Annotated in this window: 38 protein-coding genes and 5 pseudogenes (1 of these 43 cut by a window edge); 24 read left to right on the forward strand and 19 right to left on the reverse strand. The window is 71.8% G+C overall.

What is annotated here, in order from left to right; translation table 11 throughout:
* Positions 1 to 388, reverse strand: partial view of a heavy metal translocating P-type ATPase gene (locus MFF64_RS17925; protein WP_135416216.1) — the beginning only. 1,748 nt of this gene lie to the left of the window's left edge; only the first 388 of its 2,136 coding nucleotides appear in the window; its start codon is at positions 386 to 388; its stop codon lies off the left edge, out of view.
* A 64-nt stretch (positions 389 to 452) separates the two neighbouring features.
* Here MFF64_RS17925 and MFF64_RS17930 point away from each other — a divergent pair, with 64 nt between their 5' ends.
* On the forward strand, positions 453 to 875 hold the full coding sequence (locus tag MFF64_RS17930; protein WP_099902262.1) for a MerR family transcriptional regulator: 423 nt from the start codon (positions 453 to 455) through the stop codon (positions 873 to 875).
* Positions 876 to 990: 115 nt separating this feature from the next.
* On the forward strand, positions 991 to 1,968 hold the full coding sequence (locus MFF64_RS17935) for a cation diffusion facilitator family transporter (protein ID WP_099902260.1): 978 nt from the start codon (positions 991 to 993) through the stop codon (positions 1,966 to 1,968).
* Between the two features lie 11 nt (positions 1,969 to 1,979).
* Here the strand turns inward: MFF64_RS17935 and MFF64_RS17940 are convergent, their stop codons facing one another.
* Positions 1,980 to 2,210, reverse strand: a complete 231-nt coding sequence (locus MFF64_RS17940) for a hypothetical protein (RefSeq protein WP_099902258.1) — start codon at positions 2,208 to 2,210, stop codon at positions 1,980 to 1,982.
* Positions 2,211 to 2,367: 157 nt separating this feature from the next.
* Positions 2,368 to 2,607: a hypothetical protein gene (locus MFF64_RS17945; protein ID WP_135416214.1), complete on the reverse strand. Its 240-nt coding sequence runs from the start codon at positions 2,605 to 2,607 to the stop codon at positions 2,368 to 2,370.
* A gap of 304 nt (positions 2,608 to 2,911) precedes the next feature.
* Between MFF64_RS17945 and MFF64_RS17950 the strand changes: the two genes are divergently transcribed.
* The 5 genes from MFF64_RS17950 (at position 2,912) to MFF64_RS17970 (ending at position 9,582) form a co-directional block, all read left to right on the forward strand.
* On the forward strand, positions 2,912 to 3,283 hold the full coding sequence (locus tag MFF64_RS17950; RefSeq protein ID WP_099901588.1) for a hypothetical protein: 372 nt from the start codon (positions 2,912 to 2,914) through the stop codon (positions 3,281 to 3,283).
* Positions 3,284 to 3,410: 127 nt separating this feature from the next.
* Positions 3,411 to 4,823: an efflux RND transporter periplasmic adaptor subunit gene (locus MFF64_RS17955; protein WP_135416212.1), complete on the forward strand. Its 1,413-nt coding sequence runs from the start codon at positions 3,411 to 3,413 to the stop codon at positions 4,821 to 4,823.
* Between the two features lie 11 nt (positions 4,824 to 4,834).
* On the forward strand, positions 4,835 to 8,083 hold the full coding sequence (locus MFF64_RS17960; RefSeq protein ID WP_135416210.1) for an efflux RND transporter permease subunit: 3,249 nt from the start codon (positions 4,835 to 4,837) through the stop codon (positions 8,081 to 8,083).
* Positions 8,084 to 8,087: 4 nt separating this feature from the next.
* Positions 8,088 to 8,627, forward strand: coding sequence for a threonyl-trna synthetase (locus MFF64_RS17965; RefSeq protein ID WP_099903210.1), 540 nt, complete (start codon positions 8,088 to 8,090; stop codon positions 8,625 to 8,627).
* Between the two features lie 37 nt (positions 8,628 to 8,664).
* Positions 8,665 to 9,582, forward strand: coding sequence for a cation diffusion facilitator family transporter (locus tag MFF64_RS17970; RefSeq protein WP_135416208.1), 918 nt, complete (start codon positions 8,665 to 8,667; stop codon positions 9,580 to 9,582).
* Between the two features lie 493 nt (positions 9,583 to 10,075).
* Here the strand turns inward: MFF64_RS17970 and MFF64_RS17975 are convergent.
* Positions 10,076 to 11,245, reverse strand: a pseudogene (locus MFF64_RS17975) (MFS transporter).
* A 134-nt stretch (positions 11,246 to 11,379) separates the two neighbouring features.
* Between MFF64_RS17975 and MFF64_RS17980 the strand changes: the two are divergent.
* The 9 genes and pseudogenes from MFF64_RS17980 to MFF64_RS18015 all read left to right on the forward strand — a co-directional run bounded on the left by MFF64_RS17980 (position 11,380) and on the right by MFF64_RS18015 (position 19,542).
* A pseudogene (locus MFF64_RS17980) lies at positions 11,380 to 11,948 on the forward strand (chromate transporter).
* Between the two features lie 80 nt (positions 11,949 to 12,028).
* Positions 12,029 to 12,145: pseudogene (locus MFF64_RS38615) on the forward strand (chromate transporter); the annotation flags it as partial.
* Between the two features lie 506 nt (positions 12,146 to 12,651).
* Positions 12,652 to 13,428, forward strand: coding sequence for a hypothetical protein (locus tag MFF64_RS17990; protein WP_135416206.1), 777 nt, complete (start codon positions 12,652 to 12,654; stop codon positions 13,426 to 13,428).
* Positions 13,429 to 13,440: 12 nt separating this feature from the next.
* The gene (locus MFF64_RS17995) at positions 13,441 to 13,746 is read left to right on the forward strand and encodes a hypothetical protein (protein WP_135416204.1); all 306 of its coding nucleotides are present in this window, start codon (positions 13,441 to 13,443) and stop codon (positions 13,744 to 13,746) included.
* 259 nt (positions 13,747 to 14,005) lie between these two features.
* Entirely contained in the window at positions 14,006 to 15,067 is a 1,062-nt protein-coding gene (locus tag MFF64_RS18000) for a hypothetical protein (RefSeq protein WP_135416202.1), read from the forward strand.
* A 381-nt stretch (positions 15,068 to 15,448) separates the two neighbouring features.
* The gene (locus MFF64_RS37855; protein WP_273557157.1) at positions 15,449 to 15,577 is read left to right on the forward strand and encodes a hypothetical protein; all 129 of its coding nucleotides are present in this window, start codon (positions 15,449 to 15,451) and stop codon (positions 15,575 to 15,577) included.
* A gap of 260 nt (positions 15,578 to 15,837) precedes the next feature.
* Complete coding sequence (locus MFF64_RS18005; protein WP_238191801.1) at positions 15,838 to 17,673, forward strand: AAA family ATPase; 1,836 nt, start codon at positions 15,838 to 15,840, stop codon at positions 17,671 to 17,673.
* A complete protein-coding gene (locus MFF64_RS18010; RefSeq protein ID WP_135416196.1) occupies positions 17,670 to 18,614 on the forward strand; it encodes a metallophosphoesterase family protein in 945 nt (314 codons plus the stop codon). The genes MFF64_RS18005 and MFF64_RS18010 overlap by 4 nt, the downstream gene beginning before the upstream one ends.
* Positions 18,615 to 18,618: 4 nt before the next feature.
* Positions 18,619 to 19,542, forward strand: coding sequence for a 3'-5' exonuclease (locus MFF64_RS18015; RefSeq protein ID WP_135416194.1), 924 nt, complete (start codon positions 18,619 to 18,621; stop codon positions 19,540 to 19,542).
* A 256-nt stretch (positions 19,543 to 19,798) separates the two neighbouring features.
* Here the strand turns inward: MFF64_RS18015 and cueR are convergent, their stop codons facing one another.
* Both cueR and MFF64_RS18025 read right to left on the reverse strand, forming a co-directional pair.
* Positions 19,799 to 20,293: a Cu(I)-responsive transcriptional regulator gene (gene cueR / locus MFF64_RS18020; protein ID WP_099902274.1), complete on the reverse strand. Its 495-nt coding sequence runs from the start codon at positions 20,291 to 20,293 to the stop codon at positions 19,799 to 19,801.
* Between the two features lie 16 nt (positions 20,294 to 20,309).
* Positions 20,310 to 22,874: a heavy metal translocating P-type ATPase gene (locus tag MFF64_RS18025; RefSeq protein WP_135416192.1), complete on the reverse strand. Its 2,565-nt coding sequence runs from the start codon at positions 22,872 to 22,874 to the stop codon at positions 20,310 to 20,312.
* Positions 22,875 to 23,083: 209 nt separating this feature from the next.
* Here MFF64_RS18025 and MFF64_RS18030 point away from each other — a divergent pair, with 209 nt between their 5' ends.
* From MFF64_RS18030 to MFF64_RS18050, 5 genes are all read left to right on the forward strand, one after another.
* Positions 23,084 to 23,287, forward strand: coding sequence for a heavy-metal-associated domain-containing protein (locus MFF64_RS18030; RefSeq protein ID WP_099900565.1), 204 nt, complete (start codon positions 23,084 to 23,086; stop codon positions 23,285 to 23,287).
* A 125-nt stretch (positions 23,288 to 23,412) separates the two neighbouring features.
* Positions 23,413 to 23,817, forward strand: coding sequence for a hypothetical protein (locus MFF64_RS18035; protein ID WP_135416190.1), 405 nt, complete (start codon positions 23,413 to 23,415; stop codon positions 23,815 to 23,817).
* Positions 23,818 to 24,146: 329 nt separating this feature from the next.
* On the forward strand, positions 24,147 to 24,623 hold the full coding sequence (locus MFF64_RS18040; RefSeq protein WP_135416188.1) for a hypothetical protein: 477 nt from the start codon (positions 24,147 to 24,149) through the stop codon (positions 24,621 to 24,623).
* Positions 24,624 to 24,628: 5 nt separating this feature from the next.
* Entirely contained in the window at positions 24,629 to 25,984 is a 1,356-nt protein-coding gene (locus tag MFF64_RS18045; RefSeq protein ID WP_135416187.1) for an adenylate/guanylate cyclase domain-containing protein, read from the forward strand.
* A gap of 160 nt (positions 25,985 to 26,144) precedes the next feature.
* On the forward strand, positions 26,145 to 26,972 hold the full coding sequence (locus MFF64_RS18050; protein ID WP_099956015.1) for an aminoglycoside adenylyltransferase domain-containing protein: 828 nt from the start codon (positions 26,145 to 26,147) through the stop codon (positions 26,970 to 26,972).
* A gap of 686 nt (positions 26,973 to 27,658) precedes the next feature.
* On the opposite strand, the gene MFF64_RS38170 is transcribed toward MFF64_RS18050, so the two are convergent.
* Entirely contained in the window at positions 27,659 to 28,003 is a 345-nt protein-coding gene (locus MFF64_RS38170) for a zinc ribbon domain-containing protein (RefSeq protein WP_099956016.1), read from the reverse strand.
* Between the two features lie 9 nt (positions 28,004 to 28,012).
* Positions 28,013 to 28,405, reverse strand: coding sequence for a transposase (locus tag MFF64_RS18055; RefSeq protein ID WP_099956017.1), 393 nt, complete (start codon positions 28,403 to 28,405; stop codon positions 28,013 to 28,015).
* Between the two features lie 336 nt (positions 28,406 to 28,741).
* On the opposite strand from MFF64_RS18055, the pseudogene MFF64_RS18060 reads away from it, so the two are divergent.
* Positions 28,742 to 29,123 (forward strand): annotated as a pseudogene (locus MFF64_RS18060) (transposase domain-containing protein); the annotation flags it as partial.
* Between the two features lie 465 nt (positions 29,124 to 29,588).
* Here MFF64_RS18060 and MFF64_RS18065 read toward each other — a convergent pair.
* The gene (locus MFF64_RS18065) at positions 29,589 to 30,233 is read right to left on the reverse strand and encodes a hypothetical protein (RefSeq protein WP_099956018.1); all 645 of its coding nucleotides are present in this window, start codon (positions 30,231 to 30,233) and stop codon (positions 29,589 to 29,591) included.
* A 287-nt stretch (positions 30,234 to 30,520) separates the two neighbouring features.
* Between MFF64_RS18065 and MFF64_RS18070 the strand changes: the two genes are divergently transcribed.
* Together MFF64_RS18070 and MFF64_RS18075 are read left to right on the forward strand one after the other, a co-directional pair.
* Positions 30,521 to 33,850: a DEAD/DEAH box helicase family protein gene (locus tag MFF64_RS18070; protein WP_238191805.1), complete on the forward strand. Its 3,330-nt coding sequence runs from the start codon at positions 30,521 to 30,523 to the stop codon at positions 33,848 to 33,850.
* Positions 33,851 to 34,049: 199 nt separating this feature from the next.
* Positions 34,050 to 35,027, forward strand: a pseudogene (locus MFF64_RS18075) (3'-5' exonuclease).
* Between the two features lie 213 nt (positions 35,028 to 35,240).
* Here the strand turns inward: MFF64_RS18075 and MFF64_RS18080 are convergent.
* The 10 genes from MFF64_RS18080 to MFF64_RS18125 form a co-directional block, all read right to left on the reverse strand.
* On the reverse strand, positions 35,241 to 37,304 hold the full coding sequence (locus MFF64_RS18080; RefSeq protein WP_135416183.1) for an ATP-binding protein: 2,064 nt from the start codon (positions 37,302 to 37,304) through the stop codon (positions 35,241 to 35,243).
* Entirely contained in the window at positions 37,301 to 37,831 is a 531-nt protein-coding gene (locus tag MFF64_RS18085) for a hypothetical protein (protein ID WP_099900508.1), read from the reverse strand. The genes MFF64_RS18080 and MFF64_RS18085 overlap by 4 nt, the downstream gene beginning before the upstream one ends.
* Positions 37,831 to 39,003, reverse strand: coding sequence for an SIR2 family protein (locus MFF64_RS18090; protein WP_236012695.1), 1,173 nt, complete (start codon positions 39,001 to 39,003; stop codon positions 37,831 to 37,833). The genes MFF64_RS18085 and MFF64_RS18090 overlap by 1 nt, the downstream gene beginning before the upstream one ends.
* A gap of 251 nt (positions 39,004 to 39,254) precedes the next feature.
* Positions 39,255 to 40,550, reverse strand: a complete 1,296-nt coding sequence (locus MFF64_RS18095) for an RNA-guided endonuclease InsQ/TnpB family protein (protein WP_273557159.1) — start codon at positions 40,548 to 40,550, stop codon at positions 39,255 to 39,257.
* Between the two features lie 203 nt (positions 40,551 to 40,753).
* Positions 40,754 to 41,134 (reverse strand): hypothetical protein, encoded by a 381-nt coding sequence (locus tag MFF64_RS18100; protein WP_060850403.1) that lies wholly within the window; start codon positions 41,132 to 41,134, stop codon positions 40,754 to 40,756.
* Between the two features lie 233 nt (positions 41,135 to 41,367).
* A complete protein-coding gene (locus tag MFF64_RS18105; RefSeq protein WP_091891602.1) occupies positions 41,368 to 42,006 on the reverse strand; it encodes a c-type cytochrome in 639 nt (212 codons plus the stop codon).
* Positions 42,007 to 42,111: 105 nt separating this feature from the next.
* Positions 42,112 to 42,810 carry a copper-binding protein gene (locus MFF64_RS18110; protein WP_091891599.1) on the reverse strand — a complete coding sequence of 233 codons (699 nt, stop codon included), beginning with the start codon at positions 42,808 to 42,810 and terminating at the stop codon, positions 42,112 to 42,114.
* Positions 42,811 to 42,881: 71 nt separating this feature from the next.
* Complete coding sequence (locus tag MFF64_RS18115) at positions 42,882 to 43,166, reverse strand: copper-binding protein (protein WP_091891596.1); 285 nt, start codon at positions 43,164 to 43,166, stop codon at positions 42,882 to 42,884.
* A gap of 171 nt (positions 43,167 to 43,337) precedes the next feature.
* Positions 43,338 to 44,759 (reverse strand): multicopper oxidase family protein, encoded by a 1,422-nt coding sequence (locus MFF64_RS18120; protein WP_091891621.1) that lies wholly within the window; start codon positions 44,757 to 44,759, stop codon positions 43,338 to 43,340.
* Positions 44,760 to 44,792: 33 nt separating this feature from the next.
* On the reverse strand, positions 44,793 to 46,337 hold the full coding sequence (locus tag MFF64_RS18125) for a TolC family protein (RefSeq protein ID WP_200649639.1): 1,545 nt from the start codon (positions 46,335 to 46,337) through the stop codon (positions 44,793 to 44,795).
* Between the last annotated feature and the right edge of the window lie 49 nt (positions 46,338 to 46,386).

The following is a 46,386-nucleotide window of genomic DNA, read 5'->3' on the forward strand; positions in this document are numbered from 1 at the left end:
CGAGGAAGGCCCAGCGCTCGGCCCCCGGCACGACGTGCCCGACGGCGTATGCCACCACAAGGGCCGCGCCGCAGGCGAACGCCAGCAGGGCCTTGGGCGCCCGCCACCAGGGAAGATCCGCGACCTGTTCCCCCGACGCGGCCGCATCCGGGTCCTCCGCGCCGTAGCCGAGGCCGCGCACCGTCGCGGCGATGGCCCCGGCGCTCGTCCCGGGCCCATGCCGGACCGTGAGGGTTTCCGTCGCGACCGACACGTCCACGGACTCGATGCCGGGAAGCCGCCGCACCGCCGTCTCGACCTTGGCCGCGCAGGAGGCGCAGTCCATGCCCGAGACCCGCAGGCACGTCGAGCTCGCGTCGGTCAGGTCCAGGGTCGCGGCGTCGCTCATGACAGGTGCCTTCCTTATCGTTCGGGAGACCCTACTTCCTCCAGCGACTAGAGGAGCAAGCGGCATGAGGCCCATCGCCATCGGGGAGTTGTCGCGCCGCACGGCGGTGAAGGTCACGACGATCCGGTTCTACGAGGAGCGGGGCCTGCTCCCGACCCCGGAGCGCACGGAGGGCAACCGGCGCAGCTACGGCGAGGCCGACGTGCGCCGCCTGCGGTTCATCCGGCATGCACGTGAGCTCGGTTTCGAGATCGAGGACATCCAGGCCCTGCTCGACCTCGCCGGCCAGCCCGACCGCCCATGCGGCGAGGCCGACGCCATCGCGCGCAAGCACCTCGCCGACATCGACGACCGGATCGCGCGGCTCACCGGGCTCAGGCAGGAGGTCCAGGCCATGGTCGAGCAGTGCTCGGGCGGGCACGTCCGGGAATGCCGCATCATCGAAGTGCTGGCCGACCACGGCGAATGCCTGCACGAGCGGCACTGAACGGCAGGGTGCGGCATTCCACCCCGCGACGGCGCCTTGCTCCTCCAGCGGCTAGAGGAGTTAGGCGCCCCGGATGCATCGGGGCCGGATGGGGCCCGGGGCAAGAGGGTCGGCGATGACGGGAAACCACGACCACCACGGTCACGATCATGAGCATGGCGAGCACGGGCACGACCACCACGGCCACGGTCACGGCGGCCTCGGCCACGTCCATGCGCCCGCGAACTTCGGTAAGGCTTTCGTCATCGGCATCGGCCTGAACCTCGCGTTCGTGGTCGCGGAGGTGGTCTTCGGCTTGCTGGGCCACTCGGTCGCCCTGCTCGCCGACGCGGGGCACAACATGTCCGACGTGCTCGGCCTCGGCGTGGCCTGGGCGGCCACCGTGCTCGCGAGGCGCGCGCCGACCGCGCGGTTCACCTACGGGCTCGGCAGCTCGTCAATCCTGGCGGCCCTGTTCAACGCGGTGTTCCTGCTGGTCGTCGTCGGCGGCCTGTCCTGGGAGGCCATCCAGCGCCTGGTCGAGCCGGAGCCGGTCGCCGGGAAGACGGTCATGGCCGTCGCGGCCATCGGCATCGTGCTCAACGGCGTCTGCGCCTGGCTGTTCGCGTCCGGCCGCAAGGGCGACCTGAACGTGCGCGGCGCGTTCATGCACATGGCCGCCGACGCGCTGGTCTCCGCCGGCGTGGTGGTGGCCGGCCTCGTCATTCTGCTGACCGGCTGGACCTGGCTCGACCCCGCCGTGACCCTGGCCATCAACGCGGTGATCGTCTGGGGGACCTGGGGCCTGCTCACGGGCTCGCTGAGCATGTCGCTCGACGCGGTGCCGCCGGGCATCGAGCTGGCGCGGGTCCGGTCGTTCCTGGAGGGTCAGCCCGGCGTCGCCGGCCTGCACGACCTCCACGTCTGGTCAATCAGCACGACCGACGTCGCGATGACCGCCCACGTCCTGATGCCGGGCGGCCACCCGGGCGACGCGTTCCTGCTCCGGACCGCCGCGGACCTGAAGGAGCGCTTCGGGATCGGGCACGCCACCCTGCAGGTGGAGACCGACGCCTCCACCCCCTGTGTGCTGGCGCCCGACCACGTAGTCTGAGGCCGGTCGGCTCAGTCGTCGTCGTGGTGATGGTGGTGGGGCCTGTCCCAGTAGGGGCGGCGTTCATCGTAGCGGCGCTGATGGTAGTGCCGGACGACGACGTCGTCATGGTCGCCGTGGCGGTAAACGTCGACGTGGTCGTGCGGGCGCCGATACCCGTAGCCGCCCTCGTAGTATTGGGCGGAGGCCGCGGCCGGCGCGAGGATCAGGGCCGCCGCAAGGCCGGCGAGGATCGTCCTCATGTGTCGCTCCGAAGGTGTCTCAGGTCACGGTCACCTTGCGACGCCCCGATTGAACGCACCCTGAGATAGCCGTTCAGGGAGCGGTAACCTTCGAGGGTCCGGGAAACCGAAGGGGCCGCGGACCGGGCTTCCCTGGTCCGCAACCCCTTCGGCGGCCTCAGTGGCGATGCTCTTCGACGACCGTGTGCTCGTGGACGTCGTGATGGTGCTCGTGCACGACCGGGCGTTCGTGGTGCTCCCGCACGACGGTGCCGTGGGTGTGCTCGACGTCGTGACGATGGTGGTCGCCGTGGACCGACACGCCGCCCGGACCGACGTCCACGTGCTGGGCGAACGCGCCGACCGGCGCGAGGGCCAGGGCGGCGGAGGCGGCCAGGGCGGCAATCGTGATCTTCATCGAAGGTCTCCTGGTTTCGAGGTTGGGCAGAGAATGCGCGAGCCGAAAAAAACCGTTCCGGGATTTTTTCGGCTCGGTATCCGTGCTGGTCCGACCAGCAACGGATCGCGGGCTAGCCTGCCTGCCAACTGCGCGACGAGCCACGAATGCCCTTGCGTCATGAGATTTACTTCCGTGCATCGCCATGTACCGGCCTTGCCGAGGGATGACCTTTCCGGACCTGGGAAGCTTTCGTTCAGGCCGTGTTCAACGCGCCACGGCGATGGCTTGTGTTATCCGGAGGGAATCGCACATAAGGCCGGAGATGGGTTCAGGACACGGGCATAGCCGCCGACGGGCGGCACGCGCATGGTGGGCGGCTGCCGCCCGCCTGCTCGCGCTCGTCCTCGCCCTGTCCCTGGTCGCGCCGGTCACCGGATACGCGGACGACATCGCGTTCCACCAAGGCCATCGCTCCGTGACCGAGGTTTCGATGGCGGACGCCGCGCCGGGCGCGGACGCGACCGATCCGGGGCTGGCTTGCCACCTCCATTGCGGCTGCCACCAGGTCGCCCCGGCAGTGGCGGGCAGTCCCGTCGTGCCCTGCCTCGAAGCCATGTCGCCTGTCTACGCCCGGGTCAGCGAGACGGCCTCCTCCATCGCCCCCGACCGCCTGCCCGAACCTCCCAGGACGTGAGGCGACGGCGCCCTCGCGGCGCATGTCCCGGCCCTGCGCCATATCCGGCGCCGGCTTCCCCACGTGAACCACGGGTCCGACCGCGAGCGCCCTCGGCGCCGACCGGAAGCCCGTCCGAGTAGGTCCCATGCGCATCCTCCTCCCCGCGGTCCTCCTGGCCGCCGGCATCGCCATCGGTGCCGCCGTGCCCGCCGTCTCCGACTTCGTCCGTGGCACCCTCGTCACCGCGGGCGTGCCGCCGACCCTGCTCGCGTTCACCGGCCCGCCCGCCAAGGCTCCCGAGGCCAGGCACGCGGATGGCGACGGCCACGATCACGACAAGGGGGCGGGAAAGGCCGGGCACGACCATGCAAGCCACGCCCCCGCCGCGGAGCCCGGGAAAGCCGCGGCGGCTCCCGCGCAGGGTCATGCCCATGGCGGCCACGGGCACGAGGAGGGCGAGGGACACGCCGAGGAGGGCGTGATCAAGATGCGGCCCGAGCAGGTAGCCGGACAGGACATCAAGGTCGCGCCCGTCGAGGGCGGGACGCTTGCCCGGCACCTGCTGGTTCCCGGCACCATCACCCCGGACATGGACCGGATCGCCCGGGTGCCGGCCAAGGTCGTCGGCACCGTGGCGGAGATGCGCAAGCGCCTCGGCGACGCCGTGCGGAAGGGCGAGGTCGTCGCCGTCCTCGACAGCCGCGAGGTCGCCGACGCCAAGAGCGAGTACCTCACGGCCGTCGTCCGCGCCGACCTGGAGAAGACCAACTTCGACCGGCAGCAGGCCCTCTGGGACAAGCGCGTCTCGGCCGAGTCCGCCTACCTGAACGCCAAGGCCGTCTACACCGAGGCCACCCTGCGCCAGGACCTCGCCCGCCAGAAGCTCTCGGCGCTCGGCCTGAACGCCGCCGAGGTGGCCAGGCTCGCCAAGCAGGACGAGGCCACGCCCAACGCCTCCACCCTGCGCCAGTACGAGCTGCGCTCGCCTCTCTCGGGCCGGGTCGTCGAGCGCAAGGTCGACGTCGGCACGGCGGTGGGCAAGGAGGGCGACCCGTCCGACGTCTACACCGTCGCCGACCTCTCCGCGGTCTGGATCGAGCTCTCCGTCCCCACGGTCGAGCTTGGCCAGGTGAAGGAGGGCGCCCGCGTCGTCGTCACGCCGAGCCGGGAGGGCGGCGGCCGGAACGAGGAGGGCAAGGTCATCTTCGTCAGCCCGTTCCTGAACCAGGAAACCCGCTCGGCCCGGGTCATCGTCGCCCTGCCGAACAAGGACATGGCCTGGCGGCCCGGCACGTTCGTCACCGCCGAGGTCGAGATCGCGCGCGACGAGGTGCCGGTGCGCATCCCCAAGTCGGCGCTGCAGACCGTCGAGGGCAAGCGCGTGGTCTTCGTGCGCACCGAGGAGGGCTTCGAGAAGCGCGAGGTCGAGCTCGGACGATCGGACGACGATTCCCACGAAGTCACCGCCGGCCTGAGGGCCGGCGAGGAGATCGCGGTCGCCAACTCCTTCCTCCTCAAGGCCGAGCTCGGGAAGAGCGAAGCCGACCACGACCATTGAGGGAGGGCGACATGATCAGCCGCATCCTCGATTTCTCCGTCCACCAGCGCTGGCTGGTGCTGCTGCTGTCGCTGCTCGCCGCCGGCTTCGGCGGCTACGCGGTGACCAGGCTGCCCATCGACGCGGTGCCCGACATCACCAACAACCAGGTGCAGATCAACACCACCGCGCCGTCGCTATCGCCGGTCGACATCGAGAAGCAGGTCACCTACCCGGTCGAGACCGCGCTCGCCGGGATCAAGGGACTCGAATACACCCGCTCGCTGTCGCGCAACGGCTTCTCGCAGGTCACGGCGGTGTTCGCGGAGAAGCTCGACATCTACTTCGCCCGCCAGCAGGTCGCCGAGCGCCTCGCCGAGGCGAGGCGGGACCTGCCGCCGGGCGCCGAGCCCGCGATGGGCCCGATCTCGACCGGGCTGGGCGAGATCTACATGTGGTCGATCCACTACGCCAAGCCCGGCGAGCGCCGGGCCTCGAAGGCGGACGCGCCGGGCTGGCAGCCGGACGGCAGCTACCTGACCCCCGAGGGCCAGCGCCTGAGGACGGAGCTGGAGCAGACCGCCTACCTGCGCACGGTCCAGGATTGGATCATCCGGCCCCAGGTCAAGACGGTGCCCGGGGTGGCCGGCGTCGACGGCATCGGCGGCTTCGAGAAGCAGTACCACGTCCAGCCCGACCCCAATAAGCTCGCCTCCCTCGACCTATCCTTCACGGACGTCGCCCGCGCCCTGGAGACCAACAACGCCAACCAGGGCGCCCGCTACCTGGAGGACAACGGCGAGGGCTACGTGGTGCGGGCGGCCGGCCGCCTGGAGGACATGGACGACATCGGCAAAGTCGTCGTCGCGACGAGGGGCGGCGTCCCGGTCCGGATCAAGGACATCGCCGAGGTCCGCATCGGGCGCGACCTGCGCACCGGCTCCGGGAGCGAGGACGGGCAGGAGGTCGTGGTCGGCACGGCGCTGATGCTCATCGGCGAGAACAGCCGCACCGTGGCGGCCGCCGTCGACGCGCGCATGGACCAGATCCGCAAGAGCCTGCCGCCCGGGGTCGAGGTCCAGACGGTCCTCGATCGCACCCGCCTCGTCGAGGCGACGGTCAAGACGGTCGTGAAGAACCTGTCCGAGGGGGCGGCCCTCGTCATCGTCATCCTGTTCCTGCTGCTCGGCAACATCCGGGCGGCGGTCATCACGGCGCTGGTCATCCCGGTCGCCATGCTGATGACCATGTCCGGCATGGTCGAGGCGCGGATCTCGGCCAACCTGATGAGCCTGGGCGCGCTCGACTTCGGCCTCATCGTCGACGGGGCCGTCATCATCACCGAGAACGCCCTGCGCCACCTTGCCGAGAGGCAGCACGCGCTCGGGCGAAGGCTCGACCCGGAGGAGCGCCTTGAGACGGTCCGGGCGTCGGCCGAGGAGATGATCAAGCCGTCGCTCTACGGGCAGGCGATCATCATCCTCGTCTACGTCCCGCTCCTGACCTTCACCGGGGTCGAGGGCAAGATGTTCGAGCCGATGGCCCTCACCGTGATCATCGCCCTGGTCTCGGCCTTCGTCCTGTCTCTGACCTTCGTGCCGGCGCTCATCGCCATCGTCATCACCGGCAAGGTCACGGAGAAGGACAACCTCATCATCCGGGCGTTGAAGGGCGCCTACCGTCCGGTGCTCGGGGCTGCGGTGCGCGGTCCCCTCGCCTTCATCGGCGCGGCACTGCTGCTGCTCGTCGGCGCGGGCGTCCTGTTCACGCGGCTCGGGACGGAGTTCATCCCGCAGCTCGACGAGAAGAGCATCGCGCTCAACGCGACCCGCATCCCGTCGACCTCGCTGAGCCAGTCCCAGGCGATGCAGCTCAAGGTCGAGAAGGAGGTCTCGAAGTTCCCCGAGGTCGCCTACGTGTTCTCGAAGACCGGCACCGCCGAGGTCGCCTCGGACCCGATGCCGCCGAACTCCTCCGACACCTTCGTCATGCTCAAGCCGCAGGAGGAGTGGCCGGACCCGGGCCTGTCGAAGGCCGACCTGCAGGGGCGGATCGAGAAGGCGGTGGGGGCGCTCGCGGGGAACGTCTACGAGTTCTCGCAGCCCATCCAGCTGCGCTTCAACGAGCTCCTGGCCGGCACCCGGGGCGACCTCGCCGTGAAGGTGTTCGGCGAGGAGTTCGAGCCGATGCTCAAGGCGGCCAACCAGGTCGCCGCGGCCTTGAAGGGCATCGACGGCGCCGAGGACGTCAAGGTCGAGCAGACGGCGGGCCTGCCGTTCCTGGAGATCAGGATCGACAAGGCCGAGGCCGGCCGCTACGGCCTGAGCACCGGGGCGATCCAGGAGGTCATCGGCGCGGCCATCGGCGGCAAGGAGGCCGGCGTCGTCTTCGAGGGCGACCGGCGCTTTCCCATCGTGGTGCGGCTGACCGACAAGGTGCGCGAGGACCGCGAGGCGCTGGAGAACATCCCGGTGCCGCTGCCGCCGGGCGCGAACGGCCGGGCGAGCTCGGTCCTGCTCAAGCAGGTGGCGGGCTTCTCGGTCACGGAGGGACCGAACCAGATCTCGCGCGAGAACGGCAAGCGCCGCGTCGTCGTCACCGCCAACGTCCGCGGGCGGGACATCGGCTCGCTCGTCGCGGAGGCGCAGGCCAAGGTCGGGAGCCAGGTGCAGCTGCCGCCCGGGTACTTCGTGACCTGGGGCGGGCAGTTCGAGAACCTCGCCTCGGCCAAGCGACGGCTGATGGTCGTGGTGCCGGTTTGCTTCTTCCTGATCTTCCTGCTGCTGTACTCGGCCCTGGGCTCGCCGCGGGACGCGCTCCTTGTGTTCAGCGCGGTGCCGCTGGCGCTGACCGGCGGAATCGCGGCGCTCTGGCTTCGCGGGATGCCGGTCTCGGTTCCGGCCGCCGTCGGCTTCATCGCATTGTCCGGCGTGGCGGTCCTCAACGGGCTGGTGATGCTGACCTTCATCAAGCAACTCGTGGCGGAGGGGCGGCCGAAGCGTGAGGCGATCCTGGAGGGTGCCATGACCCGGCTGCGCCCGGTGGCGATGACGGCGCTGGTTGCCTCGCTCGGCTTCGTGCCCATGGCCATCGCCACCGAGACCGGGGCCGAGATCCAGCGCCCGCTCGCCACCGTGGTCATCGGCGGCCTGATCAGCGCGACCCTGTTGACGCTGGTCGTGCTGCCGGCGCTCTACGCCCGCTTCGGCCGGGTCGCGCCGGCGAAGGCGGCGCCGGGCGCTCGGGAGCCGGAGCGCCGCCAACTCAAGGCGGCGGAGTAGCCCGATGCGGACCGTCCGGTGCTGGGCGGCGGTGACGGCCGTCATCGCCCCGTCCTGCGCGGCCCTTGCCGGCGAGGCGCCGTTCGGCCTCGCCTGGGGACCGGTCGCGACGGTGCCGCGGCCGCTCAAGGTGGGCCGGGAGGCGAACCTGACCGCGCTGCACTACCCGCGGGGCTGGCGGCCGGCCGTCGGCCCGGAAACCGCCGAGGTCGTGCTGGTGGTCTGCCGGGAGGAGGGACTGCAGCAGGTCGTGTGGGTCGGCCTGCCCCTGGCCGGCGATGCGTTCGCGCGGGCGCGCCAGGCCATCCGCGACGAGGGCGTCCGTCGTTACGGCGAGCCCGACCCGGGGCCGTCGCCCGGTTCCGAGGTTTGGCCTGGCGGCGGGGCGCTCCTGGCCACCCGCGAGGTCGGGGACGGTCGGCGCGAGCTCGTCATGACGACGTTCGGGCCCGGTTACGCGGCCTGTTCGGCGGCCCACCGCGCCGCGACCGGACACCCGGCCGGCGCGCACGTCGCCGACCTCATCGGACATGACGGCCCTTGAGCCTGCGGCAGGGCGGAAACGAGGATACGGGAGCGACATGGGACACGGACATTCGCATGGGGGCGGCATTCCGTCAGGCTCGGCGGCGGGCCGGAACAAGGGACGCCTCGCGTGGGCGCTCGCCCTGACCTTAACCTACATGGCCGCCGAGGTAGTGGGCGGGCTGCTCACCGGCAGCCTCGCGCTGCTGGCCGACGCCGCCCACATGGTCACGGACGCCGGCGGCCTGGCCTTGTCGCTGCTCGCCATCCATTACGCGGCCAAGGCGCCGACGCCAGGCAAGAGCTTCGGCTACATGCGCTTCGAGATCCTGGCGGCACTGGCGAACGCCGTCGTGCTGCTCGGGGTGACGGCCTACATCCTCTACGAGGCGTACCGCCGCTTCGTCGAGCCGACCGAGATCCTCGGCTGGCCGATGATGGCGGTGGCGTTCGTCGGGCTCGGCGTGAACCTCGCCAGCATGCGGCTGCTGGCCGGGGGCTCGTCCGAGAGCCTCAACGTCAAGGGCGCCTACTTCGAGGTGTTCTCGGACATGCTGGGCTCGGTCGGCGTCATCGCCGCCGCCCTGGTCGTGATGGCGACGGGCTGGCGCTGGGTCGACCCGCTCGTCGGCGCCGGCATCGGCCTGTTCATCGTGCCCCGAACCTGGCGCCTCCTGGGCGAGGCGCTCCACGTCCTGCTGGAAGGCACGCCGCCGGGCGTCGACCTGGGCGCGCTGAAGGCCGGGATCGAGGGTATGCCGGGCGTGCGGCGCGCCTACGACCTGCATGCCTGGACGTTGACCTCGGGCTTCGACGCGATGAGCGGACACGTGGTCGTGGATGACGTCGCGGCGGGCCCGGGCGTGATCCGGGCGATCCGGCGCTTGGTGAAGGACCGCCACGGCATCGAGCACGTCACCATCCAGGTCGAAAACGAGGCACTCGCGTCCGAGGCTCCCAGTCTTGCGGTCTAGGAGGCCTCGATGGTCGGTCCCCCGTCGGGCATGCCCGACGGGGCGGGCCGGCATGCGGAACGGCTTCGCTTGCCGGGTTGTTGCTCGGTTGCCGGCCCGTCCATGGTCGGCATGGAGCCGCCGGCGACGACCAGCGCGCCGATACCCGGAGAGGAACACCCTGCTCGTTGCCGCCGTCCTGGCCGCCTTCGGCGGCGCGACCTCGGCCTCCCCCGCGCCCGGCCTGCCCGGCGCCGTGGTCGCGCCGCCGGACGTGGTTTCCGTCCGTATGGAGCGGATGCACGGCGACCATCACCACCGAATGATGCGGCACCACCGCCAAGGCCACATGATGCGGCATATGCACCGCCACCGCCGCATGTGAGACGGTCGGGACCCATCAGGGGCCCGTTTCTCGCGGGGGCTCACGGCGGCGCCCTACGGCCGGCGGGGGAAAGGGGACGCCTTTCGGCCCCGGCTCGTCGGGCGGACGAGGTCGGGCGTCGGGGCGCGCCTACCGTGCGCCCCATGAGGCTACGGCCAGCCCGACGTTGGCCAACGCGAGCGCCAGCAGCAGGCCGTAGGTCGCGTCCGCGCCGCCGTAGGTCAGCGCCACCGCCCCGAGCGAGGGGGCGAGCGCCTGTGCGATCAGGCCCCCGGCCGGGCGAGGCGGCCCACCAGGATTGGGTAGCGCTCCGGCCCGAACAAGGCGAGCGGCACAGTGCCTCCGGCGATGGAGTAGATCCCGTTGCCAGCCCCGTAGAGCATCAGGGCAACGGCGACGGCCGGAATGCCCGCCGCCAGGATGGCAAGCCCGAGCGCCACGAGGACCATGGCGACCGTCAGCGTCCATAGCGGGTGGTGGCGCCCCTCGTTGGCCATCTCAACGACGCGGGCGCCGACCTGGGCCGGCTCGATCAGCGCACCGTAGGATACGGCGGCGAGCGCCACGCCGCGCGCCTGCAGCAGCGCGATCAGGTGCACCGAGACCAGCGCCATCACGGCGCCGCCCAGGACCAGCACGCCGGTCATCAGCAGGAAGGCGCGCCGCTCGCGCGGCGTCAGGGGCTCGTTGCGTCCGCGTGCGCCATCCGCGCCGGGCGCGGTCGCGGGAGCCTGCTGGATCAGGCCGAGCACCAGCGGCAGCGTCACGGCGAGATGCAGCCCGGCATAGGCGAGGCACGCACCCCGCCAGCCGACCTGCTCGACGAGGAAGGCGGAAAGCGGCCAGCAGACGGTGCTGGCAAACCCGCCCCAGAGGGTCAGCGTGGTGATGGCCGGGCGCGCCTCGGCGCTGTAGAGCCGACCGAGGGTGGCGAAGGCCGGGTCGTACAGGCCGCAGCCCATGCCGAGCCCGAGGAGGAGCCAGCCGGCGAGGAATACCGGCAGGCTCGGTGCCAGGCCGATCACCAGGTAGCCACCCGCCAGCAGCAAGGCCGCCGATGCGAGGACCGGCCGGCCGCCATGCCGATGGATGGCGATTCCGACCCGGGGCGAGGCGAATGCCGCCACCAGCAAGGCCGATGGATAGGCCGCCGGCCACCCAGGCCAGCGGGCAACCCGTGTCGCCGGCGACGGGACCGGCGAGCACCGCCGGCAGGTAGAAGGACGACCCCCAGGCGAGGATCTCCACCACCCCCAGGGCGGAGATGACGACGAGGCGGCTGCGGTTCTCAGACCTCACGGGAGGTGGGCTTCAGGGCCGCTCCCTTGGCCGCGGCGCCGCGCTCGTACCACCCTGGGAGCGGTTCACGATCCACAGTCTGGGCCCGCGTCGCCGCGCTCACGTTCGGTGGGCTTGCCGGGCAGATCGCGGTGATGCACCGCATCCTGGTCGAGGAGAGGCGCTGGATCTCCGAGAACCGCTTCCTGCACGCGCTGAACTTCTGCACGCTCCTCCCGGCCCCCGAGGCGCAGCAGCTCGCCACCTACGGGGCTGGCTGATGCATGGCACGCGCGGCGGGCTCGTCGCGGGCGGGCTGTTCGTCCTGCCAGGCGTCGTCGCCATCATGGGCTTAAGCTGGGTCTACGCGCTCTACGGCAACGTCGGGTTCGTCGCGGGCCTGTTCTTCGGCCTGAAGGCGGCGGTGCTCGCCATCGTGCTCCAGGCGGTGATCCGCATCGGCAAGCGAGCGCTCAAGGGCTCGGTGATGGTCGGCCTCGCCGCGGCGGCGTTCGTGGCCATCTTCTTCCTCGACGTGCCCTTCCCGGTGATCGTGCTGACGGCCGGCGTGATCGGCTACCTCGGCGGTCGCGCCGGCCTACCGCAGTTCAAGGTCGGCGGGCACGGGGCGGCGGCAAGGTCGTCGAGGGTCCCTTCCTACTGGACGACCACGAGCTCCCCCAGGAGCGGGCCGCGACCTGGCACACGCTGGGGATGCTGTTGACCTGGGGCGCGATCTTGCTGCTGCCCGTCGCCGCCATCCTGATCGCCGTCGGGCCGAACGACGTCTTCAGCCACGTCGCGGTGTTCTTCTCGAAGATGGCGATGGTGACGTTCGGCGGGGCGTACGCGGTGCTCTCCTACGTCGCCCAGCAGGCGGTGGAGCACTACGGCTGGCTCAAGCCCGGCGAGATGCTGGATCTTGTCGCGACCCGGGTCCGGGGGCCGTGCACCGGTGGTGCCCGGCCTCGCGGTGTCGCGCCTCGGCCACCGTCGGCGACCGGGGCTCGTGCTCCGGGTCCTGCCGACGGCGAAAGGTTCGGGTCAACCCGGGCCGGCCGCCGCGACAGTTAGTCGGGGAACGGGCTTATCACCCCAAGTTTCCCGATAGCCGAAATTGCCGCCCCAGTGCTGCGCTGCGCTGCACCGAAGTCCCGAACCGGCGAAACTTGGAGCAGACGTGGCCGCCCCCTCTCGATGGCGGCCACGTTGCGAGGTGCGGACCTGCCGATGACACGGACCTCGTCCCGCTTTCCCGGACCGGCGTACGGACAGGGAGGTGGCGCAACCGCGTCCAAGGCCGCAACGCTTCGTTAACCATCCCCGCTCCAAACCTCTAGCGTTTGGAGATTTCGATGGCGGGATAATATTCCTGCCTCTATAATTCCAACATCAGAAGTGAAGCGGGCCGCCAACGGAGGTCTCCCGTGATCATCGCGTTCTTCTCTGACGACACGTCGGCTCTCCATGCCGCCCTCTTGGCGGGAGCCGCCCTCGCACGCCTGGCAGGCTCCGCGGAGGCGGGGCCGGACCTCGCGCCCGCCGCCGCCGCCGTCTCGAAGGCCCTGGGCGCCGCGCGCGCGGAGAACCGCCATCTCGCGGTCGCCCTGCCGCTGGCGCGCCTTGCCGACCGCGCCGTACGCGGCAGCGTCGACCTCTCGGTTGTCTGCCACGGGCCGACGCCCCTCGCCACGGCAGTCGCCCGGTACGCGATGGCCTGCGTGAGCGCCTCCCCCGACCCCGCCCTTGAGCCTCCATGGATGCTCTCCTGCTGCGCCCGTGCGCGTCCCTACGGGCTGCGCGTGCTGCCCGTCGCCTCGCCGCCTCTGCGTTGCGACGAGGCGGCACACCTCCGCCGCGGGTGGCCAGGCCCTTCCCTGGCGGCCCGCGCGGCCGGCCTCGCCGCGGCCCTATGCCTGGCGGCCGAGGATCCCCGCGCGGCCTCCATCGAACCGGCCGACCTCGCCGCGCTCCTGGCCGGGCCGGCCACGGCCTCGGAGGTCGAGCTCCGGTCCAGGCTCCTGGACCTCGCCCGCGACCTCGACGGTGGCGACGCCGATCCGGCAGGGCCGTCGCGCCCCGCGGGCGCCGAGCGCGCGAGGCGAGCCCGCCACCTCGCGCCACGGCGCAGGCCCGTCGCGCCCCGCCACGAAGGCTTCGCGTTCCGCCCCCCCGCCCGCTGCACCTGCACCATCGCCGGTTGAAGGAGGAAAGACATGACCGCTCGCGCCACGCCCGTCCCGCACCCCGTCGCCGCGCTCGACCTGCCCGGGAACGCCCGCCGCCGCGGGCGCCCCGCCCGGCGCCAAGCCCTGGACCGGACCCGTTCCCCGCTCGCACCGCACCTCCTCGCCGATGCCCTCCTCGTCGACGAGCGGGAGCACCTGGACCTGGAGGCGCTGACGGCAGACCTCCTGGACGGTGATTTCGACCGGCAGGACGACGACTACGCGCTCGCCCCCGCCAGGCGCATGCACCGCGCCGTCCGCGACGAGGAGGACGCTTGGTTCGCGAACGGGTGACGGGCGGCCCCTAGCCTCACCGCCTTCCGACATTTCTCCCCCTAGGACAGGGGGAGAGGTGCCGAAGCGAACGCGGCAAGTCGTCGACAAGACGGGAATACGTGGGCCGCGCTTCACCTCGCGTATCCACGACCTCTCAGGCTGCGCTGGATTGAGGCCAGTGCTTGATACCTGCTTGCAACCTCGGCCCATCACCCGAACCGCTCGACGCCCTGACCGGCTCGACGGTCGGGCTGCGCCCCCCTTCACGGAGGCTTCCTTGATCGCTGCCATCTTCGGCTGCCCCGGGCGCACGGACGCCGCGCATGCCGCCCTCATCCTCGCCGACGCTCACGCCGTGGCAGGCGATGCCGCGACCCTCGTGCGCGTCACGCTCCCCGGCGAGCCGCGCCTTCCCACCCTCGCCATCCGGCCCGATGCGGTGCGGCTGGTGGAACACGAAGCATCGACCCTGCGGGCCGCCGGCGTCCTCGTCGAACGGGAAACTGCTCAAGCGGTCCGAGCGGGGCGTCACGTCGTGCTCGACCTTCCGCCGCGGTGCCTTGCCGACCGGGCCTTCCGGACGCGGGCCGACGTATCGGTCGTCGCCGTCGGCCCGACCCCGTTCGACGAGAATGCCGCCGCGTGCGCCCTGGCCGCCGATCCGCACGGGGAACGGGACGCCGGCCGCCAGGTGTCCGATGCTCTTGCCGAGGTCGCTCCGCCCTGGCTCCTGGGATGCGGGCGAGGCGGGGGCGCCCCGGCCGCACGGGCCTTCGAGGACGCGGTGGGGCGCCTCCTCGGCGGCATGGCAGCCGGACGCCATGCACGCGTGCTTCCCGTGGTCCTTCCGGCGCTGAGCCGCAAGGAGGCGCTCCGCGTCGTCGAGGGGGACCGGACGGCGAGGACCCTCGTTGCCGGGCTGACCCTCCTCGCCGCCCTGCGAGCCGTGGCCGGGAACCCCCATGCGGAATCCATCGACGGGAGCTCGCTCGCCGACGAACTCCGCGCCGTCCTCCCGAACGCCGGCCGGCCGGACGAGCGGGGGGCCGGGGATAGGCTCCGCGACCTCGCCGACGAGCTCCAGGGCATCCGCGACGGCGTGAAGCCGACCGGGGAGGACCTGGCATCGGCTCCCCGCCTGGAGGACTGGAGCGAGGCGACGCGCCAGGTCCGTGTCGTCACCGGCCGCGTCTACGGACATCCGAACATCCGGGATGGCCAGCGGATCCTGACGTCCGACCTCTACGCGTCCGACGGCGCGACCTGGGCGCGGACGCTGTCGCGGTACTACCTGCTCGGCAAGCCTGCCCGCCCCTCCGACGGCGGCGGCCTGCACTAGCAGGTTCTACCCATCCGAAGACATCCACCCGCGCCGCCCGGCCGTCCGCCGGGATGGCGGAGCCATGCCCGACCCGGAGGTCCCATGCCCCACAGCCGCCCGGCCGACGCCGACGAGCCCTGCAACGCGGTCCTCAGGGACCGTCGGGGGCCTCTCCCCACCCGTCCCGCGTGCCATCCGCTTGCCGCGTGGCGCGTGCTCGGCCCGGGCGCCGTCGACGCCGCGACGCTAGACGAGATCCGCCGGGCGCTCGCCGGCCCCGTCCTGCTGCACCATCGGCTGTGGCGCAAAGCCGTAAGCGGCGACGCTGCCGCCATGGTCGCCGTGGCCGTGGACGTCGTGCACGGCCGAGGGTCGGACGAGTTCGCAGGCGACCTCGCGATGAGTTGCCTGCTCGTCCACGCGCGGGCCGGTTGCGACGTCGCCGCCCTGGTCCTCGCCCACAACCTCGCCGTTCTGTCACGCCGCGGCGCCCTCGACGGCAACCCCGCGGACGTCGGCGGCCGCTAGCGGGCACGGCCGCACGCGGCCGGTGCCGTCCCCTCGGTCTCGCCCGCCCGGCGCCTGCCACCATCCCCCCGCATCGAGGCCACACCCCCAACAACGCCCGCGCCGTCCCTCCCGGACGGTGCCGACTCCCATGCGCGAGACCTCACATGCATGACCTTGCCTTCCTGCGCGAAGACCTCGACGACATGGAGGCCGCCTCCTCCCCGGCCGACCGACGGGGCCGGCGCATGCCTGCCACGGAAACCCTCGCCCGCCTCGCCGTGGAGGACGCGCTCGGCGACCGCCCGCGGCGACGCGTGGGGCGCGCCGAAGCGCTCGCCATGGTCGTCGAGGTCCCATCGGCCGAGTGGGTCGAGCCGGTCCTGGAAGCGTGCCGGGTGCTGGGCGAATGGTCGGCCACCTTCGCCCGGACCGGCTCCTCCCGGACCGAGGACCGGCCCGACAAGGGCAACGACAAGGTCGCCAAGGTCCTCGCGCAAGGTGGCCGGGTGCTCGGGGTGTCGCACGCCTGCGAGCGCCACCTCCCGGCGGCGCTCATCGCCGCCGTCGACGTGCGCATCCGCGTGTCGGTCCCCTCGAACGACGTCGTCGCGCGTGTCATCCGGTCGGCGACCGGCCAACGACCGCCCGCGATGCCGGCCCGCGTGGCGGCCGGGCTGGGCTACTGGGAGCTGTGCAGCGCGATCCGCGGAACGTCGGCCCGGGCGTGCGTCCAGCGGCTGGTCGCGGCGAAGGAGGCGAAATCGGTGGCCGACGCCTCCGGCGCGGAAGCGCCCGCCTTCGAAACCCTGTGCGGCTACGGCGCCGCCCACGACTGGGGCAAGAGGCTGCTTCGCGACCTCGACCTCTGGAAGCGGGGGGAAATCCCCTTCCGCTGCATCGACAGGAACGTGGTGCTGGCATCCGACCCTGGCCTCGGGAAATCTACTTACGTTAGGTCGCTTGCAAGAGCCTCGGGTTTGCCACTCATCGTTACATCTGTGTCAGCTTGGTTTTCATCCTCCAGTGGTTATCTCGACGCGGTTATTAAGCAGATAGATACAGAATTCTCGCATGCTGCATCGTTGGCTCCGTCGATAATCTTCCTTGACGAAATCGATAGTATACCGAACAGGGCAACGATGACCGAGCGAGCCAGAGAATATTGGAACTCTATAGTAACGCATATGCTTTTGACGATTGACAACTACACAGCAAACAATGCGGCCGATATTTGCATAATCGGCGCCACCAACCATGCGGACAAGCTCGACGCCGCGCTGGTCCGGCCGGGACGGCTCAACCGGGTGATCCGGATCGAGCCGCCGCGGGCACCCGACCTGGCCGTGATCTTCCGCCAGCACCTCGGCGCCGAACTCGCGGACGTGGACTTGGCCACGCTAGGCGAACTCGCCCTCGGCGCCACCGGCGCGCAGGTGGCCGCCTGGGTCCTGGAGGCCCGGGCCCGTGCCCGTGCCGAGGAGCGGCCGCTGCGGGCCGAGGACCTCTTCGGCGTGGTGGCGCCTGAGGACGGGCGCTCGGACCAGGAGCGGGCGCGCAGCGCCCTCCACGAGGCCGCCCACGCCGTGGGAGCGGAGATCCTGCGGGTCGGGCGCGTCGCGCAGGTCGACCTCGTCCTGCGTGGCGCCTCCGCCGGCGCGACCAGCATCAAGCCGCTCCTCGGCTCCTCCCCCACCCGGGACGAGTTGGAGCGCATGGTCATCTTCCTGCTGTGCGGCCGCGCGGCCGAGGCCGTCTTCCTCGGGGAGGCCAGCGCGGGCGCGGGCGGGGACGCCGCGTCGGACCTCGCCCGGGCGACGGCCTTCGTCGCCGGCATCCACGCCTCGCTGGGCCTCGGCGACGCCCTCGCCTACCGCGGCACCATGGAGGAGGTCGCGCGCTCGATCCGGGACGACCCCGGTCTGCGCGGCGCCGTCGAGGCCGACCTCGCCCGGCTCCAGGCCGAGGCCGAGAAGCTCGTCTGGCGGTTCGGCGAGGCCGTGCAGGCGGTCGCCAAGGCACTCCTCGACCGCCGCGTCGTCGGCGGCGACGCCCTGCGCGCGTTGATGGCCGGCCACGGGGCGGGCGGGCGTGCGACGGAGGGAAAGCGGAAATGACGCGCCACGTCCCGCCGCCGGCCGGGCATGCCGCGCCAGCGCCGGTCCCGCAGCGGGTTCCCGCGAGCCTCCCGGCCGCCAAGCTGCGCGTCTGGGTCATGTCGGACCTCAGGGTCGACTTGGCGCCCCTCCGGCTGCCGGATCCCCTGCCCGCGTTCGATGCGCTCCTGGTGGCCGGGAACGTGTCGAACGACCTGGGCTCCTCCCTGTCCTGGTTGGCCGACAACCTCGCGGGGCGCCAGGGCGAGCGGCCCGTCGTGCTCGTTCCCGGGAACGCGGAGTTCTGGAACGGCCGGGGCAAGGCGGACACCCTGCGCGAAGGCCGGATCCTCGCCTCCCGCCTCGGGATCACCCTGCTCTCCGACGAGGCGGTCCGGATCCCGGACGCGGGCGGGACGGGCGTCCAGGTCCTGGGCAGCACGCTTTGGACGGACTGGGGCATCGAGGGACGGGACAGGGCGACCCTTGCCCGCGGGTACGCCCGCCGGTTCCACCCGGACTGCCGGCGCATCCGGCTCGGCCCGCGCACCCGCTACCTGCCGCACGATGCCGCCGGGGCGCACGCCCGGAGCCGCGCCTTCATCGAGGACGCGCTCGTCAGCATCAAGGTCCAGTCGGGAAGCTTCGGGACTTCCCCGGTCGCGCTCGTGCACGGCACGCGGCCCGGGGACCGAGCCATCGTCCTGACCCACCACGCGCCCAGCCGCCGCTCGCTGGCGCCCAGGCCCCCGCACGGGCTCCCGGTCGATTGGGGCGCGGCCGCGCAGGCTTCCGACCTGGAGCATCTCATGACGGCATGGGGCGCCCCCGTCCTCTGGGTCCACGGCCACGTGCCCCGATCCGTGGACCTCCGGATCGGGCGGACCCGCGTCGTCGCCAACCCGCGGGGCCGCCGCGGCGACCTCGAAGCCTTCCATCCGGCCCTCGTACTGGAGACCTGACACGATGCCGTTCCCTGCCCAGGGCGTCCTGCCCTTCCCCGCGTCGGCACCCCAGGGCCGCCCCGTCCCGGCGCGGCCGGCTCCAGGCCGGTCGGCCGCGTCCGGGCGCCCCGCGCCGGCGGCTCGGCCGACGACGCTGCTGTGCCTCGACATCGAGACCGTCCCGGACGCGGAGCTCGTGCCGGCGGACTGGCCCGCGGACAAGTTCCCGAAGCCCGCTTGGCACCGCGTCGTGGCCGTGTCCTACGCCCGGGCGCGCATCGTGACCGATCCCGCGACGAGCTTGGAGACCTACGTCGTGGAGCACTGCCGGAGCGGAGGCGAGGCGACCTGGGGCGAGGAGCGCCTGCTGCGCGGGTTCTGGCGGCTCTTCGACGCCGGCGCGCACCGGCTCGTCACCTGGAACGGCAGGTCGTTCGACGTGCCCGTCCTGCAGTTGCGCGCCTTCGTCCATGGCATCCCGGCCAGTGCCTGGTACCGGCGGGGCGACAGGTGGTCGGGGTACTCCGCGAGGTACTCGCAGGAGTACCACGCCGATCTGCTGGAGCTGCTCTCGGCCCACGGCGCCTCGACGCGCATGGGCCTCGACGAGATGGCGACCGCGATGGGCCTGCCCGGGAAGGCGGGCGAGCACGGCTCGATCGTCGGGCACCATATCGCCGAGGGCGACATCGAGCGCGTCCGGAACTACTGCGAGTGCGACGTCCTGAACACCCTGGGGCTGTACATCAGGTGGTCCTATCTCTGCGGGCAGTCCGACGAGGCAGGGCACGACGCGTCCATGCGCAGCCTCGTCGACTACCTCCGGCGCGAGGGCGTGCAGCGTCCCCACCTCAAGGCCTTCCTGGACCGGTGGGCCGCCTCGGCGCGGCCCGCCCCCATGCATGTCGCGCGCGGCGGTCGCGCCACCGAGCCGGCCGCTCGGTGACCGACGGCGTCCGATGCCGGGCCACGCTCCCGGTCAGCGTGAGCCCGGCGGGAGACGCGTGTCTCGCACGCGGCGCGGACGGTCGGGATGAGCTCGCCGGTCGAGAGCGAAAGCGGCGCCTCCACGCCCACGCCGCCGCGGAGCGGCGAGCCGAGTAGCCGTGAAACGGACGGGGTACGATGGCCCGCTCGACGATCGTCCGCGAAGGAGCCACCTCGGCCCCACCCGAGGTCCTGCGGGTTCCTCGGGTGGCACCTCACCCCGGCGGAGCCGACACGACCTTCCTGGTCCGCCTGCCCTCCCGAAGCGTCCGGGCGCCGAAGCGGAGCCCCGGCGCGGGCGATGCCGCGGCCACGTCGCCGCCCGCGCCCGCGAGATCGTCGAGTATCGGGCAGTCTGGGCGGTGATCGCCGCCGCAGTGCTCGGCAAGGTCCGACAGCGTGCGCACCATCGCCTGCAGTTCCCCGATCTTCCTGTTCAATGCCGCCACGTGTTCCAGCGCCATGGCCTTGACCTGCGCGCTCGCCCGGTCCCGGTCGCGCCAGAGGGCCAGCAGCCCGGAGATCTGCTCCACGGAGAAGCCGAGGTCGCGGGCACGGCGGATGAACCGAAGCGCGTGCACGTCCGCCTCGCCGTAGTGCCGATAGCCGGAAGCCGAGCGCCCGGCCTTGGCGATCAAGCCTATGCTCTCGTAGTACCGGATCATCTTGGCCGAGACGCCCGACGCCTCGGCGGCCTGCCCGATGTTCAGCATGGCAACGCTCCGCTCACTCCGCAGGGGCCACCCGTCCCGGCACTGGGGCGTGCCCGGCCGTCCCGCCGCCGGCCGGGCCCGGGATGGCCGGCGGCGAGAAGCGCCTCAGGCGCAGGGCGTTCGTGACCACGAACACGCTGGACAAAGCCATCGCGCTGGCGGCCAGGACGGGTGACAGCATCATCCCGTTCAGGGGATACAGCACGCCCGCCGCGACCGGGACGAGGGCGACGTTGTAGGCGAAGGCCCAGAACAGGTTCTGACGGATGTTGCGCATCACCGCCCGCGACACCGCGACCGCGTTCACGACCCCGCGCAGGTCACCCGACATCAGGACGACGCCGGCGCTCTCGACGGCAACGTCCGTCCCGGTCCCCACCGCAAGGCCGACGTCCGCCTCGGCGAGGGCGGGAGCATCGTTGATGCCGTCCCCGACGAAGGCGACCTTGCCGCCCGCGGCCGAGCGAAGCCCCTTCACGGCCGCGACCTTGCCGTCGGGCAGCACCTCCGCCACGACCTCGTCGATCCCGACCTTGCGAGCGATGGCCTCGGCGGTCCGGCGGTTGTCGCCCGTGACCATCGCCACCCTCAGCCCAAGCGCCCGGAGGGCCCTGACCGCGGCCGGCGAGTTCTCCCGCACCGGGTCGGCGACGGCGAGGATGGCGACCGGCCGGCCGTCGACCGCGGCGTAGAGAGGACTCTTGCCCTCCCCGCCGAGCCGGACCGCCTCGGGCGCGAAGCCGGAGACGTCGTAGCCGAGGCGGGCCATGAACCGGTCGGCGCCCACCTCCACCTTTCGGCCCGCCACGCGGCCGGAGACGCCGAAGCCCGGCACAGCCTCGAACTCCTGGACGGGGCCGACGGCCAGCCCGCGGCGCTTCGCCGCCTCCACCACGGCGGTGCCGACCGGGTGCTCCGAGCGGGCCTCGACCGCGGCGACCAGGGCCAGCACCTCGTTACCGTCTGCCCCTGCAGCCGGCGCGAGGTCGGTCAGCTCCGGGCGCCCCTCCGTCAGCGTCCCGGTCTTGTCGAATGCCACCGTGCCCACGTCGCGGAGGGCCTGGAGCGCATCGCCGTGGCGGAAGAGGACGCCGAGTTCGGCGGCGCGGCCCGTGCCCACCATGATCGAGGTCGGCGTGGCGAGGCCCATCGCGCAGGGGCAGGCGATGATCAGGACGGCGACGGCGTTCACCAGGGCGAGGCCGAGGGCGGGCGCCGGGCCGAACGCGACCCAGGCGACGAACGTCGCGGCGGCCGTCGCCATGACGGCGGGAACGAACCAGCCGGTCACCCGGTCGACGGCGGCCTGGATCGGGAGCTTCGAGCCCTGCGCCTCCTCTACCATGCGCACGATGCGCGCGAGAACCGTGTCGCCGCCCACGCGCGTGACCCGGAAGTCGAAACCGCCGGTCGCGTTCACGGTGCCTCCGACGACCATGTCGCCCGTGTTCTTGGCGACTGGGACGGGTTCGCCGGTGATCATCGCCTCGTCCACGTGGCTGGATCCGGCGACGACCTCGCCGTCGACCGCGACCCTCTCGCCTGGACGCACCCGGACGACGTCCCCGACGCGCAGGGCCGCGACCTCCACCTCGGCCTCGCCACCGTCCCGGACCACGCGCGCCGTCGTCGGAGCGAGCGACATCAGCCGCTCGATGGCGGCGCCCGTGCGTCCCTTCGCACGCGCTTCGAGGTAGCGCCCGAGCAGGACGAGGAAGACGATGACGGCTGCCGCCTCGTAGTAGACGTTCCCCGTGCCCGCCGGCAGCAGCCCGGGAAGGAAGGTCGCCACAAGCGAGTAGCCATAGGCCGCGCTCGTGCCGAGCGCCACGAGGGAGTTCATGTCCGGGTGCCCTCGCAGCAGCGCCGGGACGCCCTTCCTGAGGAAGCGCAAGCCTGGGCCGAACAGGACGAGGCCAGCGAGCGCCGCCTCGGCCGTCCAGGTCGCACGCATGCCGACGGTATGCGTCACCCACGCGTGCAGCGCGGGGACGAGGTGCGACCCCATCTCGACGGCGAACAGCGGGAGCGCGAGGGCGAGCGCGAGCAGGAGGTCGCGGCGCAGGCCGGCCGCCTCGGCCTCGCGTGCCTCGCGCGCCTGGTCGGTGCCCCGGTCCTCCCCGACCGTGCGCGCCTCGTAGCCCGTCCCTTCCACGGCCTCCAGGAGGTCCGCCTCCCTCACGGCGCCCGCCGGGTGACGCACCGTCGCGCGTCCCGTTGCCAAGTTCACGGCGGCGCCTGTCACCCCTGGTATGCGGGCAAGGGCCTGCTCGACGCGCGAGACGCAGGACGCACAGGTCATGCCGTCGACCGCGATCTCGGTCCGGGCCTCCGGCACGGCGTAGCCCGCCTCCTCGATGGCGTGGACGGCGGCCGCCGGGTCTGCGGCGCCGGAGAACCGCACACGCGCGCGGGCCGTCGCCAGGTTCACCGCCGCTTCGGCGACGCCGGGAAGCCGACCGAGCGCGGCCTCGACCCGACCGACGCAGGATGCGCAGCTCATGCCCTCCACCGGTAGGCTGAGCTGCCGTCCCGGGGCGGCATGGTCAGTGGAAGCTTGGACGACGTCCTGGCCCATGGTCGGTGCCCTCCTCTGTCTCGACTTCCACGGACAGATAAGGCTTCCAACGATGGGAAGGTCAACGGGATCCCGGCGATCCCACCGGCCTGGACCACGGAACCGATAGGAACGGGATCGCGCCTTCCGCACGAATGGCCGCCGGCCCTTGACCTTCCCATCGTTGGAAGGACCATGTGGGTGGGGAACGCGCTACAGAGGAGATGGTCATGCTGCGTTTCCACGTGTCGAACATGAACTGCGGCGGCTGCGCCAAGGGCGTCACCCGTGCCGTCCAGGGTCTTGACGGCGACGTGAGGGTCGACGTCGACCTGTCCAGCCGGGAGATCACCGTCCGCGGCGCCGTCGACCCGTCGCGAGTGGTGGCGGCCCTCAAGCAAGCCGGGTACGAAGCCCGGGCGCTGGGCGCCTGAATCACGCGCCCGCGGGATCCACCGGCTAGAGTGCCGGGATCCCGCGGCCCCTGGCTTGCATTGTCCGGCACAGCCGTGAGACAGTTCAGGCGGGCGTGTTTCGAAGCGGACGAACCTTGCTTTCGTTGAGGACCCTCCTCGTCGCGATGGTCGCGGCGTGCCTGGCGGCCTTCCCGGCCGGCATCTGGCGCGCATCCGCACCCATCGGCGTGACTGCGTCCCGCGCCGCGGACAGCTTGCGGTACGCGCATGGCGGGGCGCGCCACCACCATGGCGTGACCGGGCCGCACGAGGACGCCCCGGTTTCGTTCACGGCCGAGCCCGATGACGACGGCTGCATGCATCACGCGTCCGGCGGCAAGCGCTGTGCCCCAACCTGCTGCGGCTTCGCCTGCCATGCCTTCGAGTCCTCGCTCGCGCCCGGGCTGACGGACCCGCCCAGCCGCACCTCCGATTGCCATGTGACGAACGACGAGCAAGTCGAGGGCGGCACGCCTTTCCGCATCGAGCGCCCACCCAGGGCAGCCTGAACCGGGGCGGACCCGCGTCCGCCTCGCGCGAGGCTTCCGTCAGCGGAACTCATCGCGTCGCTCGACTGACCGGTTCGCGTCCTTGCCCGCGGGCAAGGCCATGTCCCGTGCCTGCCCCCTTCGGCCGCTTGCCTGACGCCAACCCGGCGGCGGGCCGGGAACCGCTGCCTCGTCGAGGCGAAGGGCGAGGCGGCGTGACCACCGACCGGTCGTCCATTCGCGTGTCCCGAACGGCACCACCCGCGCCGCGTCCTGCCTGGCCTATGGCGAGGCTCGCGCAGGCCGGTCGTGCCGAGGGACCGACCAGGCCATCGTACCAGGATCGACTAGTGACAACGAACTTGTTCCGGGCATTCGCCGCGGCTGGGGCGCTTGCCCTCGTGGCCGGGCCCGCCCTATCGCATGACGAGGGCGCCACGGCGGGCGGGATCCACATCGAGGGGATCGCCGCCACCCCGGCGAGACCAGGCGAGACGAGCCGGGTCACGTTCACCATCGAGAACGACGGGCCGGACCGGGCCGTGCTGGTGGGACTGCTCCTGCCCACCGGCGAGCCGTCGCAGGTGCGCGGGTTCCTGGGTGGGGGCCACAGCGCCGCGATGGCCGGCGTGCGCGTCGGGGCGGGTGACGTCTACGGGCTCGGCGACCGCACGGCCTGGATCGACATCGGCCCCCTTCGGAACGAGCTGCCAGACGGCGCGACGGTCCCGGCCGTCATCCGGTTCGACAGCTTCGATGTTCCGGTCACGCTGCATGTGGGCGGCATGCCTGCGGCCGGCACACCTGCGGCCCGGGCATCCCGGTGAGCGGCATGCCACCACCTCCGATATCGCTGGCCGACCCCGCCGGGCTTTTCTCGGCGGAGCTACCCGCCCGGATCGAGCAGGGCTTCGAGCGGCGGGCGCTGGCCCCCCGGATCGGGGTCGTCCTCATCCTCCTGCTGGGTGCCCTCGCCGACTACGGCCACGGCGAACGCACGGGTCATTGGGTCGTGCTCGGGGCCTACGTCCTCGTCACGCTGCTGGCAACGGCCGGCGCCCGGGCGCGGTCCGAACGCGTCCGCTCCTGGCTCCCGCTCGCGGCGACATGCGCCGACGCGGCCATCGCGGTCTACGTGGTCGCCGACCACGTGCCTCGTTACAGCGGCGAGGCCCACCTCGCGACCGACGCGGTCAGCCTATTGCCGGCGTACCTGTTCCTGCTGCAGACCGGCATGCGTCTCAGGCCCCGGCTCGCCGCGCTCTTCGCGGCGCTCGTGGCCGCCGGGTGGGCGACGGCGCTGGCCTTGCTCCTCGACCCCGCGCGCCTCGGTCCGGACGGCGCGCACGTCCTGGTCCGCCAGGGGATGGGCCTCGCTGCGTTCGCTGTCGCGTCGGGCTTCGTCGTGTCGACGACGGCGTGGATGCGTGCCGCGGCCGCCGCGGCGTTGCGCGCCGGGGAGGAGCGGCTGATGCTGTCCAGGTTCCTGCCGGACGGCGTGGCCACCGAGGTCGTCCGCACGGGCGGCACGGCTTCCGTGGCCGAGCGCCACGCGACCCTGCTCAGCGTGGACCTGCGGGGTTCCTCGGCTCTCGCCAGGGCGTACCCGCCTGCGCTCTCCATCGCTTGGCTGCTGGAATTCCGGCGGCTCGTCCATGACGCGGTGACGACCCATGGCGGCGTAGTCGACAAGTACGTCGGCGACGGGGTGCTGGCGCTGTTCCTCGACGGCGATGCCGGCGAGCAGGCTGGCCGGGCACTGGCCGCAGCGGAGGCGATGCTCGACACCCTGACCGCGCTGAACCGCGAGCGGTCCAGGGCGGGGCGCCCGACGCTGCGGGTCATCGCCGCACTGCACTGCGGCCCGGTCCTGGCCGGCGTGTTCGACGACGGCCGGCGCGCCGAGTTCACGGTGCTCGGGACGGTCATGAACGACCTGTCGCGGATCGAGCGGCGCGCCAAGGAGGAAGACCTGGATGTGGTCGCCAGCGCCGACGTCCTGCGCCGGTTCGGCGCCGACGCGCCCGAACGGCTGGCTCCCCGCTCTTTGCCGCCCTCGGGGGAAACAACCCTGCCGCGCCTCTTCGCACTCCGCCTCGGCGCAGCCGAGCGGCCGGCGGAGAAAGGCGGGCGCGGCCTCCCGTCAGCCTCCCCCTCCATTGTCACCGACCCGGGAAGCGTGCCGTGAAAGCCACCCCGTCGTCCGGCACAGCGCCTTCCCCCGCCGAAGGCAGCGGCACGCCCGGCTTTGCAGGCCCCCACGGAAGGAACGTCGCCGCGCCCGACGACGCGACGTGGCGACGTTCCGTCCGCTCCCCGCGAGTGATGAACGGAAGGAGGCCGCGACCATGACACGCCCCGTAAAGCGCTGTCCGAAAGGAATTCCGCTGCTGCGCTCGTCCTGGTCCGCCCTGACGCCAGTGGATCCAGGGGCGGCCGAGGCCGCGCAGGCCTACCTCGCCCTCGCCGACGCCGCCCTGCCCGGCCTCGTCCGGTCCCTCCACCTCGTGGGCTCCGCCGTGCTGGGCGACTTCCGGTCCGGGTCGAGCGACGTGAACTTCGTTGCCGGGACGCACGGTCCGGCCCCGACTCAGGCGCTCGAAGCCGTTCACCAGGACATCGCGCCCGGGCATCCGCTCTCGCGACTCGACGGGATCTACGTCACGGAAGACGAGTTGCGCCTCGGGACGTGGGAGGTGACCGGACCGCAAGTTCGACGCGGGCGGTTCATCCCCACCGGACCGCACGGGCGCCGGGCACTGGATCGGTACGCGTTCGCGACCGGCGCCGTCGCCGCCCGAGGGACGACGCCGACGGGGCTGGAGCATCGCATCTCGTCGCGGGACATCAACCGCGACCTCGTGCTGCTGGCGGGGAAGGCGGTCACGGCCGCCCGTCGCGCGGCGCCGAGCGCCTGGGAGGCGTCCTCCCTCGTCCTCGGCACCGCGCGCTTGCACTACACCCTGCTCACCGGGCGGGTGACGACGAAGACCGACGCCGGCCTGTACGGGCTGGTTACGTTCTCGCCGTGCTGGGCGTCGGTCCTCGACCGGGCCTTAGCCGTCCGACGGGACGGCGCGGGTTCCGCGGCGGTACTCCAGGCCGGGGAGGTCGAGGCTTTTGCCGCCATGGTCGCCGCCGACATGGAGGAACTCGCCCCGGAGGCGCGCGGATGACGTTCACGTCGGCGCGGGTTCCGTTCGGCGTCGCGGCGTTGCTCCGCCTACGCGGGTCGCGACGTGGACATCCCGGGCGCGGCAGCCACGCGTCCGAGCGCGCCACGGGGTCGCCGCGTGCCGTCGCTCGAAGGGCGCTTATGGCGCGCTTCGGGCATCGCGCCCTTGTGGGGGCTAAACGGCTTCTCAAGCGGCTTTGAGCTCGTCACAGGGGGCAGGATCAGAAGATCAGGTACACCGCCACAACAGTGGCAACGAGGGTCAGGGCACATCCCAGAATGGAAATCGGTTCTTCGCCGTTTCCTCCGTCTCGGAATCGTACCACAGCGCCTCATCGTCATGTGTCACGGCGGTCTTCCTCGCTTGTCCCCTGCCGGGATTGGGCGCTCCCAGAGGGTTCAGGCCTGAGCGTTAAATCGCAGCCAACGGCATGCCGGGGGTGCCGCGACGGATCGTCGCGTGCCTGCAACGCGGGACCAACCGAAAGGGGCGTTGCCGCAAGGTGGATCGTGCCTGCCGGCACGCCGGCCCGGAAGGCGAAGCGAGGGCAAGTGGGCCGCGACTGCCCCGAAGCGATGCTTGGTTCGGATCGGATCCAGGCGGACGTGCTCGGGCGTCAGGCTAGGTCGAGGCCGAGCCGAATGTCTGCAGGACCATTCCCGGACGAGGGCGGACCGACATTTCGGTCATTCGTCATTTGGGGTTGATGGCCCCGCGTGACTTTCTCTAGCGCCGCCCTCAGACGGCGAGGAGCGTCCCGGGACGACGCACGGCCCGACGGCCCGCGTTGGCGCCCCCGAGGGGCTGCCCCCCTCGCTCGCGGCCTTGGCCGCGAGACCTCGGTCGCGGATCACCCCGGCCGAGTTCACGTCACGATGCTCGTCCAGCCCGCACGGGCAGACGTGCTGGCGCAGCGATAGCGGCTTTGGCACAACCGCCCCGCATCGCCGGCACTCCTGCGACGTCCCCCTGGCATCGACGCAGATCAACTCGCCACCGGCCCTGGCAGCCTTGTAGCGGACGAACTGCACGAGCTTGCCTCATCCCGCATCGAGGATGGACCTGTTCAACCCCCTCTTCTGGGCGACGTGCGTGCCCGGCTCCTCGACAGTCCCCGCAATCGAGCGGGTCATGTTCCGGATGCGCAGATCCTCCAGCACGACGAGCGCATGCTCGCGCGCCAGCCGCGCCGAGACGCGGTGGAGATGCTGGTCCCGCGTGTTCGCCACCGCCCGGAGTTGGCGCGCCAGCCGTGCCTTGACCTTGCGCCGGCGGTTCGAGCCCTTGCGGCATCGTGCGAGCGCCCGGCGGGACACCCGGATCTCGCGCTCGCGACGCGAGGCTGGTCGGACGTTCGGGATGCGGCAGCGCCTCGACGCCAAGGTCGCCGCCCACCGCCTCGCCGGCGGGTGGCGTAGCCGCCACCACCTCATTGGTCTCGACGGTGAAGCCGACGTACCGGTGCCGGCCCTTGCGGGTGAACGTCACGCCCAGGATCTTGGCGTCGGACGGAAGCGCCCGGTCGTGGTTAAGGCGGATCGGGCGGTCAAAACCCTTGAGCCGGATGCGGTCGCCCTCGTGCCGCAGGCCTGCGGCCTCAAGCAGGCCGAAGGTGTTCCAGCGCGAGACTGGCTTGAAGCGTGGGAATCCAGGCTTGAGCCCGCGCTTGATCCGTCCGAAGAACCCGGTGAAGCCGTCCTCGACGCGCTTGAGCGTCCAGCGACCCATGTTGGCCGGAGCGGCCAGCCTGGTCGTCGCGCTGGGGGGGGCTGCGGGAGAACCGGGCCCGGCTGTCGGCCAAGACGCCGATGGCCGGGGTGATGGACTTCCTGTTCAAGCGCTGGGCGGCGTTCATGCGCTTCCTTGAGGACGGGCGGGTCTACCTGAGCAACGCCGCCGCCGCCGAGCGGGCGCTGCGCGGGATCGCGGTGGGCCGCCGCAACTGGACGTTCGCTGGCTCGGACGCGGGCGGACGGGCGGCGCGCGGCGGCGCTGTACACGCTGACCGAGACCGCCAAGCTCAACGCGGTCGATCCCCGGGCCTGGCTGGCCGACGTGCTGGCCCGACTGCCGGCCCATCCCGCGCGCCGGATCGACGAACTCCTCCCCTGGAACTGGACACCGCCCCAGCAATCCCAGAGTGCCGCCTGACCTCGCGAGCGCGCAATGATGCTCGCCGCGCGGCCGTCGCCGAACGCGTACGGTGACTGACGTGCACCATCCTCTCAGGATGCATCGGCGACCTCCATCGTCGGGACGAGCGTTCGTTCGCGATGCCTCGAACGGATGCCGGCGGGGCCGACCGGTGGCGGCGGGGCAGGACGCATGGCCGGACGGTGACCCGGATGGGCTGGCGTCCGGCCGAAGCCCGATGCGGCCCCTCCCACGCGTGGAGGGAGGCCCCCGCAGGGCGCTCCCACCCTTGGACGGCGCCGGGGAATCGGACGCGGGCCCAATTTCGGGGGCCGCCCGGAAAGCCACAAACGGCACCATCGGCACGCGGGCGCCGCTCCGCCGGCTTCGCGCCCTGACCGCCCGGCCCGGGCGGCGTCTTTCACCCGGGCCGGACGCCGCGGAGGCGTCGGGGCAAGCGTTCCTTCGCGACCCGGACCGCGCCTACCGAACGGGACTCCACCCAACGCACCTCTCCAGCAGGCGGGTCGGGTGCCTCGCATAGTCGATGCCCGTTCCCTGCTCGTCCTCCGCGGCGGCGAAGGCGGCATAGTGAATGGATTGCAGGAAGGCGTTCCCGGGCAACCGGTCGGCGAGGAGCAGTATCGGCCCGACGCCGCCGCCGTGGGCGAGAGCGAGCCGGCCTGCGGCGAGGGCTCCCGCCAGGTCGGCGAGCAGGCGCCTGTCGTCGGGCCGGAACGCGGCGAGCGCCGCGCTCGCCTCGTCGTAGGCGGTCGCGAGGGCGTCGTCCTCCTGCCAGGCGTCGTGAAAACCCTCGCCGTCGCGCAGGTGCTTCCGGCGCACCCCCTGCCGCTTGGCGGCCCAGTCCCGGGCGTAGGCGTCGTTGAGGACGAGCAGCGTGGCCAGCTTCGGGTCGTCGTGCTGCACGAACGCCCAGTCGGGTCCGGCCGGTTTCGGCCGGCACAGGGCATCCTCGACCGTGATGGCGTCCTCCGCCACGCCGAGCCACGCGCGGAGCCCGGCGCAGCCGTGCTCGTGCTCCGCCTTGCAGTCGTGTCCCAGGGCCACGCCCCATGGGCTGCCGCCTTCCCCGAGCAGGACGACGCGGTTCTGGTTTCCGGCCTTCATGTCAGCCTCCGGGATGACGCGGCGGGAGCGCCTGACAGGGGAGACGATCGCCGCTTTCGCAGGAATGGCAAGGGCGCGCCCGTACCGGGTCGAGCCGGAGGGGCGCGCGCCGGCCGGCCCGGCCCCGGAACCTGTCGTCGGCGCGTTCGTGCGCCCGGTGTCCGCCGACGGAGCCGACCGTCCGTCGAGGCGTCGCGTCGTCAGCGATGGCGCCCGGGTTGTGGATTGCCCGGTCCTTCCCAAACTGGGCACGAGGCGGCCGCGCGCGTCGCGTCGGAGTGAAGGAATTGAGCGGGTCGGGGTCCTGGTTCGCGGACGCGATGCGCGGGAGCGCCGCCGGTCTTGGGGGCACGCACCTCAAGGTCCACGACCTGCTGCGCGCGCTCCCCCTGCAGGCGGTGCGCAACAACCTCGTCGCCGGGCTCGGGCACGCCGGCTCCCGCGGCCGACCGCTCTGGGACCACCAGGCCGAGACCCTGGCGGCGTTGGCGGCCCACCTCGCCGACCCGGCGTGCGACCCGCGGGCCCTGGCGGTGATCCCCACCGCGGGCGGCAAGACCGAGATCATCGTCAGGCTGGTGGAGGCGACCGGTCTCGACGCGGGCGGCGCGCGCCTGGCGGTCCCGACCATCGTGCTGGAGCCCTCGCGCCACCTCATCCGGCAGACAGTCGAGACGTTCCGCGAGCGCTTCCCGGCCCTGCAGGTGTCCGGGCTCCTCGCGCCGGACGACCGGCCGCGCAACGTGACGGTGATGAGCTACGATCTCTTCGTCAACATGCTCCGCGACGGCAGGCTGCTCCCCGGCGACGTCGGGGCGGTCGTCATGGACGAGGCCCACCGCGGGCTCTCGGACCTGCGGCAGGACCTGATCCGCCGGTTCCTCGACCACGCCGTGGTCACGGCGTTCAGCGCCACGCCCGCCTTCGACGCGAACAAGACCGTGCACGCGCTGCTCGGCTCGGAGAACGAGGTCATCAAGGTCGCGGACGAGCGCCTACGGCGCGAGGGGATCATCTCCCCCGTGGCCAACTACGTCCTGCGCGTCGACGTCGTCGGCGCCCTGCCGGACGACCCCGCCCTCAGGCGCGCCATCCTCAGGAAGGCCGGACACGAAGCCCTGGTCGGCTTCCTCGCCACCTACGAGGAGCCGGCCACGGGCCTGCGCCTGCGCGACAAGGCCTTCTTCGGCTACGCCAACGGCATCCGGCAGGCCGAGGGGCTCGCCGCCGCGATGACGGCGGCGGGCATGCCGGCCCGCGGGGTCAAGGGCAGCGACGGCCTGGAGGCGTTGAAGGCCAACCTTCTAGACCTGCGGGACGGGCACCTGCGGGCGCTGGTCAACGACAAGGTGCTCGTGGAGGGGGTGAACCTGCCGCAGGCGCGCGGCGTGGTCGCCTTTGATGCGACCTCGTCCCTGGTCAAGCACGTCCAGCGCTGCGGGCGCGCCAGGCGCCTCGACCCCGCGCTCGACCGATCCGACCCGCGGCAGATGTCCTCCGTGGTCGAGGCGATGGTCTGCATCGACGGGATGCCGCTCGACACGCAGCGCATCTACGCCGAGGCCATCGGCGACCTGTCGGTGGCCCGGGTCTACGACACGCCCCGCCAGGACGCGGCGGCGCTCGCGCGCGAGATCGTGCGGGACCGGCCGGCGGAGGCGGGCGGGGAGGAGAACCGGGAGGAGGCGTCCGAGATGGACGAGGCCATCGGTCGCCTGGAGGAGGGCCGACGGTCGGGCGCCAGAGGGGCGGGGCCCCGCGCGCCCGTCGACGCGGAGCGGTGGGCGGACGCCTTCTCGGTCATGGGTAGCCTGGATGGCATCCACTACCTGCTCGCCGAGCGCGAGGGCCCGCGGCGCCTGGAAGGCATGCTGCACCGCGTCCAGGTGGCCCGCGCCATCGGCATCCGGACGGACGACCCCCACCTCAAGGACCTGTTCGGCGAGTTGGAGGAGGCGGCGCGGGCTGGCCTGACCCCTGAGGTCGCGGGCGTCGCCGTCCATGCGGGCTTCCACAGGTTCGAGCGCCAGCGCGCGTTCTACGTCCACGTCGACGACGTGCCACGCGTCGGCGTCGAGGTCTTCAGGCGATCCGGGCGGATGCTGGCGGCCGGGACCATGCCGGACAACTTCGGCGCCGAGCGCCAGGCCGGATGGCTGACGCGCACCGAGGCCGCCTTCGCCTGCAACCTGAACCCCTACCACCCCGCCTTCACGGCCGTCTGGGACGCGGCGCTGGCCGGCACGCTCGGCGCGTTCGAGGGCGGCCCCCTGATCCGGCTGCTGCGCGACGGCGGCAAGCCCAAGCTCCACGTGCACGAGCGGGGATTGGAGGTGTTCCGCCGGCACCTGGGCGTCCAGGGTCCCACGCTGCCCGCCAAGCGCGCCGACCAGGCGTCGGTGTGGGAGGTGATGCGCGCGCTGGGCGTCAGCAAGCGCCTGACCCGGTTCCGGGAGCAATGGGACCGGATGGTCGAGGACTGCATGCGGGACGGGCAGGTCGTCCGGGACGGGCGCCGGGTTGGGTTCGGGTTCGTCCGCGGGGCGAACGGCAGCCCCGTCCCCGCGCTGGACAGGGCCGAGATCGCGTGGTTCGCGCAGCTCACCGGCGTCGCCGGCCTGATCGAGCCGTCCGAGGAGTGGCTCACCATCAACGAGGCGGGGCGCGCCATCTCGACGTCGCCCTACGCCACGCCGGCGCTCAAGGATCTCTGGATGGAGATCCGGCGCTCCTACGAGGAGACCGGCGTCGGCAGGGCGGCGGGCCGGGAGTGGCACAGCGCGATGGCCAAGGGGACGGAGGTCGGCGCCTTCCGGCTGCACCGGTCCGAGATGGACGCGCTCGCCGCCGCCATCGGGCGCGGCAGGGACCGGCTCATGACCGACGAGTGGCTGAGCGCGAAGAAGGTCGCCGCCCTCCTGAACCAGAACCCGGACAGGGGGAGGTTCCGCGAGGTGTGGGACGGCCTCCTCGAATGCCTGGAGGCGGGGGAGCCCCCCGTCCTGGATGGCGTGGCGTTGCGTATGGAGGCCCGCCTACTGGGCGGCAAGCCCGTCCCTTGCCTGCACGTCTCGGAGGTCGACGCGCTCGGGCGCATGACGGGCGGGCGCAGGTCCGCCGGACCCAAGGGCGACGCGTGGCAGGGGATGGCCGACGCCGCCGGCCATTTCGGGAAGCATCCGACGGACCCGACCTTCCGGCGGTCCTGGCAGGCCCTGGTGGTGGCGGCCGAGGACGGGCCGGTGCTGGACGGCGCACGCGCCGTGAGGTTCGAGTACCGGACGGCGACGAAGGCCGTCTGGTGCCTTCACCGGGACGAGCTCGAATGGTTCGGCAAGCGAACCTGGCCGAAGCGGCGTCCCCCCGTGCCGAGGCCCTACGTCCCCCTCGCGGACCTGCGCGCGGGCGAGGCCGTCGAGGGGGCGCTGGACGCCTTCGACCTCGTGGCCGAGGAAGTGGACGGGCTGCTCGCCGACGCTTCGCCGCTGTCGCTCCTCGGGCGGGAGGGGTTGCGCTTCGAGCGGCTTCCGGAAGGCGGGCTGGCCGTCCATCCGGACGACGTCGCCGGGTTTCTCGATTCCGTAAGGGAACTCTCCGAGACCGCCCCTTCGCCGTAAGTGGTTGAGGGGTCCGGCACCGCCATGAGGTGGGATGCGGCGCAGACCTGACGGCGCAGTCCCCCTTCCCATAGGCCGGGCCGCGCGCGGGGGGAGCCGCCCCGGGATATGGCCACCTAAGTCCGGGTGCGTTCAGATGTGGTGGCAATGCCTCGGAGTAGCATCCGCGCCGCGGCGCGAACCCTGTGAGGTCTCGAACATGTCCCTGAGGTCCATCGCGAACGTGACCGCGCGCCGTGGCACCCCAACATCGGGCGGCACGGTCGGCCCCGCTGCGGGCGCGACGTCGCTCGACGGCCAAGCCCCCGCGACCCCGCGGAGACACCGTCCGGCCTGGCCGGAGGCGTGGGCCGGCGCCGCGGAGCCTGTCGGCCTCCACCAGGCGTTGCTCGTCCTCGATATCGAGACGGTGCCCGACGAGGAGAAGGTCCCGGCGGATTGGCCGTCCGACAGGTTCCCGAAGGCGGCCTGGCACAAGGTGATCGCGGTCTCCTTCGTCGAGGCGGCCATCGCCCGCGACGCGGCGACCGGGACCGAGGCATACCAGATCCGGTCGTGCCGGAGCGGGGGCGAGCCAGGATGGGACGAGGAGCGCCTGCTGCGGGCCTTCTGGAAGTTCTTCGCGGCCGGCCGCTACAGGGTCGTGACCTGGAACGGCCGCAGCTTCGACCTCCCCACGCTCCTGCTGCGCTCGTTGATGCACGGTATCGCGGTGCCCTCCTGGTACAGGAGGGGGACCAAGTGAGACGGCTACGGCCGCCGCTACGCCGTGGACTGGCATGCGGACTTGATGGAGGCGATGGCCGAGTACGGGGCCTGCGCGCGCCTGACCCTGGAGGAGGCCGCCGGGCTCGTGGCCCTGCCCGGGAAGCTGGGCGAGCACGGCTCGCAGGTCGCCGCCATGGTCGCCCGCGGCGAGATCGGGCGCGTGCGGGCCTACTGCGAGACCGACTGCCTGAACCTCTTCGTGCTGTACCTGCGCTGGGCGCACCTCACCGGAAAGACCAGCCCGGAGGCCCACGACGCGGCCGTGGACGGCCTGATCTGGTACCTGGGAGCCGAACGCTTGGCGCGCCCGCATCTCGGTGTCTTCGTGGACGCATGGCGGCGGGCGACCGAATCCCGGCCCGCCTTCGTCTCCCGGCCGCCGCGGTCTTGGCCCGACGTCGCGGGTTGAGATCGGCCGGCCCGGACGCTCCCGCGCACGGCCGGGACGGGCTCGCCGGCGCCGCGGGCTTGGTCGGACGGGGGCAACCATCGTGAGCCGAGCCCCCTGGGAAGGGATAGAACACGCCGTCCTGTCCCGCCGGACGTCCTCGACGCCGTTGGGCCGAGGCGAGCACGCCCCGGCAAGATAGGCCGCGACGCTCTGGCTGACACCCGCGCCGATTCAGCCAGCCGCACTCAGGTCCCTGGTCCTCCCGAGCACGCCCGCCATCGCCGGTGCAATGTCCGTCGAGCGCGTGACCGAGGCCCCGCCCCCGGAAACCAGATCCAGGTCGTGACGCCGGCCGGGGGCCATGGGCTCGCTGATCAGGCGCCGGCACAGCAACTCGGCCAGCGAGGGGTCCTCGACGGCACAGACGATCTGCCGACCCGACCGCTGCAGGGCGGAGAGCACCTCGACGAGGTGCAGGGCCCGGAAATCGTCGATGTGCTGAACCGGGTCGTCGAGCATGAGCGTCCGCCAGGTGCACCACGGTCGGGACAGGTGCACGGAGAGGAGGAAGGCTAGGCCGGCTGCGCGCCTCTGCCCGCTGCTGAAGACGAATTGCGGGTTCAGCCCGTTGCCGACCCTCAGGCTCAGGAAGCGCTTCACGTCGCCGCGGATGCCGTAATCGATGGTGCGCCACTCGGAATGCGGGCGTAGCCGTTGGTACAGCTCGTTCAGCAGCGGGCTGATGACCGCGAGGCGCTCGTCGATGATCTCGGCATTCGTCCTGCGGACGGTACGGTCCAGCGTCCGGGCGGTGGTCACGGCCGTCCGGACCCGCGCGAGCCGGTCCCCCGCGGCGTCGGCCTCCACCCGGAGCGCTTCGACGTGCGCTTCGAGATCCGTCACGCGTTCCACCGCTTGCGAGGCCTCCAAGGTGAGGATGCTCCGCTCCAGGTCGATCAACCGACTCCGTTCGGCCTGCACGGCCGCGTCGAGGGCGCCGGCGTCGTGCGCGAGCTTCCCGTCCAGCGAGCGTCGCACGAGCTCGGCCGACAGCGCCTCTTCGCGGGCCGACAGCTCGGCCTCGGCGGACGCGAACCGGAGGACCGCTGCCTCGGTCTCCCGCAGGATCTCGGCCGCGGCCTCGTGCCGGGTCCGGGCCGCCGCGAGTTCGGCGCGCGCCTCCGGCACCCCCGAGTGCCGGGCGGCGAGCCGCTCACGCGCAGCCGCGAGCCCTGTCTCGAATTCGGAGGCGCCTTGCGGCGCGCGACAGAGCGGGCAGCGGTCGTCATGAAGCCCGACCCGGCTGCCATGGTCGACCAGGATGGCCAGCGACGCGGCGAGCGCGTCGGTCTCCTGCTCCCGGCGAAGGCGCGCCTCGGCGGCCTCCAGCGCGTGGCGGGCCTCCCGGACCGCGGCCTCGGCCTCGGCCGCCGCCACCGCCGCCGCGTCCCGGCCCGCCCGAAAGTCGGGGCCCGCGACCGTGTCGCGCAACGCGGTCACCGCGCGAACCTCGTCCGCGACCCGGCCCATCTCGCCGAGGCCCAGCCGGCGGCCGGCCAGCGCCTGCCGCGCCGCCGAGACCCGGCTCCCCAAGTCCTGGCCGCCGGCCGCCGTCAGCCCATCCAGGCTGGACAGGGCCGCGGCGATGTCGCCGGCCTTCAGGGCGACGTCCCGGGTTTCCTCCAGGTCGGTCAACGCCGCCGTCAGGCGCGCGCGCGCCTCCTCGTAGGCGTGCGCGGCGGCATTGTGCGTGCCCTCGGCGGCGGACAGGACCTCTCGCGCCTTGGCGGCGTAATCCGGACCTTCGATGGCGCCCAGCGCCGCGCGTACGAGCTCGAAGCGCTGCGTTTCCGTCAGGTCGAGGCTGAGCGCCGCGATCCATTCGTCGCGGATGATAGAGGTCCTGCAAACCTGCTGCAGCGCCCGCTCCGGCTTCGCGCCCGGAACGCAGAGCATCGCCTCGATGCGCGCCGCGTCCCGGTCGGCGCCGGTCTCGCGCGAGCGCGTCACGGCAAAGGCGCTCCCGTCATCGGCACGGAATCCCACCGTGACGAAATGCGCCTCTGGCTGCCCTTCGCCGCGCCACCAGACATAGTCGTCGAGGCTTTCCTTCGCCGCCTTGTCGACGAGGTACTTGTCGATCTGGCCCGTGAGGGCGAACTCGACCGCGTCGCACAGCGTGCTCTTCCCGACGCCGTTGCGTCCGCAGATCACGGTGAAGCCGGGCCCGAAATCCACGCGTTGGCGCTCCCGGAAGCCCCGGAAGCCGCACAGTTCAAGGTAATCGAGCCTCATGGCGCATCCACCAGGATGCGCGCCACGTCGGAAGCGCTCGCGGCGCCAAGGAAGGCGGCCACCGCGGCGTCCGGAACGTCGCTCAACCGCGCCCGCAACCGCGCCTGGTAGTCGGCGCCGCCGATCGTGGGTGCGCTGAGGACCGGCAGGAGGGGCAACAGGGTCCTGCGCAGGTCGGCGGCCGTGCGCAGGTCGCCGCGCGCGATCTTGCGGGTCATGGAGAAGTCCTCCTCGATCCGCTCGATCTGCCGCGCGAGGACGGGGTCGGAACCGCTGGCCAGGAACAAGGCGTAGACGTTCCAGGCCTTCGCGCCCGCGGAGCGCAGCGCGGCCGCATGTCGGCCGAGCGTGGCCTGCTGGACTTGCCGCCAGTCGGCGAGCAGGCCCTCGCCGCTCCCGAAGACGTGCAGGAACCCGGCGACGGAGGCGTTCTCGAAGCAGACGACCGGCACGCTGCCGCCCGGCCAGGTCCATGTCTCGTAGCCGGCCGAGCGGAGCAGCACTTCGGATTGGGTCGCGATGTCCATCACACACCGAGCTCCTGGCGTGCGGCGGGAAGGTCGAGCCACGCCGCTGATGCGCCCGGCCGGATGATGTCGCCCGGACGGCCCTCCCGCACGAGGTTCACAGGCAGGCCGACGTCGATGGCTCCGGCGCAGACCACGACGTCGGCGACGTCGAACGGCGTTTCCCTGAACCGGTCCTGCGTCGTCTGGAGCAGCGTGCCCGAACCGTTCACGACCCTGACACGACGGCCCGCGAGATCATAGCCTATGGATGTCTGGACGGCGCCGGCGCGGCGCAGCAACAGGTGCGCGTAGCCCAAGACCTCGGAGTGGCCGGGGTTGCGCAAGGTTGCGGCGGCGGTGGCCGGCACCCCCTCGGCGTCCCGGCGAAGGCCGTAGAGGTCCTCGCTGCCCAGATCGGGCGGATCAAGCCAGGTCGGCTCGCACGCCGCTCCCGTTTCCCTCTCCAACGCGGCGCGTCCGGCGTGCAGCACCTTGCGGAGGTAACCCTGGGAGAACGCCCTGCGAAGTTCGTCCAGGACCTCGGCCCCCGAGCGCCTGACATGCGCGAAGCGGACGTTCCCCGAATTGGCCAACGTCCAGAGTTCGGGGGCCTTGGCCTGCAGGACGTCCTCGCCCGCGAGGTCGACCAAGGTCACCGACAGCGGCGCGACGCCCGTCATCGCCTCGGCGAGAACGGCATTGAGGTAGGACCAGTCCGACCAGAAGCCGACGACGAGCAGGTCCTTCTCGCGCAGGTTCGCCGCCATCCAGGTCTTGGTCTTGGCGATGCGCGCGGCGACCACGCCGTCCTCGGTGAGCTGGGAGGCCGTCCAGACCGTGGCGCGGCGCTCGCGCACCGAGCAGCCATGGAACTTGAGCAAGGGCGCGTGCTTACGGGCCCGCACGGTCGCCTCGTCGCCGTCGAGCGAGGCGGCGAGGTCGAACCCGTAATCCTGCGCGCGACGCTCGATCAGGTTGTCGTAATTTGCCGAGACGGCGCCGGCAGCCATGCGCGTGATCAGGAAGTCCGCCACCGCCGCGTGGCCGGCGTTCGGCGGCCTGACGAAGCTCTCCCAGGGAACGAGGGCCTCGATGAAGACCGAGCCGAGGGTGTCGTCCCTCGCGAAGATCTCCGCCAAGGCTTCCAGGTCGCCGCGCAACTCCGGCGGGCACGCGGGGTCGATGCTCATAACGTACCGGTCGTAGCAACTGGCGGCCACGGACCATGCCGACGGTAGCGAACTCGGCGGCGCCATCGACAGGCCGGCACCGCAGAGTATGACGAGGCGCCCCGCCTCCATGGAGGCGAGCAATCGCGCACGAACCGCTGCGTCCAAGCCGCCCCCCCTTTGCCGCGCAAACCTTCGCGATGGCGATAGACCGAGATCACACTCAAGTTGACATCCTCCCCGCCCTGAAGGACGGGGATTCCTACCGCGTGTCAGGCCGCCAGGGCCGGGCCCGCCTCGGTGGGTTCCTGGGCCGACGCCCGAACGGGCGAAGCATCTCCGCAGGCTAACCGGGCGTGCCCCGCCCTTGCGATGTTGATCGACGCCACGTCGTCCGCATTCCCCGCATGGCCGCACGCCACGCACCGGAACACGGCCTGGCTCGGGCGGTTCCCCGCCGCCACGTGCCCGCACTCGGGGCACGTCCGGCTCGTGTTCGGAGCCGGCACCGGCAGCAACCAGCCGCCGAGCCACTCCTGCTTGTACCCGACCTGCCGGCGGAACTCGCCCCAGCCCTGGTCCAGAATGGCCTTGTTCAGTTCCGCCTTCTGCCGGACGTTCACGCCCGGCTCCTCGACCGTCCCGGCCGCGCTCGCCGTCATCGCCCGCACGTCCAGGTCCTCGACGCAGACCACCGCGTGGTTCTTGCTGACGGTCGTCGAGGCCTTGTGCAGGAAGTCGGAGCGGATGCGGGCGATGCGTGCCTGGACCCGTTGTACCTTCGCCTTCGCCTTCCTCCAGTTGCGGCTGAACTTGGTCTTGCGGCCCATCGGCCGCTGCGCCTTGGCGAGCGACGCCTCGGCCTTGCGGAACGCGTTCGCCGGCTCGATGACGGTGCCGTCGGACAGCGTGGCGAAGCGCGTCACGCCGACGTCGATGCCGACAAGCGTCGTCGACGGGTGGACCGGCCGCTCGACCTCGCGCTCGGTCTGGACCGAGACGTGCCACTTGCCGGCCTTCAGCGAGACGGTGACCTGCCCGACCCCGCCCTCGACGGCGCGGGAGGCGCGGCAGCGCATCCAGCCGAGCTTGGGCAGGCGGATGCGCCCGTTCGGCTGGTCGAGCTCGACCTTCTGCGGGTGGCGGAAGGCGTCGTTCTTGCCCTTCCTCTTGAACTTGGGGAACTCGGCCCGTCCCTCGAAGAAGTTGCGGTAGGCGCGGTCGAGGTCCTTGAGCGCCTGCTGCAGAACCTGGCTGTGCACCTCCTTGAGCCAGGAAGTGTCGGGTTCGGCCTTCCAGCCGGTGAGGTGCTTGCAGAGGTTGGCGCAGGAGAGGTGCTTCCCGCCGGCGGCGTACCTTTCCTTCCGCAGGGCGAGGGCCCTGTTGAAGACGTAGCGGCGCGCGCCGCAGGAGCGGCGCATGAGCCGTTCCTGCGCGCCGTCGGGCCGGAGGACGAACCGGTATGCTTGGACGCGAAGCACAGGCCAAGGATAGAACGAATGCGGAACGAAGGCAAGGGGATTGGATCGGTGCCCGGGCAGGCTTCTGTCGCGGCCGGCGATATCCATCCCCGCCCTGAAGGACGGGGCCTTCCGCGCTTCTACGGTCACCGGAACCAATTCGCACCCGACCGGGTGGACGCTTTCGTGGCATGGCTTCGCGGCATGCCGGGCCGCGGCTTCCTGGGACGGCCGGCGAACTGGCCCGCCTGACAAGCGAGCCGCGGCGCCGACCGTCACCGTCCCGGCCGCCGGTTCGTGAACCCGGCCGCTCAAGCCTTGTTCGTGAACCGCGCGGAGGCGGCCTTGCCGCCGACCTTGAGCGACACCGTGGCCACGACCTGGCCGGTCGCCGCGACGGGCAGCTTGCCCTGCACGCTGTTGGCCCCGGCCGGGCTGAGGGCGACCTTGTAGCTCTTGCCGCCGACGAGCACCGTTGCGGTGCCTGAGACCTGCGCTGCCGGAACGGGCTTGCGCATCTCGTCCAGGATGTAGACCGTCACGTCGGTGTCCTTCACCACGAGTTCCAGCCAGAGCTCCTGGGCCTCCTGCACGAGGCCGCCGTGCACGGCCTGGGGCGGCTCGCCATGGGCGAGGGCAGAACCGGATGCGAGGCTGAGGGCGAGAATCAACGGTATCGCGTGGGTCTTCATTGCAAGTCTCCGTGCGGTCTTGTGTTCATCTGGCCGCGTGCCATTCCGCGCGACCTTCGCCGCCGAAGGCCGCAGGGTCGGAGCGGCTGACGGCAAGCGTCCGATCCTGCCGCCCATGCCGTCTGGACGCGTATGCCGCGACGGCTTGGTTCGGGGGACGACGGACGGGCCTCCAATGCGCCGCCGGGCCGGTGTGAAGGCCCTGTCGGCGACCGCGTCGCGGGCCGCGGCCTTCAATGGCTGTGCTTGTGGCCTGGGCCCCCGTCCGGCTGCGACGCAGTCGAGGGTAGGTCAGCCGGCTTCGTGCCGTCCATGCCGGCGGTACCATGATTCATGCTGCCGTGGTCGCCGGCTGCCTGCGCCTGCATCCACAGGTCGTTGTAGTCGTCGTCGGACAGGTCCGGCAGCTTCCGCAGCAGCGCGACCGTCGACCAGAGCATCTCGTCCCCGTCGCTCGCCATCGACGGCATGCCGCTCATCTTGATCCCGTTCTTCAGGATCCAGAACAGCTCGCCCGGGCTGTAGCGCCCCGCCGCACCCTTGAGGTTGGGCGGTTCGGGATACATGCCCTCGGCCACCTCGCTGCGCTTGGCGCCCGGTCCGCCATGGCACGTGGCGCAGTGCTCGGCGAAGTGTCCGACGGCCGGCACCAACCTGGTCTGCTCGTCGTAGCCCGGCGGAGGCAGCAGGCCGGCCGCATGGGCTCGGATCGAGCGCACCCGTGCCGTGTCCAACACCCACGTGGTCAGGGCCCAGTGAGGCTCCGTGGCGGCGACGTTGAAGACGCCCGCGTAGACCACGGCCGCGGCGGCGACCGTCGCCAGGATGCCGGCCGAGAGCAACGTGAGGAAGACGATCTTGGCGGTTCGCATGGAGGTGTCCTGAGTGACCGGTTTCGAGCCGGGCCGCCCACGCGTCAGGTGCGGGGGCGCCGTCGGCCGACCTGGGATGAGCGCGCTCTCGTCGGATTGGTCTTCTCACCGCGCCTTCTGGATGCGCGTGATGGCAAGCTGCCCGTTCACCCGGTCGGCGGAGAACCGGACCCGGTCACCGGCCTTCACCCCCTTCAGGATGGCGGGGTCGGCGACCCGGTAGGCCATGGTCATGGCGTCCATGTCGATGTTCGGGATGCGCTCGTGGTCCAGCGTGACCTTGCCAGAGGCCTCGTCGACCTTCTGGACGGTCCCGCTCACGAGAGGCGTGTTGGCGACGGGCTTGGCGGGGGACGCCGGAGCGGGCGACGGCGACGCGGGCTGGGCCGAGCCCCCCGCCTGGGCCTGGCGGTCCAACGGACCCTGGCCGGACGGCGTCTGGTTCGGCTGCGGCCGGTAGTCCGACTGTCGGTTCCGGACCTGCCATTCCTTAAGGGCGTCGATCTTCTGCTGCTGCTCGTCCTGGATCTTCTGCGCGGTCTCGCGCAGCTGCCGGTCGCCGCCGTAGTCGAGCTGCGCCTTGGCAAGGAAGAGGGACTGCTCGTAGCTCGCGATCAGGAGCTCGGCGAAGTCCCGGTCGGGGTCGCCGGTCAGCTTGAGGTTCCTGAAGCGGTCGGCCATGACCTCGCGCACGCGCTCCAGGGCGGCCGGGGCACCCTTGGCAGGTTGCGCCCAAGCCGCCCCCGATACCGGGCCGGCGAGCGCCACGGCCATGGCGGCGGCGAACAGGGATAAACGTCGCATGTGACTTCCTCCGCGGCATGGGGCCGCCGCGCGGGATCGGGCGTGTCCGCGCGGCGGGCCCGTTCGAGGCGCTACTTGGCTTTTTGGATCTTGGTGACGGTGTACTGGCCGCCGGCTTCGTCGACGTCGAACTCGACCTTGTCCCCGGACTTCAGGTCCTTGATCATCGCCGGGTCCTTGACCTTGTAGGCCATGGTCATGGCGTCCATGTCGAGCTTCGGGATGCGCTCGTGGTCCAGCGTGACCTTGCCGGACGCCTCGTCGACCTTCGTGACCGTGGCCTTGACCGATTGCGCCCAGGCCGGACTCGCCAGGGCCAGCAGCGCGGCGAGGGCGAAGGGAGGTACCTTCCTCATCGTATTCTCCTGATGGTCGCTGTGCCGCTGCACGGGCACTTGTTCAGGGGGCGATGGTGCCCGCGCAGCGGCTTTCGGGCGGACTAGGTCCACCCGAATTCGTCCGCCGGTCCGCGCCCGCATCGGGGCGCCGTTCCGGCGGAAGCTCGGATGACATCCGGCATCGCCGGGTCAGTGGTTTCCGTGACCGCCCGAGTTGGAGGCCGTCCGGCGCTTGCGCGGGTCGACCACGCGCAGGTCCGTCTCGCGGGCGCGCTTGCCCCGGGGGGTGTTCGGATCGCGGCTGGGTTCGGGTAGGGGCTCGCCCGTCCACTCGTAGGCCAGCGTGCCCTCCGGGTGCTGGTACCAACCGGGGTCCCTGTAGTCGCCGGGCGCCACGTCGGGGCGGACCTTCAGCACGGTGAACATGCCGCCCATCTCGACCGATCCGAACGGGCCGGCGCCGGTCATCATCGGCAGCGTGTTCTCGGGGAGCGGCATCTCCATCTCGGCCATGGAGCCCATGCCGGTCGAGCCCATCGGCATGTAGCCGGGCGCGATCCTCTGGATGCGCTTCGCCGTGCTCTTCAGGTTCACGCCGATGTAGGTGCGCACCGAGTGGCCCATGGCGTTCATGGTGTGGTGCGACTTGTGGCAGTGGACCGCCCAGTCCCCCAGGTTGTCGGCGTTGAACTCGATGGCCCGCATCTGGCCGACCGCGACGTCCGCGGAGACCTCGAACCACTGGCGCTCGGGCGGGATCCAGCCGCCGTCGGTGCCCGTGACCTTGAAGTCGACGCCGTGGACGTGGATCGGGTGGTTGGTCATGGTCAGGTTGCCGAAGCGCATCCGCACCTTGTCGCCCTGGCGCGCGACCATGGGTTCGATGCCCGGCCAGACCCGGCTGTTGAAGCACCACATGTTCATGTCGAGCATCGTGTTGACCTTGGGCACGTAGGACCCGGCCTCGATGTCGTAGGCGTTCAGGAGCCAGACGAAGTCGCGGTCGACCCGCCGCTCGGCGGGATCGCGCGGATGCACGACGAAGAAGCCCATCATGCCCATCGCCATCTGGACCATCTCGTCCGAGTGCGGGTGGTACATGAAGGTGCCCGAGCGCCTCAGGATGAACTCGTAGACGAACGTCTTGCCCGGCGGAATGCCGGGCTGGTTCAGGCCCGCCACCCCGTCCATCCCGTTGGGCAGGGTCTGGCCGTGCCAGTGGACGGCGGTCGCCTCCGGCAGCTTGTTGGTGACGAAGATGCGCACCTTGTCGCCCTCTACCGCCTCGATGGTCGGCCCGGGAGACTGCCCGTTATAGCCCCAGAGATGCGCCTTCATCCCGGGGGCCATCTCGCGCACGACCGGCTCGGCCACGAGATGGAACTCCTTCCAGTCCCCGCGCATGCGCCAGGGCAGCGTCCAGCCGTTGAGCGTCACCACCGGCTGGTAGTCCACCCCAGTGGTCGGCACGAGCGGCGGCTGCGTCGTCGCCTTGTCCATCGAGGGAGCCTCGGGCAGGCCGGCGGCCTGCGTGCGGCCGCTGATCATGGACGTTCCTGCGAGGACGAGCCCCCCGGCGCCCAGCAGTCCCCTTCGCGAGATGTCAGTCATCGGTTTCTCCATGGGTCTCGTGGGGGAGCGGCATCAGCCGCCGGGCGTGGCGGCCGCGAGGGTTTCGCCTCCGCCGCCGGCCACCGCCTCGGCTCCGGCCGACTCGCCCCCGAAGCCTTCGCCGGTGAAGCCGCCGCCGATGACGGCCGCCCTGAGGTCGGTCGCCGCGATCCAGAAGTCGCGTTGGGCCTCGATGGCCTGGATATTGCTCAGGATCCGCGAGCGGGCGTCGATGATCAGCGTGGTGACGTCGATCAGCATGCCGCTGTACTGCAGCAACGCCTGGTCCTGGATCGTCTTGCGCAGCGGCAGCACGCTGCCCTGGTAGTGCCGGGTGATGTCGTATTGGCCGCGGTAGCGCTGGTAGGCCTCGCGGACCTCCGAACGGGCGTTGACCGCCTTCTCCGCGAGGCGATGGGCGGCGCCGAGATAAGCCTCCCGCGCTCCGCGCACCACCGTCGTCCCGAAGTCGTAGATCGGGATGACCAAGTCGACGGTGTAGCCGCGGCCGAAGCTCTTGTCGCGCGTGACGTTGAAGCCGCCCTGCTCGTTCAGCTCGAACGCCTTCGAGCGCTCGTAACGGTCGGAGTAGCCGATATCGAGCACGTTGATGAAGCCGCTGACTTGGTTGAGGCCGTACTGGCCCGCGAGCGACTGGAGTTCGAAGCGCGCCGTCTGGATGTCCGCGCGCTTCTTGATCGCCTCGGCCTCGATCTGGGTGCCGCTCACCAGCCGACCGGGCAGCGACGGCAAGCCGTTCGGCAGCTTGAAGTCGATCTCGCGCCCCCACAGGCCGAGCAGGCGGATCAGCTTCTCGCGCTCGACCCGCTGCAGGACGCGCGCCTTGGCGAGCTGCGCCCCGAGCTCGCTGTAGAAGGCGTGCTCGCGCGCCTGCTCCAGCTTGTTCAACGCGCCCGTCTCGCCGAGCTGCTTGGCCAGGGTGGAGGCGGAGCCGGCGCTCGCGAGCGCCTGCTCCAGGTAGGCGACGGACTGGTTCGCCGACACCGTGCGATAGAACTGGCGCCGCGCCTCGCCGGCGAGGCGCAGGACCTGCCCGACCGCGCGGTACTGCTCCGCCCTGAAACGGTTCCGCGCGATGGGGATGCGGACCGGCAGCGTCAGGAGCTCGATGAGGCTCGCGGTGAGCGAGCGCTCGACCTCCAGGGTGAAGTCGCCCCCGGTCCGGCTGAGGGAGAGCCGCGGGACCGGCGGCAACGTCGCCTGGACGAACTCGGCTTCCGACACGCCGAGGTCGTTGAAGGACGCCTGCAGGGCGCGGTTCTTCAGGAGGGCGACCTGTACCGCGCTGTCGGGCGTGAGCGGGCGCCGCAGCAATTGCTCCGCACGGGCCGCGGCGCCGATTGCCGCTGTCTCGTCGGACACCTTCACGATGTCCTTCCGCAGCTCCAGGGCGGCGTAGCCGTGCGCCGGGCCAAGACCACCGTCGGCCGAGAAGCCCACGCAGCCGCCAAGCGTCACCCCGACCGTTACCAGGAGGGCGGCGGTCCGGGCGCGACGGCCGGGCGACGCTGCGGCGACCCGGCACGCACCGGACCCGCGAGACTGAGGCGAGGTCATCCGTGGGTTCCCTTTGGGGGTGAGTCCGTGGGCGGGCGGGGTTTGGTTA

It is taken from the genome of Methylobacterium frigidaeris (assembly GCF_022179185.1).
GTDB classification, from domain to species: domain Bacteria; phylum Pseudomonadota; class Alphaproteobacteria; order Rhizobiales; family Beijerinckiaceae; genus Methylobacterium; species Methylobacterium frigidaeris.

Coding starts and splice junctions, on each gene's coding strand:
- MFF64_RS17930 (WP_099902262.1), top strand. CDS start 453: ATGAGGCCCATCGCCATCGGGGAGTTGTCGCGCCGCACGGCGGTGAAG.
- MFF64_RS17935 (WP_099902260.1), top strand. CDS start 991: ATGACGGGAAACCACGACCACCACGGTCACGATCATGAGCATGGCGAG.
- MFF64_RS17940 (WP_099902258.1), bottom strand. CDS start 2,210: ATGAGGACGATCCTCGCCGGCCTTGCGGCGGCCCTGATCCTCGCGCCG.
- MFF64_RS17945 (WP_135416214.1), bottom strand. CDS start 2,607: ATGAAGATCACGATTGCCGCCCTGGCCGCCTCCGCCGCCCTGGCCCTC.
- MFF64_RS17950 (WP_099901588.1), top strand. CDS start 2,912: ATGGGTTCAGGACACGGGCATAGCCGCCGACGGGCGGCACGCGCATGG.
- MFF64_RS17955 (WP_135416212.1), top strand. CDS start 3,411: ATGCGCATCCTCCTCCCCGCGGTCCTCCTGGCCGCCGGCATCGCCATC.
- MFF64_RS17960 (WP_135416210.1), top strand. CDS start 4,835: ATGATCAGCCGCATCCTCGATTTCTCCGTCCACCAGCGCTGGCTGGTG.
- MFF64_RS17965 (WP_099903210.1), top strand. CDS start 8,088: ATGCGGACCGTCCGGTGCTGGGCGGCGGTGACGGCCGTCATCGCCCCG.
- MFF64_RS17970 (WP_135416208.1), top strand. CDS start 8,665: ATGGGACACGGACATTCGCATGGGGGCGGCATTCCGTCAGGCTCGGCG.
- MFF64_RS17995 (WP_135416204.1), top strand. CDS start 13,441: ATGACCGCTCGCGCCACGCCCGTCCCGCACCCCGTCGCCGCGCTCGAC.
- MFF64_RS37855 (WP_273557157.1), top strand. CDS start 15,449: ATGAGTTGCCTGCTCGTCCACGCGCGGGCCGGTTGCGACGTCGCCGCC.
- MFF64_RS18010 (WP_135416196.1), top strand. CDS start 17,670: ATGACGCGCCACGTCCCGCCGCCGGCCGGGCATGCCGCGCCAGCGCCG.
- MFF64_RS18015 (WP_135416194.1), top strand. CDS start 18,619: ATGCCGTTCCCTGCCCAGGGCGTCCTGCCCTTCCCCGCGTCGGCACCC.
- MFF64_RS18025 (WP_135416192.1), bottom strand. CDS start 22,874: ATGGGCCAGGACGTCGTCCAAGCTTCCACTGACCATGCCGCCCCGGGA.
- MFF64_RS18030 (WP_099900565.1), top strand. CDS start 23,084: ATGCTGCGTTTCCACGTGTCGAACATGAACTGCGGCGGCTGCGCCAAG.
- MFF64_RS18045 (WP_135416187.1), top strand. CDS start 24,629: ATGCCACCACCTCCGATATCGCTGGCCGACCCCGCCGGGCTTTTCTCG.
- MFF64_RS18050 (WP_099956015.1), top strand. CDS start 26,145: ATGACACGCCCCGTAAAGCGCTGTCCGAAAGGAATTCCGCTGCTGCGC.
- MFF64_RS18055 (WP_099956017.1), bottom strand. CDS start 28,405: ATGAGGTGGTGGCGGCTACGCCACCCGCCGGCGAGGCGGTGGGCGGCG.
- MFF64_RS18065 (WP_099956018.1), bottom strand. CDS start 30,233: ATGAAGGCCGGAAACCAGAACCGCGTCGTCCTGCTCGGGGAAGGCGGC.
- MFF64_RS18080 (WP_135416183.1), bottom strand. CDS start 37,304: ATGAGGCTCGATTACCTTGAACTGTGCGGCTTCCGGGGCTTCCGGGAG.
- MFF64_RS18085 (WP_099900508.1), bottom strand. CDS start 37,831: ATGGACATCGCGACCCAATCCGAAGTGCTGCTCCGCTCGGCCGGCTAC.
- MFF64_RS18090 (WP_236012695.1), bottom strand. CDS start 39,003: ATGAGCATCGACCCCGCGTGCCCGCCGGAGTTGCGCGGCGACCTGGAA.
- MFF64_RS18095 (WP_273557159.1), bottom strand. CDS start 40,550: ATGGATATCGCCGGCCGCGACAGAAGCCTGCCCGGGCACCGATCCAAT.
- MFF64_RS18100 (WP_060850403.1), bottom strand. CDS start 41,134: ATGAAGACCCACGCGATACCGTTGATTCTCGCCCTCAGCCTCGCATCC.
- MFF64_RS18105 (WP_091891602.1), bottom strand. CDS start 42,006: ATGCGAACCGCCAAGATCGTCTTCCTCACGTTGCTCTCGGCCGGCATC.
- MFF64_RS18110 (WP_091891599.1), bottom strand. CDS start 42,810: ATGCGACGTTTATCCCTGTTCGCCGCCGCCATGGCCGTGGCGCTCGCC.
- MFF64_RS18115 (WP_091891596.1), bottom strand. CDS start 43,166: ATGAGGAAGGTACCTCCCTTCGCCCTCGCCGCGCTGCTGGCCCTGGCG.
- MFF64_RS18120 (WP_091891621.1), bottom strand. CDS start 44,759: ATGACTGACATCTCGCGAAGGGGACTGCTGGGCGCCGGGGGGCTCGTC.
- MFF64_RS18125 (WP_200649639.1), bottom strand. CDS start 46,337: ATGACCTCGCCTCAGTCTCGCGGGTCCGGTGCGTGCCGGGTCGCCGCA.